Origin of the sequence: Litoreibacter halocynthiae (assembly GCF_004365635.1) — a bacterium.
In the GTDB taxonomy this organism is placed as follows: Bacteria; Pseudomonadota; Alphaproteobacteria; order Rhodobacterales; family Rhodobacteraceae; genus Litoreibacter; species Litoreibacter halocynthiae.
In genome coordinates, this window is record NZ_SOBH01000002.1 from 339,116 (window position 1) to 394,500 (window position 55,385).

Here is a 55,385-nt window from a genome sequence, read left to right on the forward strand (position 1 = left end):
CAGTTTGGCACCGGTGACGAGGTCACGGTTCAGGCGGGTGACAAAGGTATTCGCTTCCTGCTGATCTCCGGCGCGCCATTGGAGGAGCCGGTGGCATGGCACGGCCCGATCGTGATGAACACGCAAGACGAGCTACTTCAGGCAATGCGTGACCTGCGCAACAACACGTTTATCAAGCCCGCGCATTAGATGTAGCCACGCCAGCGCAGCACCGCGATTGCGACGCCCGCGATCAGGATGATCTGCACGATGAAGCTGGCCGCAAACCCGAAGAGGGCCTTGGTTTTCAAGGCCTTCTCGTCGATGCTTTCCAAGTACATCAGGCATATTTCATAGCTTTCGCTCACCTGCTGCGGATCAAGGCGTAGCAACATCTTGGGCTCTTTCGCCATCCGCTCGGCATTCACCAAATCCTTGGCTGCACGCCTGACGCGGCCAGGCAAGGCGCGCCCAGCACGCCGCACCCGCGCCTCAAGCGACGCGCCGCGCATCCCGAGCTTCTCGTGCAACAGCGCCGAAATCCGCGCTACCAATTGATCAACGACTACCTTTTCCATATCTCCTCTTAGCCCACTTCCACGGGCGGCGGGAAGCTGCTAGTGCTTTGTTTATGCTTAATTACACCACATATGGCGCAACGGGCGCTGCGCGGCCCCTGCTGATTGCCCACGGATTGTTCGGCTCTGGCCGCAATTGGGGGGTGATCGCCAAGCGCCTTTCGGACCGGGGAGAAGTGAACGCCGTCGACATGCGCAACCATGCACATAGCTTTTGGGACGGCAGCCACAGCTATGAGGCGCTTGCCGACGATCTGGCGCAGGTCGTTGAAAAGACGGGCGCTCCGGCGGATGTGTTGGGCCATTCCATGGGCGGCAAGGCGGCGATGGTGCTGGCGGTGACGCGACCGGAGCTGGTGAATAAACTGGTCGTCGCGGATATTGCGCCGGTGGCTTACACGCATACGCAGATGGTCCCGATCGAGGCGATGCGAAAGGTGGATTTTTCGACCGTGGAGCGGCGGGCGGATGTTCTGGAGCAGATGACGCAACTGGAGGACGGCTTGCCGGAATTCCTCGCGCAATCGGTTGATGTTGCAGGGAAAAAGTGGCGGCTGAACCTTGACGTGCTGACGGACGAGATGGGCAAGATCATCGGCTTCCCCGACGTAGAAGGCAGCTTCGGCGGTGATGCGCTGTTCTTGTCCGGTGGCGACTCGGATTATGTCACGCGGGACCACCGCACGACGATCAAGCCGCTGTTCCCGAACGCCAAATTCGCCAAGATACCCGGCGCGGGGCATTGGCTTCACGCGCAAAAACCCCGCGAGTTCGAGGCGAATGTCAGGGCGTTTCTGGACCGGACCTAGACGATCTTCGAGGTGATCTGCTTGGTGATCCACCACGTGACAGGGATCGAGACCACGAACCCCACGGCGGAGACGACGACGATCGGCACCAAGGTGTCGTAGCCCATTGTCAGCGCCGCGATGATCAAGGTGCCTGCGACACTGGTCGCGATCATGGAATACAGAATGGCTGCGAGGCGGAACATGGGCGGAACTCCTTGGTCGTGGTTTACGCGGGTGTCTATAGCGCGCGGCGGTGCGCAAAACTTTGATCTGGGTCATGTGGCGGGCTCGGGTTGGAAACCCGCCCTATGCTTACCCGATTGACCTTGCTAGATTACGCCAAAATCGAAGCAGAAAGGATCACCCAGATGATCACCCGATTGAGTTTGATAGGCCTTGCCGTGGTATTCGTGCTCGCAGGCTGCGAGACGGTTGAAGGCATCGGCCAAGACGTCAGCGGAGCGGCGCGGGCGGTGAAGCGGGCGTTGTGATTGAGGGGTGGTAATCTAGCGTTTTCCGCCAATCCACCAGACTGCTATCCTTAGATACGGCACCTTTACTGAAGCCCAGTCGATGTAGTTCCTCTGGAACTACATCGACTGGGCTTCATACGTCAAGAGATTTTCCAGTGATTTTGCCCTATCGACGATCTGAAACAATTCGTCAACGCGGCTCCTTATCTGCCTTAAGGCAGATAAGGAGCCGCGTTGATCTTGTCAATCTATAATTTTTAATTGCCTCTTAACGTTTCTGAGCCTATGTGGGAGATAGGCCTAGCCTACGAGGTCATCGTTATGATGGCTGAAAGAACCCAGCTTACGAGCTGGGTTTTTTATTTGTCGAAGCAATAGTACTTAATACCAAGGCTGTTTTTTTCGGCTTCTGAGATCATGTTATCAACTAGCTTCTCATCTTCGCTTAGCCTTTTGTAAGGTCGGCATTCTGAATTGTAGCCTCCCATGCATAATGGCCATAAATAAAGATCAGCGAGTTGCATCAACGGAGATGACTTCGCTTTCGTTCTGAATTCGTATAGCGAGTGCGCTAGATCAACTGTAGATGATGGTGCGTATTTTTTGGATGTTTCTTTAGCAAAGGGCATCCCTTGCTCCCGCATTTCGATGAAGTATTCCTTTATCAACCTGTCTGTCTTTTTGTCAGCCCGTTCGATGTAAACTCTCAGCTTTGCATCGTTAGTCGATGCTATCTTCGCAGCGCGTTCAACGCATATGTTGAAAGCGGACTTACACAACAACCAGCGCTTATCTTCATCGTACTTTTTCAAGTACCTTGCGTTGTAGCCAGGCCTATCAATAACGCACGCCATACCGTGAACCGGAATGTCACGCATCAAACAGTACAGCTCCTCATAGAAGCGCGACTGTTCTCTCGTCTCGAGTGTTCTAATGAACGCAAAATTACTTGCCCGCGCCCTTATCTCAGAAGAATGCAGCGGAACCTCAAGTGACCACTTTTCGCAAAACACTCTATAGTTTTGACGAATAATTTTCTCTTTATCCTCGTCAAATAGGATACCTCCGAGAGCAAACCAATCATAACCGTGCTCAGCTTGTCGTCCCACCTTACGTGTGGGGTGCCGAGCACCTGAATCGTCCAAACATAAAATGTAAGTTTTGGGCAAACTTGTTCTCAATTATCCATTTTCAGCGCCGAAATGAACGCTTCCTGAGGGATATCAACTTTCCCGAACTGGCGCATCCGTTTTTTACCGGCCTTCTGCTTTTCCAGCAGCTTCTTCTTGCGCGACGCGTCGCCGCCGTAGCATTTGGCGGTCACGTCCTTGCGCATGGCGGCCAGCGTTTCGCGGGCGATGATGCGGCCCCCGATGGCGGCCTGGATCGGGATTTTGAACATGTGGCGCGGGATCAGGTCTTTCAGCTTCTCGACCATGGCGCGGCCACGGGCCTCGGCGCGGTCGTGGTGGACCATGATGGACAACGCGTCGACCGGCTCGTCATTTACCAAGATCTGCATCTTGACCAAGCGGTCCTCACGGTAGCCGGTCATCTGGTAATCGAAGCTGGCGTAACCCTTTGTTACCGATTTCAGGCGATCGTAGAAGTCGAACACAACTTCATTGAGCGGGAGGTCATAGACAACCATCGCGCGGCTGCCGGCATAGGTCAGGTCCAACTGGATGCCGCGACGGTCCTGGCACAGCTTCAGCACGTCGCCCAAGTATTCGTCAGGGACGAGGATCGTCGCCTTGATGCGCGGCTCCTCCAAGTGATCCACATGGGTCAGGTCGGGCATATCGGCGGGGTTATGCAGGTCGATCTTCTCGCCGTCGCGCATGTAGACGTGGTAAATCACCGAAGGCGCGGTGGTGATGAGGTCGATGTCATACTCGCGCTCGATCCGGTCGCGGATGACCTCGAGGTGCAGCAGGCCAAGGAAGCCGCAGCGGAAGCCGAAGCCGAGCGCGGCGGAGGTTTCCATTTCATAGGAGAACGACGCGTCGTTCAGGGCCAGCTTTTCGATGGCGTCGCGCAGGTCCTCGAACTCGGAGCTATCCACGGGGAACAGGCCACAGAACACCACGGGTTGCGACGGCTTGAAACCGGGAAGTGCGTTTTCGGTGCCCTTCTTCTCATGGGTGATGGTGTCGCCCACGCGTGTGTCGCGCACCTGCTTGATGGAGGCGGTGAGGAAGCCGATTTCGCCGGGGCCAAGCTCGGGGATTTCGGTGAGGGCGGGTTTGAACACGCCGATACGGTCCACATGGTGGGTGGAGCCGTTGGAGAGCATCTTGATCCGCTCGCCCTTTTTCAGCACGCCGTCAATAATGCGGACAAGGACTATGACGCCGAGATAGCTGTCATACCATGAGTCCACCAGCATCGCTTTCAGCGGCGCGTCGCGGTTGCCTTTGGGGGCGGGCAGACGGTGAACGATGGCTTCCAGCGTCTCGTGGATGCCCTGCCCCGTCTTGGCGGAAACCTGAATGGCGCCGGAGGCGTCGATGCCGATGACATCCTCGATCTGTTCGGCCACGCGGTCACAGTCGGAGGCAGGCAGGTCAATCTTGTTGAGGACCGGCACGATTTCGTGGTCCGCGTCGATGGCGTGGTAGACATTGGCCAGCGTCTGGGCCTCGACCCCTTGGGACGAGTCGACGACCAGCAGCGAGCCTTCGACGGCGCGCATGGAACGGGACACCTCGTAGGCGAAATCCACGTGACCCGGTGTGTCGATGAGGTTGAGGACGTAGGCCTCCCCGTCATCGGCCACATAGTCGATCCGCACGGTCTGGGCCTTGATGGTGATGCCGCGCTCGCGTTCGATATCCATGCTGTCGAGCATCTGCTCTTTCATGTCGCGCGCAGCGACCGTGTTCGTCTCTTGGATGAGGCGATCAGCGAGGGTCGATTTACCGTGGTCGATATGCGCCACGATGGAGAAATTGCGGATTTTTGAAAGCTCGGTCATGGAGGAGGATATGATTTGCTTTGAGGGGTTGGTCAAGGTGCCTGTTGCACAAGGCACGCTTTCGACGGCCCTGTTTTGACTGATGTTTGACGGGGTTTGACAGTGCCCGCGAGACGGATGTCCCTTCCAGTCCGGAATTGCCCAAAATAGCACCCGACCGGCACCGTGTCAGAGGGGAGCAATCCGGCCTATTTGGTCATTTAGACCCAGCCCTGAGCGCCAAACCGGAAAGGCACATATCAGGCAGAATCACTCCCCCTTCAAATCATGGCAACAATGTGGCGGTGGTTGCCGTGACGGAAACAATGAGGCCTCCCCTAGCGGTTTAGCTCACGTATCACACCAGATATAGCCCGTAACATACTGAAAAGTGGCGAAAACTTGACGACATAAAGGCATTAATGGACAGTTAACGCCTCTGTTCTGCTGCCCTTCCATAAGGATGTTTTCAATGTTCCGAATTGCCCTTGCGAGCCTCTGCCTCGTGACTGCTGCCCCTGCGTTCGCCGGTGACCAGTCGCTTTATCCGCATGTTCACACCAACACGCCGATCGTCGGTAGCTACACCAACCCGATCAACTACCGCCCCCACAACGCCGCTGGCGACAACAGAGGGCGCGGGTTCGTGGAAGCCGAAATCGTGCGGTCGGGGGGCTATTCCGAAAGCAACACCAAGTATCTGGCCTCGACCCGGTCGGGTGCCGGCTCCATTCTGGCGGATGGTCCCGTGACCGAGGTTTTCGTCGAGAACCTGCCAGCGCTGAACGGCACCTACGCGCCACGTCGTGTTTTGCTGGGGTCGAACCTGCCCAGCAACTAAGCGATCAGGTCTTACAAAATGTGAACGCCGTGGTGATTGAATTTGCCACGGCGTTCGTCATATAGTCCCCGAAACAAACGAGCGCGAGACACATCGCGCCATAGGTCATGGAGCGGGACTATGGGTTTCAAACTAGCAACACTTGCCATCGTGATGGGACTGACATCAGGAGCAGCACTCGCGGGTCCGATTGAACGCGCCTGCCTGAAAGCGGACCGCAAAGCCGCGTCACGCCCCTTGTGCAACTGCGTGCAGCAGGTGGCGGACCTGACGCTGGACAACAGCGATCAACGCCTTGCCGCCAGCTTCTTTGCCGATCCGCACCGCGCGCAGGTGATCCGCCAGTCGGACAACAACAGCCACGAGAAGTTCTGGAAGCGCTACAAACAGTTTGGCGCGAACGCCGAAAGTTACTGCCGCGCCGCCAGAAGCTGAGACACCAGCGCATCCGCGCAGGTCTCCAGCATCGCGATGACCGGCTCGAACTTGCCTGTGTAATAAGGGTCAGGCACCTCGACGGATACTTGTTTTGGCGCGAAGGATGACATCAAAACAACCGGAACCGTGGACCCTGACGGCCGCAGCGCTTCGATATCCTGACGATTGGTCTCGTCCATTGCGACGATCAAATCGAAGGCGTCAAAATCACCAACCCCGATCTGTCGCGATATCTGGTTTTCGATGTTGTATCCCTTGAGCCGCGCCGCCACCACAGCCCGCGCATCGGCAGGATCGCCGACATGCCAACCGCCGGTCCCGGCGCTATCAAGTTCAAGTTCAATCCCGGCGTCTTGCGCCTTCGACCTTACAATGCCCTCCGCCAACGGCGAACGACATATGTTGCCCAAACAGGCAAACAATATTCTTCTCGTCACTACAATAGCTCCCCAGCTAAGCTTCTGTAGTGCGTCAATTGTCAATTTGGATCAAGTACTAAGGATGAATTAATCCAAACAAGCGGAAAGAGGCAGCCCTTTGGACGGGGCTGCCTCCGGAATTTAGCTGTCGCTGGCGTTACCGTGACCCGCACCGTGTCCAGCGCCATTGCCCTTCTTGCCATGTTTCATCATGCCATGGCCTTTCATCGGCTTACGCTCCAGATCGACCGGCACCATCACTTCCATGTCGCCAGCCTTTTCGAAGGTCAGCGTCACGGAAACCATGGCACCCTGCTCCAACGAGCCGTTCAGGCCCATCATCATCACGTGTTTGCCGCCACGTTCCATCTCGATCATCTCGCCCGCCGCAACGGGGAAGCCTTCCTCGACATGGACCATCTTCATAATCCCGTCGCTTTCTAAGTGGGTGTGCAGCTCCACGCGTTTGGCCGCAGGGGACGCAGCACCGATGAGCCGGTCATCGCTGTCGCTCATATTCATCAGCGTGATGAAAGCCGCGCCGGTCTTGGCGTTGGCACTGGCGCTACGTGCATAGGAATCGGTGACCTTGAAGGCCATGTCACCCGCGAAGGCGGCGGTGGAGAGAGTGGCGGCAAGCATGGCCGCAGAGATAAGTTTCAAAGACATGGAATATGCCCTTTCGTCTGAATGAGTGTTTGTAGATTTGAGAGTTTTAGGCCAGATCACCCAACAGGCGGGGCGCGGGCTTTCAGCGCGTCCTTGTCCATCCGGACATAGGATTGGCTGGCCTCGGCCAGCACCAGATCAATCTTTTGCGCAGACCCGAGCAGCACCAAAAGCGGCGTCGGCCCTTCGGCCAGCACAACCATTGTGCAATCGGGGCAAACCGGCGCGGGGTCAACCTGCTCGCCATTGGCATCAAGCAGGATCGTTTGCAGGCCGGAGCCGTTGCAGATCACCACCGCCTGCGCGCCTGCATCGCGATCACGCATCACGGCCATGGCACCGGTGGTGGCAACCATGGTGAGCACAAGAAATGCTGCAAAGAGACGGCGAACGAAGATCATAAGGCTTTCAATACGATGCGTGAGCGACAGAGCCAATATGCCAAATCGCCCCTCACGCAACGTTGTCCCAGATCAAACGAAATCGGCCCCGCCCGTAGGGGCGAGGCCGCTTCGAAAGCGATGTGCGTTGGCCTTAAGCTTCTGCTTGGGCTTTCGCGATATCTTTTTTGACTTTGAGCGCCTTGGAGGACAGCTCGGCGTCTTTGGCTTTTGCCATGAACGCGTCGAGGCCACCACGGTGGTCAACTGTGCGCAGGGCAGCAGCAGAAATGCGGAACTTGAAGCCGCGACCAAGAGTCTCGGACATCAGGGTGACGTCGTTCAGGTTCGGCAGAAAGCGACGCTTGGTCCGGTTTTTAGCATGGCTGACATTGTTGCCAGTCATCGGGCCTTTGGCGGTGAGATCACATACGCGCGACATGTGCGTTTCCTTCCGGGTCTTAAACAGATGAAGGCACCGCCCTTGCGATGCCCTGAATTCGGTCTGCGTGGAATAGGCGGAGATTCTTAGGGGGTCAAGTGGAGAATAGGTGTTTTGACGCGGGAAACACCCTGTTTCTGACGGTTACGCAGCCAGAACTGCGACTCATCCACCATAAAGCTGCATTTAAGGGTCACAACACCCGTCTAAGACAGGCTGTCGAGCATTTTGGCAGCCGCACGATCAGGGGACAACGCGCCGTCAGCGACCTCTTGCGCAAGGGTTTTCATCGCCGCCGCTGCGGCCTTGTCAGAACTGATCCGCGCCAAAAGCCCAGCGCGCACGGCCTCCTCGAACCAATGCACCCCTTGGGCCTTGCGGCGGGCATCCCAATGACCATGCTCTTTGCGCCAGTCGCTAAGCGCTCGCATGTCCTGCCATGCTTCCTCCAGCCCCAAACCCGTCAGCGCCGATACAATCCGCGCCTTGGGGAACCCGTCAGGGTCTTGCGCGCGCTTACGCAGCAAGCGCAACGCACCGGTATAGTCGGCCTGCGTGCGCACCGCGGCGGACTTCAGGTCGCCATCGGCCTTGTTCACCAGGATCAGGTCGGCGATTTCCATGATGCCACGTTTGACGCCCTGCAACTCGTCCCCGCCAGCGGGGGCCAGCAACAGGATAAACAGGTCGGACATCTCCGCCACCATTGTCTCGGACTGGCCGACACCCACCGTTTCGATCAACACCACATCGAAGCCCGCGGCCTCGCACAAGGTCACCGCCTCACGGGTGCGCCGCGCCACGCCACCCAGATGGGACTGCGACGGCGAGGGCCGGATAAAGGCATTCGGGTCGCGCGACAGCAGATCCATGCGGGTCTTATCACCAAGAATTGATCCGCCCGAACGTGTTGAACTGGGGTCCACGGCCAGCACCGCCACCCGAAGCCCCTGCCCCGTCAGATGCAGCCCGAACCCTTCGATGAAGGTCGATTTCCCGACACCCGGCGTGCCGGACAATCCGATGCGCAAGGCTTGCGGCGCATCAACGCGCAAGGTGTCAATTAAGGCCAAAGCCTCCGCCCGGTGGTCGGCGCGTCCACTTTCCACAAGGGTGATTGCACGGGCCAAGGCCCGTCTGTCGCCGCCCCGTATCTTTGCCGCCATGTCTTCAATATGTTTCAAGGATGGGCGATCTTTCGCTTGTTTTCCCCGCAACTTGGGGTGTTATCCGGTGGTTTGAGGACCAATATGCCCCGAGAGGCATAAGTGATGCAACGAGGCTAAAATATGAAGCAGTTTTTTAAAATCTTGGGCGTTTGCGCCCTCCCCCTGGCAATGACCGCGCCCCAAATGGCTGCGGCTGACGGAACGACGGATGCCGTGTTCTCCGTCGCCATTCGCGGGATCACCGCAGGCACCCTGACGGTCAAAGGCTCCGAGAACGGCGGCGCGTATAATGCCTCTGGCGTCTTGCAAAGCGGCGGGCTCGTCGGGTTGGTGGCCAAGGTGAAATACACCGCCAGTTCCAGCGGACGGGTCAGTGGCAGCAATTTCAGCCCCTCCCGCTATGACGAGAAGGCCGATACCGGAAAGCGCAAATCCTCTGCCTCAATGACCTACAAGGGCGGTGTTCCTTCCGTGTCGGATTATGTGGCGGGGCCGAACGTGGTTAAACCGTCGACCCAGAAAGGCACCGTGGACCCGATGACCGCGCTCTACGCGGCATTTCGTGACGTGAACAAGGACGAAGTCTGCAAGCTGAACGTGAAGATGTACGACGGCAAGCGGCGCTCGCAGGTGAAGCTGGCCACCCCGCGCGCCGAAGGGGATATGATCAAATGCGACGGCGAGTACCGCCGATTGGCCGGATTCTCGCCCGAAGACATGGCGGAAAAGGCACGCTTTCCGTTCAATTTGTTCTACGCCAAGACCGCCGATGGCCGCTACCGCGTGGAAAAGGTTGTGACCCACACGCTCTACGGCAACGCGGTGATGAAGCGGAAATAGACCTTCGCGCCAAGGCGCTGTATGCGGAGACATGAGCCTTCCGATTGAAGATGTAGTAGACGCCCTTGTCGGTCACATGACCGGCGGGGGCGTTTGCGTTTTGCAGGCCCCGCCGGGTGCGGGCAAAACCACGCGCGTGCCGTTGGCGCTGCTGGAGGCGGGTGCCTTTGACGGGCGGCTGATCATGCTAGAGCCACGCAGGCTGGCGACACGGGCGGCGGCGGAACGGATGGCGCAGAGTTTGGGCGAACCTGTGGGCCAAACCGTCGGCTACCGCATGCGCGGCGAGGCCAAGGTGTCGAAAACCACGCGGATCGAAGTGGTGACCGAAGGCATCCTGACGCGCATGATCCAGAGCGACCCTGAACTGACGGGCGTGGGCTGCGTGGTATTCGACGAATTCCACGAACGCTCGCTGAACGGCGATCTGGGGCTGGCTTTGACGTGGGAGGCGCGGGGCGCGTTGCGGCCCGATCTGAAGGTATTGGTCATGTCGGCGACGTTGGACGCGGAGCCGGTGGCCGAGTTGCTGGGCAATGCCCCCGTGGTCACCTCCGACGGGCGTGCGCATCCGGTGGAAACGCGCTGGCTGGAGCGACCGCTGCATAAGGATACGCGGTTCGAAACCGCAGCGGCCGATCTGGTGAACCGCGCGGTGAGCGAAACCAAGGGCGGCGTCTTGGTGTTCCTGCCCGGCGAAGGCGAAATCCGGCGGGTGATGGGAATGCTCAATGTACCGAAAGGCGCTGTAATGCGCCCGCTGTTCGGCGCGTTGCCGTTCAAAGAGCAACGCGCGGCGATTGCACCGGAAGCGGGCGTGCGCAAGATCGTGCTGGCAACTTCGATTGCCGAAACCTCTTTGACCATCGAAGACGTCTGCGTTGTGGTGGACGCAGGCCGTGCGCGGCGGGCGCGGTTCGACCCCGGCTCGGGAATGTCGCGGCTGGTCACCGAGAAAGTCTCGCGGGCCGAGGCCACCCAGCGCCAAGGCCGCGCGGGGCGGGTTCAGGCCGGTATATGCTACCGGATGTGGACAAAGGCCGAAGAAGGCGCGTTGCCCGCGTTTCCCCCTGCCGAGATCGAGGCGGCAGACCTGACCGGCCTGACGCTGGAGCTGGCGAATTGGGGCGCAGCCCCCGCCGATCTGGCGTTCCTGACGCCCCCGCCCGAAGGTGCATTTGCCGAGGCGAAGGCCCTGTTGCAGATGTTGGGCGCGTTGGACGGGGACCGGATCACCGACCACGGGCGGGCCTTGGCCGCGATGCCGTTGCATCCGCGCTTGGGGCATATGCTGGCGATGTCCGGCGAACGCGGCCCTGCGCTGGCGGCTTTGCTGGCAGAACGCGACCCGCTGGGTCGCAACGCAGGAACAGACATTGCAGCACGGATGAAACTGCTGGCCGGTGCCGTACCCCCCCACGCCAATCGCGGCGTCATCGAGCGGGTGCGCGCGGAGGCCAAACGCCTCAAGCGCTTCGCAGGCAGCACCGAGCGCAGCTTGGGCGAGATGGCCGCCCTCGCCTATCCCGACCGCATCGGATTGCGGCGTCCAGGCAAGGACGCCCGATATGTGTTGTCGGGCGGCAAAGGTGCTGTGATCGACGGAAGCGACGGGTTGGCAGGGCAACGGCTGATCGTGGCGCTCGATCTGGACGGCGACGCGCGAGAGGCCAAGGTCCGTCTGGCATGTGCCATCACCGAGGCAGAGTTGCGCGGGCTATATGCGGACCAGATCAAATGGGTCGAGCTGTGCGAATGGTCGAAACGCGACCGCAAAGTGCTGGCCCGCAGGCAGGAACGCTTCGGGGCGCTGGTCTTGGACGACCGCGCATGGAAGGACGCCGACCCAGACCACGTCGCGCAGGCGATGCTGGAAGGCATACGCCAGTTGGGCCTCAATGCGCTCAACTGGTCGAAGCCCGCCCGCTACCTGCGGGCGCGGATCCAGTATATGCGCGAAGGGATGCCGGACTGGTCCGACGCGGGGCTGCTAGACAGCCTAGAGCACTGGCTCCTGCCCTATCTGTCCGGCGTTCGCTCGGCGGAGGACCTGAAAGCTGTCAACGTGGCGGAAGCCCTGCGCGCGGCACTCAGCTGGGACCAGATGCAGACGCTGGATTTGGGCGCACCGGCCAAGTTCACCACACCCTTGGGCCGCGATCTGGCGCTGGACTACGCAGACGGCGCCCCCGCCCTTGAGGTGCGCCTGCAAGAGATGTTCGGCGTCACGCAGCACCCGCGCACGGGGCCGGATCGTTTGCCGCTGAAAATCACCCTGCTCTCACCAGCCTCGCGGCCTGTGCAGGTCACGACCGATCTGCCGGGCTTCTGGGCAGGCTCTTATGCCGATGTGCGCAAGGACATGCGCGCCCGCTACCCGCGCCACCCATGGCCTGAAGACCCCACCATCGCCGACCCCACCTTGCGCGCAAAACCGCGCGGGACGTAAGCGGGCTGGACAGCACGGCACCTGCCGCTAGTGTTTGAGGCGACCCAAATTCGGAGGCCCGCATTATGACACTCGCCAACAGCAAATTCGGCACCGCTCAACCCGTCAAACGGCGCGAGGACACGCGGTTTCTGACTGGCCATGGCCGCTATCTGGACGACACAGTGCCCAGCGGGGCGCTGTTCGCCTTCGTGTTCCGCTCCTCCGTGGCCCACGCCGAGATCACCGAGCTGGATATCACCGAAGCGGAAGCCGCAGACGGCGTGCATCTGGTCCTGACAGCTGACAGCTTCGAGGCCGCAGGTGGCACCAACAAAATGGGCGCGTCGATCATTTCCAACCGCGACGGCACCCAAGGTGCTGCCCCCGTGCGGCCCGTTCTGGCGACGGGGCGGGTGCGTTTCGTAGGTGAGCCGATTGCGATGATCGTGGCGGATACTCTGGAGCAGGCCAAGGACGCCGCCGAACTGATCGGCTTCGACTATGACGATCTGCCCGTACATATGGACGTCTCCGAAGGCGGCCCTGCCATCCACCCCGAGGCCCCCGACAATGTTGCCTACGATTGGGGCATCGGTGATGCGGAGAAAACCGACGCCGCATTCAAAGCCGCAGCCTTCACCACCAAGGTCGAGATCGGCGACAACCGGATCATCGCCAACTCCATGGAGCCGCGCGGCTGTTGGGCGGCGATCGAGGACGACCGTTTGCGCATGGAATACTCGGGCCAAGGGGTCTGGGGTCTGAAAGGCTCGCTCTCGTCCACGCTGGGGATCGACAAAACTGACGTGCATGTGACCACCCCCGACGTGGGTGGTGGCTTCGGGATGAAGGCCTTCGACTACCCCGAATATTTTATGGTCGCCCAAGCCGCCCGCACCCTTGGCCGCCCCGTGCGCTGGCAAGCGGACCGAACGGAGTCGATGCTGACCGACAATGCGGGCCGAGATCTGGTGTCCACAGCAGAACTGGCCTTTGATAAAAACCACAAGATTACCGCCTACCGCGTCAACGCGGTCAGCAACATGGGCGCGTATAATTCGACCTTCGCACAGTTCATCCAAAGCGATCTGGCGTCCAAGGTTTTGATGGGTGGCTATGACGTTCAGGCGGCGTATTTCTCGAACCAAGGGATCTACACCAACACCACCCAAGTCGACGCCTATCGCGGCGCGGGACGACCCGAGGCGATCTATGTGTTGGAACGCGCGCTAGACTACGCCGCGCGCGAATTGGGCGTGGATGCGATGGAGCTGCGGCGCAAGAACTTCATACCGGCGGACAAATTCCCCTACACCTCGGTCACCGGTGAACTCTATGACGTGGGCGACTTCCACAAGGTGCTGAACCGCACCGAGGTCGAGGCCGACATGGCGGGCTTCACCGCACGCAAAGCCACCTCAGCCAAGGCGGGTAAACTGCGCGGGCTTGGCGTGTGCTACTACATCGAAAGCATCCTCGGCAGCCCCGATGAGACCGCCCATGTGGAGTTCGCGGATACCGGCCGCGTTAACCTTTACGTAGGCACCCAAAGCAACGGTCAGGGCCACGAGACCGTCTATGCCCAGATGCTGCACGAATACACCGGCATCGACATCGACCTGATCGACGTCATCCAAGGCGACAGCGACCGTATCGCCACTGGCGGCGGCACGGGGGGATCACGATCGGTCACCACGCAAGGCACGGCGAACAAGGCGGTGGCGGAAAAGACCATCGAGACTTTCCGGCATTTTGTCGCTGAACAACTGGGCGCACACGAAGTCGCATTCGAGGACGGGGCATTCCGCGCCGAAAGCTCCAACACCGTGATGACCTTGATCGAAGCGGCGGACGCTGCCCGCAACGAGGGCCGCGACGACTTGCTCAACGTGACCGCCAGCACAACCCTGCCGGGCCGCTCTTACCCCAATGGCTGCCACGTGGCGGAAGTCGAAATCGACCCCGACACCGGCGTCACCGAGGTCGTGAAATACACCGTGGTCGATGATTTCGGCGTGCTGATGAACCCGATGATGGCCGAAGGCCAAGTGCATGGCGGCGTGGTGCAAGGCATCGGGCAGGCAATCAGCGAGCATGTGATCTACGACGAGGACGGCCAGCTTCTGACCGCCACCTTCATGGACTACGGGATGCCCCGCGCGGCGGATATGCCGATGATCGACTTCCACTCGGAGCCTGTGCCATCCACCGCCAACGTGCTTGGCATGAAAGGCTGCGGCGAGGCGGGAACCGTGGGGGCCTTGGCCGCCGTCGCGAACGCCGCGCTCGATGCCATGTGGGAACGCGGCGTGCGCCACGCGGACATGCCGTTCACCCCGCAGCGGGTCTGGCAAATGTTGGGCGGTACATAGATGTGTGACGCGTCAGGCACTGCTACCGGCACTGTCCAGATCGAAAACGCCCGCACCCGCGTGACCGAATGGCGGTTCAAGACACGCGGCGACAACACCGGCTGGCACAGGCATGAATACGACTACCTGGTGGTGCCGCTGTTCGACGGCGCGTTGGAAATCCGGCTGCCGGATGGCGAGGTGATCACCGCCCCAATGCAAAACGGCGTGCCATATTTCCGCGAGTTGGGCGCCGAGCATGACGTGCTCAGCGCCAATGATTTCGAGTGCGCGTTCATCGAGATCGAGTTTCTGGAAGACCCCCGCAATGACACGTGACCCGAACGGCAAACCCGACCTAGACGCCGCCTACGCACTGGAAACGCCAGACGATAACCGTAAGCTCTATGGCGACTGGGCCAAGACCTACGACAAAAGCTTTGCGCAAAACATGGACTACCAACTGCCCGACCATGTGGCACGGGTATTTGCGGAACTGGGCGGGTCCGGTCCGGTGCTGGATGTCGGCGCGGGTACGGGGCTGCTCGGCGAAGCGCTAAACCCGCGCAGTGACGTGGTGATCGACGCGCTGGATCTATCCGCGGATATGCTGGCAGTCGCTGGCCAGAAGGGTATCTACCGCACTTTGATCGAAGCCGACCTGACCAAGACCCTGCCGATTGAGCCTGAACAATATAGCGGCATAGTCAGCTCCGGCACCTTCACCCACGGGCATGTCGGGCCGGACGCTTTGGACAAGCTGATCGCCCTCGCGCGCCCTGATGCGCTGTTCGTCCTGTCGGTCAACGCGGAGCATTTCGAGGCGCGCGGCTTCGCGGCAAAGTTCGACGCGCTCGCCCCCAAGATCACCGGCTACCATATCCAAACTGTGTCGATCTACGGCGCGCAGGGTGACCGCGCCCACACCAGTGACAAAGGCCATCTGGCTGTGTTCCGTCGGGCGTAACATGCATGAATAATATGTGAAGCACCTTGACTGGAAGCCGTTCTCGGGTCCTCCTAGGATTATTAAAAGGTTCGAATTGGAGTGAGTAACGTGCGCTGGTATAAGGGAATGGAAAGGCTTGGCGGATATGTCCGCCCCATGTCTGACCGTCTCAAATCCCTCGTAGGCTTTGGCCCCGCCCCGCGTTCGGTGCATCCCAAAGGCACCCGCGGTCCAGTCACCCACGTGATCATCCTCGACGGAACCATGTCCACCTTGGAAAGCGGGTTCGAGACTCATGCGGGCATGACCTTCCGGCTGTTGTCGGAGATGGCCCCGAACAAAGCGCTGTCGCTGAAATACGAGTCCGGCATTCAGTGGCAGGGGTTGCGCCGCGCGATAGACATCATGGCGGGCGTCGGCATCAACCGCCAGATCCGCAACGCTTACGGCTTCATCGCCTCGCGCTACCGCCCCGGTGACCGCATCTTCCTGTTCGGCTATTCGCGCGGGGCCTATGCCGTGCGCAGCCTTGCGGGCGTCATTGATCAGGTCGGTCTGCTGCGCGCCGACTGCGCTACTGAGCGCAACGTGCGCCAAGCCTACCGCCACTACCGCAGAAGCCCGACCTCGAAGGCCTGCAAGGCGTTTCACGAACAGCATTGTCACAAGGAAGCCAATATCGAGATGATTGGCATCTGGGACACCGTCCGCGCCTTGGGCTTCCGCGCGCCGTTTCTGTGGCGGTTTTCTCCGGTGGAGCATGAATTTCACAACCACTCGCTTGGCTGTGCGGTCAAGAATGGCTTCCACGCGTTGGCCCTCAACGAAACCCGCCGCGTATTCGAGCCAGTGATGTGGGAAAGCCGTGAAGGCTTTAAGGGCGTGTTGGAACAGGTCTGGTTCAAAGGCGCGCATGGCGATGTGGGCGGCCATCTGATGGGCTACGACAAGGCGCGGCCCTTGGCCAATATCTCGCTCGTCTGGATGCTGGAGAAAGCCGAAACCTGTGGCCTGCCCCTGCCCGATGACTGGCGCGCACGCTTCCCGCGCGACGTCGAAGCCCCGTCTGTGGGCACGTGGCGGCACTGGGGCAAACTGTTCTGGCAAAGGCGCGCCCGCGTCGTCGGTCGTGACCCGTCAGAGCGGTTGCACCCAAGCGTGGTCAACAGCCCGCAAGGCTTCGTGCCCGCCAGCAAGGCGCAGCTCAAAGCTGCCTCGCGCGGCTAAAGCTCGGTGCGCACGCGCCACAACTCCGGAAACAACTCCACCTCCAGCATCCGCTTCAGGTAGCTGACACCCCCCGTCCCGCCTGTCCCGCGCTTGAAGCCAATCACCCGCTCGACCGTGGTGACGTGGTTGAAGCGCCAGCGGCGGAAGTAGTCCTCGAAATCCACCAGCTTCTCGGCCAGCTCATATAGCGCCCAATGCGCCTGCGGGTCGCGATACACCACCGCCCAAGCCGCCATCACCCCGTCGCTAAATGCATGCGTGCCAGACACATCGCGGTCCAGCACCTCCTGCGGCACCGCAAGCCCCGCCCGCGCCAAAGCCCGCACGGCCTCGTCATAAAGCGACGGCTGCGCCAGTTCCGCCGTGATCTTCTCCATAATATCCGCGCGATGCGCGTGCGGCTTGACCATCGCGGGGTTGCGGTTGCCCACGGCGAACTCGATCAGCCGATATTGCCATGACTGAAACCCGGACGACTGCCCCAGATCATCCCGAAACGCCGTATATTCGCTGGGCGTCATGGTCCGCAGCACGTCCCACGCGTTGTTCAACTGCTCGAATATCTTCGCCACACGGCTCAGCATCTTGAACGCAGGCTGCAACTGATCGGACCGAATGGCCGCCCGCGCAGCACCAATCTCATGCAAGGCCAGCCGCATCCACAACTCGGACGTCTGGTGCTGGATGATAAACAGCATTTCGTCATGCGTCTGCGTCAGGCACTCTTGCGCGCCCAACACCATGTCCAGCCGAAGGTAGTCGTTATACGACATCCGCCCGTCAAAACGCATCTGCGCGCCCTCCTCGGCGGGGTCATACGGCGTGTCCGTGGTCATAAACTCATGCTCCTGAAAGTGGCAGTTGCCGCATGGTATCCCTCTGCCGCGCCACTGCAACCCAAGCCTTGCGCGATGTGACAGCCGATCCAAGGCACCAGGACCTATCTCGTTGACGCCCCACGCATCCGCAGCCAAGCTCAAGCAACCTCAGCCTGGGAGATGCACACCATGGAAACAGTCAAATTCACCGCCATGAAAGACGGCGACAAGGAAGACTACGACTTCCTGACCCACCACGAGGCCGAATACACCAAAGGCACCGCCGACCGCTTGCTCACAGCACTGGTCTCGCTGGATGAAAGCCTGTCAGGCTATCAGATCACCCGCCTCGGGCACTCCTTGCAATCCGCCACGCGGGCAGAACGCGACGGAGCAGACACCGACTGGATCGTCTCCACCCTGCTCCATGACATCGGCGACATTTTCGCGCCCTACAACCACGACGAATACGCCGCCACCATCCTGAAACCCTTCGTGCGCGAGCAATGCGTATGGGTGGTCGAAAAACACGGCGACTTCCAGATGATCTACTTTGGCGAACATGTCGGCGCCGACCCGCACAAGCGCGACGCCTACAAAGGCCACCCCTATTTCGACGACTGCGCCACCTTCTGCGAACGCTGGGACCAAGCCAGCTTTGACCCCGCCTATGACACTCTGCCGCTGGACCATTTCCGCGCACGGGTGCACGAGGTGTTCGCCCGAACCCCCTATGATCCCGCCGTGATTCGCGCGGGCGAAAGGGAGCCGCTGACTGCATAGCCCCTTTTCCTTCGCCGCCCCGTTCGGTAGATGATCTTCAACCCCATATGAGGACGAAGATCATGGCGATGGAAAAAACATTTAACGCGACCGAAGCCGAAAGCCGCCTGTATGCGGCTTGGGAAGCGGCGGGCTGCTTCACCGCAGGTGCCAACGCCAAGCGCGCCGAAACCTTCAGCATCATGATCCCTCCCCCCAACGTCACCGGCGTCCTGCACATGGGTCACGCCTTCAACAATACGTTGCAGGACATCCTGATCCGCTGGAAGCGGATGCAGGGCTACGACACTTTGTGGCAGGCAGGCACGGACCACGCAGGCATCGCCACCCAGATGGTGGTGGAGCGCGAATTGGCCAAAGAGGGCAAGAAACGCACCGACATGACCCGCCCCGAATTTCTGGAGCATGTCTGGGCGTGGAAAGAGCAGTCCGGCGGCACCATCCGCGACCAACTGAAACGCCTCGGCGCGTCGTGTGATTGGTCGCGCGAAGCCTTCACCATGTCCGGCAACTTCCCCGACGCGGTGATCAAAGTCTTCGTCGAGATGTATAACAAAGGCCTGATCTATCGCGGCAAACGCCTCGTCAACTGGGACCCGCATTTCGAGACCGCGATCTCCGATCTGGAGGTCGAGAATATCGAGACGCCCGGCCATATGTGGCACTTCAAATACCCGCTGGCGGGCGGCGAAACCTATGAATATGTCGAGAAGGACGAGGACGGCAACGTCACCCTGCGCGAAACCCGCGACTACATCTCAATTGCCACCACACGGCCTGAGACCATGCTGGGCGACGGCGCAGTTGCGGTTCATCCAACAGATGAGCGTTATGCGCCAATCGTAGGAAAACTCTGCGAAATTCCCGTTGGCCCGAAAGAGCATCGCCGACTGATCCCGATCATCACCGACGAATACCCTGACAAGGATTTCGGCTCCGGCGCGGTGAAAATCACCGGCGCGCATGACTTCAACGACTACCAGGTCGCCAAGCGCGGCGGCATCCCGATGTATAACCTGATGGACACCAAAGGCGCGATGCGCACCGATGGCCGCCCCTACGCCGAAGAAGCCGCCATAGCCCAAGCGATCGCCACTGGCGAGCGCGAGTTTGGCGAGCGTATGGTCGCCCGCATGAACCTCGTCCCCGACGCCTATCGCGGCATGGACCGGTTCGAGGCCCGCAAAGCCGTGGTCGAGGATATCACCAACGAAGGTTTGGCCGTCATGGTCACCGTCCCCGTGATCGACGAAGAGGACGGGCAGGAAAGCTCCGAACTGGTCCCTTACGTCGAGAGCAAGCCGATCATGCAGCCCTTCGGCGACCGCTCGAAGGTGGTGATCGAGCCGATGTTGACCGACCAGTGGTTTGTGGAAACCGACAAGATCGTCGGCCCCGCGCTGGACGCGGTGCGCAACGGTGACGTGAAGATCATGCCGGACAGCGGCGAGAAGGTGTATTTCCACTGGCTGGAAAACATCGAGCCTTGGTGCATTTCCCGCCAGCTGTGGTGGGGCCATCAAATCCCCGTCTGGTACGGCTTCGACCTGAATGCCGCAGGCTTCAAGGATGACGAAGGCAACGGCGATCTGGATGCGGTGGAGATTGGCCGTTTGCTCAGCAACGAGGCCATCGCCGCCAACCCCGATGTGCATCACTGCGCGACGGAGTTCGACGGCGTGACCGGACAATTCGAGGACATTCTGGCAAAGCTGCCAACGCCGCTGAACCACGCGCGCCCCGTTGAAGTCGAGGATCGCGGCGAGGCGCTGCACCTGTTCGCCACCGGTCTGGCCGAATACAACGTCACGCAAGACCCGACCAAACTGGTCTACCCGATCTGGCGCGACGCGGATGTGCTGGACACGTGGTTCTCGTCCGGCCTCTGGCCCATCGGCACGCTCGGCTGGCCCGAACAGACGCCGGAACTGGCGAAATACTTCCCGACCTCCACCTTGGTCACAGGGCAGGACATCCTGTTCTTCTGGGTCGCCCGCATGATGATGATGCAACTGGCGGTTGTGGACCAAATCCCGTTCGACACGGTCTACCTGCACGGGCTGGTGCGCGACGCCAAAGGCAAGAAAATGTCGAAATCCACCGGCAACGTGGTCGACCCACTGGAGATCATCGACGAGTATGGCGCCGACGCCCTGCGCTTCACCAACGCGGCCATGGCGTCGCTCGGCGGCGTGCTGAAAATGGACATGCAACGCATCGCAGGCTACCGCAACTTCGGCACCAAACTGTGGAACGCCGTGCGCTTCGCCGAGATGAACGAGGCCTACGGTTTGCCCGACACAAAGCCGACGCAAAGCCGACGCCCCGCAGACCTCGAATTTACGGTCAACAAATGGATCCTCGGCGAGACCGCCAAGGTCCGGATGGAGGTCGACCACGCGCTCGAAAACTACCGCTTCAACGACGCCGCCGACGCCCTTTACCGCTTCGTCTGGGGCAAGGTGTGCGACTGGTATGTGGAGTTCTCCAAGCCCCTCCTGCTCGACGGAACCGACGCCGAAAAGGCCGAGACCCGCGCGACAATGGCATGGGTTCTGGACCAATGCATGATCCTGCTGCACCCGATCATGCCGTTTATCACCGAAGAGCTTTGGGGCGCCACCGCCAAGCGCGACGCCATGCTTGTCCATCAAGATTGGCCCACCTATGGCGCTGAATTAGTTGACAAATCTGCGGATGCGGAAATGAACTGGGTGATCTCCCTGATCGACACCGTTCGCTCTGCGCGCGGCGAAATGCACGTGCCTGCGGGCTTGAAAGTGCCGTTGGTTCAGGTCGATCTGGACGCCGCAGGCCGCACCGCTTTCGCTAATAACGAGGCCCTGATCCTGAAGCTCGCCCGTATCGAAGGTGTCACCGAAGGCCCCGCGCCGAAAGGCTCAGTCACCATCCCCGTCGCCGGTGGCAGCTTCGCGCTGCCGCTGGCGGGTATCATCGACGTGGACGCGGAGAAAACGCGGCTGGAGAAAACTTTAGGTAAACTGGCCAAGGAGTTAGGCGGTCTGCGAGGTCGCCTAAACAATCCCAAATTCGCCGAAAGCGCCCCCCCCGAGGTCGTGGAGGAAGCCCGCGAAAACCTCGCCGCGCGTGAGGAAGAAGAAGGCAAACTGAAAGCTGCTCTCGCAAGGTTGGCTGAATTGGGATGACGCCCCGTCTCCATTTGGTCTTAAATACTCAAACTCCTGCACCCGAATAAGACGCGGCGATTTGAGTATTTTTAACCAAATGGAAACAGGAATCGCGCCTAACTGAAAGTCCGGTACAGGCTGGAGAGCCGATGACCGGACCGGATGGAGACCGCCAGGCGCGATCTTCGGAGCGCGGCTGGGGGCGACCTCAGCCGCCTCTTACTTTTCGGATTTCGCCATGCCCCGCATGACTGCCGCCATTTGATCCTGTTTGCCGATCAGCGCGGCCTGCTCAACAGACTCCGCCATTAGAATGCTCGATGTCGTGCCCGTTTGTGCCTCCGCGATCAGCCGTTTCGCGGCACGAACTGCGCTTGGGCTTTGCGCGGCGATTTGTTTTGCAAGCTCCATTGCGCGCGCCAGTGGGTCTTCACAGACCTCTGTGACCAGCCCATAAGCAAGCGCCTGCTCCGCCTCCACGATCTCGGCTGTGTAGGTGAGTCTACGCAACACATCGTCGCGCAGCACCTGTGGGAACAGTGTCATGCCGCCCATGTCGGGCACCAGACCCCATTTCATTTCCATGATCGACAGCTTGGTCTCCAACGCGGCCACGCGGATATCGGCGCCAATCGCCAATTGCATTCCGGCACCAAAACAAACCCCGTGAAGTGCCGCAATGACCGGCACCTCCAGCTTACGCCACGCGAGGGAGAACTCCTGAAACCGGTTGGCATCTCCATGGGTGCGGCGAATGATCAGCTCATCCATGTCTTGACCCAGAAGGCTGGACAGCGAGGCAATATCGATCCCTGCGCAGAACGCCCGCCCCTCGCCCGACAGGACGACGCAGTTCACATCTGCACCGCGCAGAGCATCGGCAGCAGCAAGAACCTCGTCCAGCATGTCTAGGGAGATGGCGTTCATCTTATCGGGACGATTCAACGTGACCCGTGCAATGCCGTCGGCGATATCTGTTGTAACCAAGCTCATGACGCAAAGCGTAGCCGCAAGGACTGGGGCAGGCCAGTGTTACCTAACGATACGTTCAACTGCGCGCATCATGCCCAGTGCCTTGTCAAAGACAAGCTCCAGAATGACCCGTGGTTTGCGGGCTTTGATAGCGATCGGCACCGCGCGGCTAGCACCGGTAGCTAGAGTTGCAGCCATGAAGCCGCGGCGTGTGAGGTGTGGCATGGATAAACCCTCCGTTCTTCTTAGGTGGGGATCCGCGCGCCCACTTGCAAGCAATGCCAAAACACGGTCAAACTCTGACGCATGAACAGACCGCCCCTAACCCCGCTTGCCGACAGCCTTCCTGCCTCCGTTCCATTCGTGGGGCCTGAGGCTCTGGAGCGGGCCAGCGGAAACGCGTTCAAAGCCCGCCTTGGTGCGAATGAAAGCGTTTTTGGCCCTTCACCCAAAGCGATTGCCGCAATGAAGATCGCCGCCTCCGAGGTTTGGCAATATGGCGACCCCGAGAGCTACGACCTGCGCCAAGCGCTGGCTGTGCATCATGGCATCGCGCCCGAAAATGTCATGTTGGGCGAGGGCATCGATGCTCTGTTAGGGTATCTGGTGCGGCTTTACGTTGAGCACGGCACTGCCGTTGTGACCTCCGCTGGTGCCTACCCGACGTTCAACTACCACGTCGCCGGTTTTGGCGGCAATCTGCACACGGTCCCCTACCGCGACGACCACGAAGACCCTGACGCACTGCTGGCAAAAGCCCGCGAAACCGGCGCGCGGCTGATCTATTTTGCCAACCCCGACAACCCGATGGGCAGTTGGCATGACGCGGTGGCAGTGCAGCGGATGATCGACGCGGTGCCGGACGACTGTCTGTTGATTCTGGACGAGGCCTATATCGAGCTTGCCCCAAGTGGCACAGCACCGGCGCTCGACATGTCCAATCCCAACGTGATCCGTATGCGCACCTTCTCCAAGGGGCACGGCATGGCAGGTGCGCGGGTGGGCTATGCGTTGGGCGAGGCCGAAAACATCAGCGCCTTCAACAAAATACGCAACCATTTCGGTATGTGCCGGATCAGCCAAGCAGGCGCTTTGGCCGCCTTGCGCGATCAGGACTACCTGTCCGACATCAGTGCCAAGGTGGCCGCGTCCCGTGACCGGATTGCGAAAATCGGGCGTGACAACGGACTGACACCCCTGCCCTCGGCCACCAACTTTGTCGCTGTGGATTGCGGTAAGGATGGCGACTACGCCCGCAAGGTGCTCGCCGGATTGCTGGATCAGGGCTTGTTCGTCAGGATGCCCTTCGTGGCCCCGCAAGACCGTGCCATCCGCATCAGTTGCGGCAGCGATCAGGACATGAAGCTGCTGGAATCCGCCCTGCCGAAAGCGCTGGCCGCCGCCGGATAACGCAAACGCGACTGTTCTTTGCCAAAAGCCACGCTAGGCTAAGGGAGGAGAAAGGACGCGCCCATGTCACAGCCACCCGGTCGGGTCGAGGATTACACCAAGCCGTTTCTGGTCATGGCCTATGTGGTCCTGTTCTCAGGGCTGTTCATACTCTGGGCGGCGTTCGGATACGCGATATCGCTGCTCACCAGCCTGTTTTTGCATGTGATTTTGCAGAAAATCCCAAAGCGCGACTAGCTACTTCCCCGCGCAAACCCGTGCCGCCGCCGCCAAAGCCCCGTCGCCATGGGGGATGTTCAACGCCTTCAGTCCTGCATCAATCGAGCCGAGCGTGCCCATCAGCATATGTATGTTCACGTGACCCATATGGCCGATGCGGAAGAAGCCGTCGGACATCGGGTCATCTTCGGTCGCCATTCCAAGGCCGATGCCCAACGTAAGCCCTGCCTGTTCGATCAACCAATTGCGCAACTCGGTGCCATGTGGGGCGCCGATCCGCAGCGACGTCACCGCGTTGCTGCGCGCCGCCGGATCAGTGATGTTCAGCTCCAGCGGGCCACCTTGTCCCCAAGCGTCACATGCCGCCCACAAACCCCGCGCCAGCGTCGCGTGGCGGGCCAGCACATTCTCCAGACCTTCTTCGTGGACGATCATGTCGAGCGCTACACGCAAGCCGTAAAGATGGTGGGTTGGCGCTGTGCCACAGGACATCTGGTAATAGCCTTCGGGATTGGCCCGCGGATGCCAGTCCCAGTAGCCCGAAACGCGCTCCATCTTTTGGCGCACGGCGGCGGCCTTGTCGTTAAAGAACACGAAACACATGCCGGGCGGTACCATCAGCCCTTTCTGACTTCCGGTCACCGCCACATCAACGCCCCACGCATCCATCTGCATGTCATCGCAGCCAAGGCACGCAATGCTGTCGACGATCATCAAGGCCGGATGCCCCGCCGCGTCCATAGCTTTTCGAATAGCCGCGAGGTCGGACTTGGCAGAGCTGGCGGTGTCGGTTTGCACCACCAGTACGGCCTTGATCTCGTGGCCGCTATCAGCCCGCAACGCGTCTTCAACGGCTTGCGGGTCAATCGGCGCACGGCGACCGAAATCAAGCTGCTCCACGACCAGCCCGCGCTTGCGTGCGGTTTCGGCCCAGCCGATGGAAAACTGCGCGCCCCCCGGCACCAGAACCTTGTCGCCAAGAGCCAGCACATTGGCCAGCGACGCCTCCCACGCGGCATGACCATTGCCGACATACATCGCGACATGGCCACTGGTCTTCGCCACAGCCTTCAGGTCAGGGACCAGCGAATAAGTCATGTCGATCAACTCGCCCGTATAGATGTTCGGCGCGGGGCGGTGCATCGCCTGCAACACGCGATCTGGCATCACTGAAGGGCCGGGAATGGCCAGCGTATGACGGCCATGGGACAGGTTGGGCAAATTGGACATGAAACAGGCCTTTTGGAAACCAGAGCAACGACTTGACCCCAAGAGGTAGAGCCGTCCGCAGGGGCCGTCAATTCGCTATCAGTTATGCGGCGGATCAGCCTTTGTGATAGCGCTTGGACAACTCTTCAGGATCAGCCCCGAAGCTGTAACGCGTCAAAGTGCCGAAATTGCGCAGGCTTTGACGAAGCCAGCCGTTTTGCACGTAGCGTTCCGCGCCTGTGGCAGCAAAAGTATCCAACAGCCGGATGCGCCCCTTCAAAGCCCGCGCCATGGCGACGTCCTCCATCAAGGGCTGATCTGGGTAGCCGCCGGAATAGTCGTATAAATCACGCGACATTAGCAAACCTTGGTCGCCGTAAGGCAGGTTCAGCGCAGCGCTGCGCAGGTTCGCCCATGACGCAACGATCCGCGGGGCCAGCCCCTTGGCGCGAAACCGCAATCGGAACGCCGCTGCAAGATTAGGATGCCCTATGCGGTGAACGGCGGCGGCCCCGACCCAATCGGGGGGCAGATGCGTGTCGGCATGCAGAAACAACAGCCACTCACCCTTTGCGGCTTCGGCACCTCGGTGCAGCTGCCCGCCACGCCCCTTCGCGCCACTCACCACGACCGCTCCCGCTGCTTCCGCGACCTCAAGCGTCGCGTCCGTGCTACCCCCGTCCGAGACGATCAAATCTCGGATCATCCCCCTCTCCAACCCCGGCATCAAAGCGTTCAGGGTCTCCGGCAGCTCGGCCGCCGCATTCAGGGTTGGGATCACGATGGAAAACGGTGCAGACATATCGGGGCTGTTATACCCACCCCCGCCTCCTATATGACAGAGCAAAGAGGACATGGAGAACCAAATGCCAGACACCACACGCATGTTGATCGAAGTGAGCGGCGGGGATCGGGTGGATTTCCTGCAAGGGCTTGTCACCAATGATCTGGCCAAGCTGTCGGACGGCATTGTCTATGTCGCATTGCTAACCCCGCAGGGCAAGTTTCAGGTGGATTTCTTTCTGGTGCCTTGGAAGGATGCGATCCTGATCGACGTCGCTGCACCCTATGGCGAGGCGCTGATGCGGCGGCTGACCTTCTACAAACTGCGCGCCGATGTGAAGCTGCACGAATTGAAGGTCGATGTGACACGCGGAGTGGACAATATCCCGGATGGTGCCTTTGCTGATCCGCGCCATGAAGCCCTTGGCTGGCGCGCCTACGGGCCGGGCTTTGCATTTGAAGAACAGGCCGACGTGGATTGGGACGCGATCCGCGTGGCGCATTGCATCCCCGAGATGGGCATAGAGCTGGTCGCCGATGACAGTTTCATTCTGGAAATGGGGTTCGAGCGGCTGAACGGCGTCGATTTCCGCAAGGGCTGCTATGTCGGTCAGGAGGTCACCGCGCGCATGAAGCACAAGACCGAGCTGCGCAAAGGGCTGGCCTTGGTCAACATCGACGGCGAAGCCCCTGTCGGCACGCCAATCGACGCCCATAACAAGGCTGTCGGCACGCTCTATACCCAGTCCGGCGGGCAGGCGATTGCCTATCTGCGCTTTGACCGCGCCACCGAGGGCATGACAGCCGGCGATGCCCGTGTGGACTACGTGCGGGACTGACGCGGCAGCGCTTGCCACCAGAAGCACCCATTAGGAGTCTTGGATTTTCAAAATCCTGACGTGCTTTTTGACCTCTTCGCGAACCTCACCGAAGCTGCGCAACCCCCGCGCTTCCAGTATCGGCATCAGCGCCACCAGAACCTGCGCGGTGGCCATCGCGTCACCCAATGCGGTGTGCCGCAACTCCGAAGGGATTTCGACCGATAGCCGGTCGCAAATCGCATCCAACGTGTGCTCGGACGACCCCCCGAATACCACCGCCGACAGGTGAACGGTATCAAGGACCGGATTGTCGAACCGAGGCGCGTCCTTAGCCTGCTCGCGGTGCAAAAACGCCATATCAAACGGCGCGTTATGGGCGACAATGACAGAGCCTTGTGCAAAGCGATGAAAGGCAGCGCGCGCCTGCGGGAAAGCTGGCGCATCGGCAACCATCGCATCATCGACATGATGCACTTTGGTCGAGCTTGGCGGAATCGGGCGGCCCGGATTAACCAAAGTCTCGAACCTCTCGGTCGCAACGATCTTGCCGTTCACAACACGCACCGCGCCCAATTGCACGACATCATCTTTGGCAGGATCCAGTCCCGTCGTCTCGCTGTCAAACACCACGAAAGTCAGATCGCGCATTGCGGTCTCGTTCGGGTCGCTAGACTGCGTTTTCTCAAACAAGTCAAAGTCATAGACCAACGGGCGCTCAGCATGAGGTGCAAGCGGCTCCAGCATCAACGTGTAGCTTTCGTCGGCTTCGAACAGGCGGATATGGCCGGAATAGATCGCCCCGCAATGGCCCTTGATCGCGATCTCGCGCCGAATGGCGCCGTCGGCCTTCATCTGCGAGAGGGTTTCAAGAAGCGACGATTTCTCAAGGTAGTCAAAGACCGAACCGTTCAAGCGAACCGGTGCTTCGCGCTCCATCAGTTCAGCCGCCTGCCCGTCATACAAAACGATCTGGTGGTCGCGCGTCGCAACAATCACCGCGACGGGAATGTCAGACAAGATACGCAACAGCTGCACGCGCTGGTACTCCAGCCGCGCTGTATTCTGCGCCACCGTTTCGGCGGTCGCCTTGCTGGCCTGTCCAAGCTTTTGCTGAATGGCCGAGGCCGCAGGGGCCAGATCGCCCAGATACTGCGCCGTGCGTGCGTCAATTTCGGCAACCACATCCGCATTGGCTCGCACGCGAAACTGCGCGGCCAGATGCTCGATCGGCTTGCTGACATTCTCGTCGAACAACCGCCAGACAAAGGTCGCCAGCGCCAGCAACCCGAACCCTGAGACAATGGCCACCGTCGCAAAGGCCGACATCGCGGAGGGGTCGCCCAATTGCCGATACCCCAGCCAGAGTGCGCCTAGAACCACTGCCAACCCGCCGAAGCCGATCAGACAGAAGAACAAAAAGATGCGCAGTCGGAGGCTGAGATGCGTCATGTCATGAGGCCTCGCAGGCGGCTTTCAAAACGGGGTCGTCCTCCGCGACCGACCGCCATTGGGCATTCAAGACATCGCCATCCGCCCCGAACTCGATACCGTCTTCCACATCGGCGCGTTTGCCGTTGGCACAGTCAAACAGCATCGGCACCTTCGCCGTTCGCGACCAACGGCCATAGAACACCAAATCAACGATCCGCTGATCGGGCTGTGCCGGATGGGTGCGCACCGACACCTGATCAACGGCGACAAAACGCGCCACGAAGGGCTTGATGTAGGTCCACGGGCGGTAAAACGCTTTTTCCTCGATGGCATGCGCCACAACCATGCCTTGCGGCATGTTGGCAGATGTCCGCGCGAACCAGCCGTATTCACTGGAAATCGTCGCCATCAGCATCGCAGCACCGGCTGCGGCAGGAACCAGCCAACTGGGCAAGCGTCCTTTCAGCGTCCGGTTTATCGCCCACACAAGAAGGGCCGCAGCTGCGCCCGCCACGATCGTGCCGATGAGTTCAAAGAACATATGCCCCTCCCTTGTTTCGTTACCCTAGCATGCCGCGCCCCTGCATCAGCGCGGATTGCATCGTTTTGATCACCACAAACGCGTCACGCAAATGGCTGCGCTCGAATGCCGACAACTCCGCCGGTGGCAGGAAGTTGTCCGGCGCCTTGCCGTGTTTGATTTGGGCCGCCTGATGGTCCAGACGGCTTTGCGCCACCAGATCATAGGCGTCCAGCAAGTCCTGACCGCCACTTTGCGAGACAGCCTTCGCCGCAATAGCCCCTTCCAGCCGGGCGCGGGTGTTGACCACATCCAGCTTGCCTTGCAGCGCGTACATCCGGCCCAGATCAACCACAGGAACAACGCCGTTCAGCTTCATGTCAATGGTGTTGCGGTGTTCACCGGAACGGATGGTGGCAAGCCCCTTCAATAATCCCAACGGCGTTGCGTGGGTCAGGGCGTTGCTGGCCATGTGGGCGGTAAAAATCGAATTGGCGGCAGCAGCCTCAAGCGTTTGGGTTTGCAGACCCTCGAACAGGCTCGCGTCACCGCCAATGGGCCGCAGGTCGAACATGACCGAGGCCAGCATCTGCGCCTCTTTGCTGGGGCTTTTGATCCAATGTTGAAAATAGTCGCGCCAGACCGACAAAGGCTGCCGCCAGCGCGGGTTCGTCGCCATCATATCACCCGGGCAATAGACATAGCCACATGCGTTCAGACCATCGCTGACAAACTGCGCGAAGGGCTCGAAATAGGCGAGTGCCGCTTCGCTCAGCTCGTCCTCAAGGATCAGGCAATTGTCCTGATCGGACACGCCGGTTTGTTCCTGCCGCCCTTGGCTGCCACAGGCCAGCCAGACGTAGCGCGCGGGCGGTGGCCCGAATTTTTCTTCGGCCAGCGTCAACAAACGGCGCGTTACCACATCGGCAATATCAGTAATCATGCGGGTCACGACATCATGCCGGTTGCCAGCCGCGACCAGTTGGACCAGCAGGTTGGGAATGCGTTTGGTTACCTCGGCCAAGCCCTCAGCCGTCTGGGCCTCGGCCGCTTCGGCAACGAAGCCCGCGGTGCTCGACGCCTGAAAGCGGGTCAGGTCGGTTTGCGTCACGATGCCCACCAACGTCTGACCGGAGACGATCGGCAAATGGCCCAACCTGTGCTCCATCATCATGTGCAGCACGTCCGACCCGATGGCCGAGGGTGGCAAAGTACGGGGCGCGCTGGTCATAATTTCGGCCACGGGTGTGCTGTAGTCGAGGCCCTCAGCCAGCGCCTTACCCGACAGGTCACGCAGCGTTAGAATGCCGACAAGCGCATCTTCCTCGGTCACGCAAAGGCACGAAATCCGCTGGTCCCGCATCAGCTTGGCGGCGTCCCGAATTGTCATTGAAGGTGCGCAAGTCATCGGGTCAGGCGCCATCAGCGTCTCGACCCGCACGCTGGTCAGATCGAACGCTAGGGCCGCGTCGTTGGTCGTATCAGCACGGGTCCGGTCAAAGAACCGGCGGTAAGGGTCATGCTCGGCGCGCAGCTTGTGGAAAACGTCCGGCGGGATGCAGATCAGCTGGCTGTCTTCCTCCGCACAGGCGGAGGTCACGGCCACCCCGTTGCGCAGCAATCCACGCTCCCCAAACGAGTTCTCGCTTTGCAAATGTGAAATTTCGTGGCCCGCGTCATCGCGCACACAAACGCTGCCGCTTACAACAATATATAAGCCCTGAAGCGTATCACCGACATCATAGACAGTCGCTCCCTTGGCTATGTCAATCACTTTGACCCGCTTGGCGATTGCGCCCAGCGTCGCCTTCGGCAGCACATCATACGGGTGAAGGTTAGGGAGAAATTGGAGGGCGGTGTCAGTCATAAGATGTCCCGCTGTCAGAGCGTTCTTGTCGCTCTTAAAGTGCATAGATCGTAAAAGAGGGCCAGCGGGCTAAATGCCGCTGGCCCCAATTGTTTTAGTGGTCGACCGCACCGCCTGCACCAGCTGGTACACGCACGCTTTCGACAAGGTCCTTGATGTCCTGCGGTGTGTCAGCAGTCGACATCGAGACGATGTAGGCCACCGCGAAGTTGATCAACGCACCCACAGCACCGATAGCTGTCGACTGAATGCCCAAGAGCGAGCCGTCAACAGTGTCAGGGAAAGAGTTGGTGCCCGCGATGAACAGCCAGCCCTTGTGCAGGAAGATGTAGACCAGCGTGAAGCCAAGGCCCGCCAACATCCCCGACACAGCGCCTACGTTGTTCACGCGCTTGGAGAAGATGCCCATCATCAAAGCCGGGAAGATCGACGCCGCAGCCAGACCGAAGGCAAGGGCCACGGTTTGCGCCGCAAATCCCGGAGGATTGAGCCCGAGGATCGTCGCCACACCAATGGCAACCGCCATGGCAATCCGCGCCGACAACAGCTCCGACTTCTCGGACATGTTCGGCGTCAGCTGACCTTTCAGAAGGTCATGGCTCACCGCAGACGAGATCGCCAGTAGCAGACCCGCCGCCGTGGACAGCGCCGCCGCCAGACCACCTGCCGCCACAAGACCAATAACCCAACTTGGGAGGCTTGCGATTTCAGGGTTCGCCAACACAAGGATGTCGCGGTTGAACTTGGTCAGTTCGTTGCCTTCCCAGCCATTCGCCGCGGCTTTTTCGGCCATCGCATCGGACTTGTCGTTGTAGTACTGGATTTTGCCGTCGCCGTTCTTGTCTTCCCAGTCGAGAAGGCCAGTTTTCTGCCACGTCAGCATCCAATTGTACTCGCTATCGTTTTGGATAGCCTCGACCGAAACGGCCTCGTTGGCTGTGCCGTTTGGCCACATCAGGTTGGTGATGTTCAGACGCGCCATGGCGCCCACAGCCGGAGCCGTCAGATACAACAACGCAATGAACACCAACGCCCAGCCAGCAGACCAACGTGCGTCGGACACTTTTGGAACCGTGAAGAAGCGCATGATGACGTGTGGCAAACCGGCTGTACCGATCATCAGAGACAGCGTGAAGAGAACCATGTTCAGGTTGTCTTTATGCGCCTCCGTATAGCTGGCAAAGCCAAGCTCTGTGACGACTTGGTCAAGCTTCTGCAACAGGTAGACAGATCCTTCACCACCCGCAGCCGCAGTCTCGCCAAAGAGGCCAAGCGCCGGAATCGGATTGCCCGTCAGTTGCAAAGAGATGAACACAGCAGGAATGGTGTAGGCCATGATCAGCACGACGTATTGTGCCACTTGGGTGTATGTCACACCTTTCATGCCGCCAAAAACCGCATAGGCAAACACCACACAAGCACCGATCAACAGACCGGAAGTGTTGGAGATTTCTAGGAACCGGCCAAAAGCCACGCCCACGCCTGTCATCTGCCCGATCACATATGTGGTCGATGCCACGATCAAACAGATCACAGCCACGATACGCGCGGTTGGCGAGTAGAAGCGGTCGCCGATGAATTCGGACACGGTGAATTTGCCGAACTTGCGAAGATAGGGGGCAAGCAGCAGCGCCAGCAGCACGTAGCCACCCGTCCAACCCATAAGGAAGGTCGAATTGTCGTAGCCGGTGAAAGCGATAAGACCGGCCATGCCGATGAAGGACGCCGCCGACATCCAGTCCGCAGCAGTTGCCATGCCGTTGGTGACAGGGTGAACACCCCGACCAGCGGCATAGAATTCAGATGTGGAACCCGCGCGGGCCCAGATCGCGATGCCGATATAAAGCGCGAAAGACGCGCCCACGAACAGCAGGTTAATTGTAAACTGGTCCATCAGATCAGTCCTCCTCTACGCCGTATTCACGGTCGAGTTTGTTCATCCGCCACGCGTAAAAAAAGATCAGCGCAAGAAAGACGAGGATCGAACCCTGTTGGGCAAACCAGAAGCCCAGATCAGTGCCGCCAACGGAAATGCCCGAGATCATCGGGCGCAGCAGGATGCCGAAGCCGAAGGACACCAGCGCCCAGATGATAAGGCTGATGACGATGATACGGATGTTGGCTGTCCAGTAGCCAGCCCCGTCCGCCGCAGCCTTTGTGTGTGTTGATTGATCCGCCATTGTGGCGCTCCTCCTTAGTTAATGTTCAAATTCGAAACGCCTGACCCGCGGTCCCGGCGTGGTGTCTTCTACGTCGCGCGGTACTCGGCAATCCGGCCCTGATCACACGCAGTGCGGTGCGGCAGAAGGAGAGCCCTGCAGTAATCAGACGTTTTCACGGGTTCCATCACGGCCTCCTCAAACCAGTGTCGGAAGAGGAAGGTTGATCGCGACGTCAATTTTCCTCGGGGTAATCCCAATAACGCTACGTCATTACGTGTAAAAATTGGACTATCTTACTGGTGTGGCTGTATTTTTTTGTAAATTAATTTTCAGATAACTTTTCAAGTTGTAAAGATGACCTGCGTCAAATCGCCAAATTCGAACAAACTCAAAGCGATGCCTGTTAGTCGGTTCAGCCGAATTCTGATGTTAACGCGCGGACAGTTCGGCCGTTTCATGCAAACCTGTTCAGACCCGCACCAAACCACGCCCGCGCAGCGTGCCGGTTGGGGGTAGCAAAGATGAAATACTCGAATCGAGACGACAGTTCGCACCCGTTCAGCGGTGCGGCAAAGCCCTCATCCAGCAGATGCCCGCCCTGACCTCAGAGCTTCAAGCAGCCGCTACTTGATTCAGCTTACCCTTGATCGCGCTCGCGGATCGTCTTCGCGAAGGCCGGGAAAATGTCGGGGTTTGCCGCGATCATCTGGCCGCCTTCCAGCAGGCTTTGATCCTCGCGGATCGGTTCGATAAAGCCGCCCGCCTCTTTGACCAGCAAGACACCACCCGCGATGTCCCAGATGTTCAGGCCCCGCTCCCAGTAGCCGTCATACCGGCCAGCGGCCACATAGGCCAAATCAAGTGCAGCGGCGCCCCAACGGCGCACACCCGCGCATTGCGGCAACAACCGCGCAAGGTCTTGCAAGGCCGCTGGCAAATGTTTGCTGCCGCCAAACGGCAAGCCTGTCGCAAACACGCTTTCGATCATCTTGTGGCGACCGGACACGCGCAGGCGCTGCTCGTTCATGAACGCGCCCTCGCCCTTTTCGGCCACGAACATTTCGTCCTTGGCAGGGTCATATACAACGGCGGACACGATCTCGCCCTTGTGCTCCAGCGCAATCGACACGGCAAAATGCGGCATCCCGTGCAGGAAGTTGGTGGTGCCATCCAGCGGGTCCACGATCCAGCGCCGCGTCGGATCCGTACCCTCGATCGGGTCGCTTTCCTCACCAACCCAGCCATAGGTCGGGCGGGCATCCATCAGTTGTTCCTTGATGATGGCCTCGGCAGCGGTATCGGCACGGGACACAAAATCCCCTGCACCCTTCATCGAGACCTGAAGGTTCTCGACTTCGCGAAAGTCTTTTACCAGCGACCGGCCAGCCACGCGTGCGGCTTTGATCATTACGTTAAGGTTTGCGCTGCCTTGCATGGGTCATCATCCTGTGGAGAGGTTTGGAGGCGCGTATAGACCCATCCACCGCATAGGGAAAGCCCTTGCGGATACCGCGCTTTTGAACGAGCGTCGCGTCATGTCCGCTGACCGTCCCCTTCTAGGCATCATGCTCATGATCGGCTTTTGCATCCTCGCCCCTATGGGCGACGCGATGGCGAAGCTGTTGGGCGAAAGCATTCCACTGGGACAGTTGCTGCTAACCCGCTTCGGGGTGCAAACGGCGGTGCTGATCCCGCTGGCCCTGCTCACAGGCCGCACATTACTGATGTCACGCCGCGTTTTGCGGCTCACCGTGCTACGCTCGGTGCTCCATATCATCGGTATCGGCGCGATGTTTTCATCCCTGCGCTATCTGCCCTTGGCCGACGCGGTCGCCATCGCCTTCGTCATGCCGTTCATCATGCTGTTGCTCGGAAAATACGTGCTGGACGAAGAAGTCGGCATGCGTCGCCTTTTGGCCTGCGTCGTGGGCTTCATCGGCACGTTGTTCGTGATCCAGCCCAGCTTCGCTGCCGTCGGCGCCCCTGCCCTGTTGCCCTTGGTGGTCGCCGTGGTCTTTGCCCTGTTCATGCTGGTCACGCGGCAAGTCGCCAAACATGCCGATCCCATCAGCCTCCAAGCCGTCAGCGGCATCGTGGCCACCATCATCCTTGCCGCCATGTACTTCATCCCAGGCACGGATACGATTGAGCAATTCCAGCTCGTCATGCCCGAAGGATCAAATGTCTGGTCCATGCTCGTGGCCATCGGCCTGCTTGGCACTTTCGCGCATCTGGTCATGACGTGGAGCCTGCGCTTCGCGCCCTCCGCCACGGTCGCCCCGATCCAGTATCTGGAAATCCCGATTGCCACGATGGTCGGCTTCGCGGTCTTCGGCGATTGGCCCAACAGTTTGGCGATGCTTGGTATTTGCATCACCATGACCGCTGGCCTCTATATCCTGATGCGAGAGCGTAACTTGGCCAAACTGGTGCCCCCCGCCGCCTAAACCTTCTCCGGCGCGCGTTGCAACTTTAACGGCTCCGTGCGCGCCAAGCGGATGACATTCGCCATGAACGGCTTCGACGTATCCTCGCTGCGCGTCGCCGCATAAAGCCGTTTGGTGCGCCCGCCTTTGGTCAATGGCCGCGTGACGTAGTCGGAGTTATAGCGCACCTCGCGCACCACCCAGTCCGGCAGCACCGCCACGCCACGGTTGGACGCGACCAGCAGCAAGATCACCGCCGTCAGTTCCACCTGCCGCATGGCTTTCGGCTCCACCCCCGCAGGGGCCAGCAATTCGGTGAACACGTCCAGTCGCGTCCGGTCCACGGGGTAGGTGATGAGCAACTGGTCGCGAAAGTCCTCGGCCTCGATATACTCTTTCTGCGCCAACGGGTTTTGCGAGGACGCGACAAACACCGGCTCGTAGTCGAACAACGGCGTGAAATCCACGCCCGGCAGGTCTTCAGGGTCCGACGAGACCACCAGATCCACCTCCTCCCGCATCAATGCCGGCAGCCCGTCAAACGACAGACCGGGGCGGATATCCACATCCACATCCGGCCAGTTCTTGCGGAAGCCCTCCAGCACTGGAAACAACCATTCAAAACAGGCATGGCACTCAATCGCGATATGCAAACGCCCCGTCTTGCCGACCCGCAGCCCCTCGAAATCCGCCTGCATCGCCTCGACCTCGGGCAAAATACGCTCTGCCAGCCGCAGCAGTTTCATCCCCGCCGAGGTCAGTTTCATCGGTTTGGCCCGCCGAATAAACAGCTCCACCCCCGCTTGATCCTCAAGCCCTTTGATCTGATGGCTCAGCGCGCTTTGGGTGATATTCAGCCGGTCGGCAGCCTTGGCCAGACCGCCTGCCTCGTGAATGGCACGCACCGTCCGAAGGTGGCGAAACTCGATATGCATGCGATCCTCATAATGATGGTGAAAGTTATGAATTTGTCTCACATGGCACAGCATGGCACAAGGCATCAACCCCAATAGGATACCCGTCATGACCCGCCCAAACGTCTCGTTCGAATTCTTCCCACCTAAATCCGTCGAAGCCAGCTTCCGCCTGTGGGACACCATCCAGACGCTTGCCCCGCTGGACCCGACCTTCGTGTCCGTCACCTACGGCGCTGGCGGCACCACCCGCGAGCTGACCCACGAGGCCGTCACGGCCCTGCATAAAACAACCGACCTACGCGTCGCGGCGCATCTGACCTGCGTGGACGCCACCCGCGAAGAAACCCTCGCCATCGCCCGCGACTACATCAAGTCCGGCGTGACCGACATCGTCGCCCTGCGCGGCGACGCACCCAAGGGTCAGGACTTCACGGCCACCAAGGACGGCTTCGCCTCCTCCATCGAGTTGATCGAGGCGCTGAAAACCGAGACCGACGCCACGATCCGCGTCGGTGCCTACCCCGACAGCCACCCCGAGGCGGGCTCCATGGAGGCCAACATAGCCTACCTGAAGCGCAAGTTCGATGCGGGCGCGGATGCGGCGATCACCCAGTTTTTCTTCGAGGCGGACACCTTCTTCCGCTTCCGCGACGCCTGCGTAAAAGCTGGCATCGACAAGCCGATCTTGCCCGGCATCTTCCCGATTGAGGACTGGACCCGCGCCAGCAACTTCGCAAAGCGCTGCGGCACCCATGTGCCCGCATGGCTGGAAGAGGCCTTCGCCACCGCCATCCGCGACGACCGCCACGACCTGCTGGCGCAATCCGTGGTGACCGAGTTGTGCTCCGACCTCGTCGATGGCGGCGTGAACGATCTGCACTTCTACACACTGAACCGCCCCGAGCTGACCCGCGACATCTGCGCGGCCCTTGGCGTGACCCAGAAATTGGCTTTAGCGCAAGTGGCGTAACGCTGCCGGTTGCACCTCTCGGGCCTGTCTCCTACCGTCTCCCTCGACGTCCCCTAGAAGACAGGCCCGCCCTATGCCCGACCAATTTCTGCCAGATAACCCGGAGCAGTTGCCAACCCGCGAGACGACATTGTCGATGTCGGGGCTGGAGTTCATGCAGAAAATCCTCGCCGGCGAGCTGCCACTGGCCCCGATCGCCAAAGGGCTGAACTACCAACTCCACAGCGTGAAACCTGACGAGGTGATCTTTCGCGGCGCACCCGGCTTTGAGCAGATGAACCCCACCGGCACCATTCACGGCGGCTGGTACGGCACCCTTTTGGACAGCGCCATGGCCTGCGCGGTGATGACCCGTGTTGCGAAGGGGTCGGTTTATACGACATTGGAATATAAGGTAAATATCATCCGCCCCATCCCGTCGGGCATGATGGTGGATTGCGTCGGCACGGTCGAGCACGCGGGCCGCTCCACAGGCGTCGCCACAGGAAAAATCTTTGGCGTGGAAGACGGTAAGCTCTACGCCACGGGCTCCACAACCTGCATCATCATGACGCCCAAATAGGGTAAAACCAGCATACACGATGCCGCCATAGGAACATCCAATGGCGGCATCTTTTCACGGATGAGATCAGTGGCAGGCAGGGCGTTTACCCGGCAACAACACCTTGTCGATCACGTGGATCACGCCATTGTCGGCCTTGATGTTGGCAATCACCACATTGGCGGACTCACCAGTTCCATCGGCAATAGAAACACCGCTCGAACTCTTGGTAATACACAGACGTTGAGACGCCAAAACGGGCTTGAAATAGTTGGAGCCAGCCGGGATTTTTTCTGCCGTCAGATTGCGGTCATCAACATGGTAAAGCAGCACGTCCGTTAGCTGACCTTTGTTCTCGGGCTTGAGCAACGTCTCCACCGTGCCCGCCGGCAGCGCAGCGAATGCGTCGTTCACTGGGGCAAAAACAGTAAACGGACCGGGGCCGGACAAGGTTTCGGCCAACCCTGCGGCACCAACAGCCGCGACCAGTGTCGAGAACCGCTCGTCGCCCGCAGCGATCTCGACAATATTCTCGGCAGATGCACTACCGGCTGCCATCACCGACACGACAGTCAACGTCTTGAAGATATTTTTCATTGTTCATGTTTCCCCATTTGCACCCATGCTCTTGGCATGTGCTTAGGGTTACGCAGGGTTACCGTTTGGGATCACCGGATCACGGCCCTGTTAAGTTTCGTGACCAAAGCGTTAGGCAGGGTCGCGCATCACATCTTCGCCGATATGTCTGATCACTTGCGCAATCACCCTCCACCTGATGGCCAAGACGCACTTTAAACCGCGGCAGCAACCTCAGCCGTTTCTGGGCGCCGTGACAACTTCAGATAGCAGCCGTCAGATGTCAGGTTCGTTTCAAGCTCCACGTTGATCTGCTCTGCTGATGCCGCGATCAGTTTGGCGCCCAAAGCATCCGCAGACGTGCTTTCTATCTTGGGCTGGTTTAGCCCCACACCGTTGTCGGTGCACAGCATTTCCAAGAAGCCGTCTGCATCCATCTTGATGATGACTTTCACCTCGCCGTCCTCGTTATTGGGAAACGCGTACTTTAAGGCGTTTGCCACAAATTCCGACACGATCGCCCCGATTGCCGATGCTTGGGTGGAATCGACGCTGCCCTCATCTGCCTCAAGGATCAGGGAAACATGCGCAGGGGCCTCGACCTGAAGATAGGCCAGAACGCGACCAAGGAAGCTTTTCAAGCTTACGCGCTCCTCCTGCGATGTGCTGTGCAACTCACGGTGCAGGCTGGCGATGGCCGACAGGCGTCGCTCCACCGCGTCAAACGCGGCCTCCGCTTCAGGGGTTTGCGCCGTCCGGCGATACATCCGGACAAGCGATCCGACCATGGTCAGGGAGTTTTTGACGCGGTGATCCATCTCGCTGCGCAACACCTCACCAAGGGCCACATTGCGCTGCAATTCAAGCTGCGCCATCACTTGACCACCCAACACGCGCAGGGTTTCGCGTTGCAACGACGTCAGCTTGCGGGGCTTTGTATCAAGCACACAAAGCGCCCCGATGGGCAGTCCGTTGGGGGCAACAAGTGGCACGCCCGCATAAAATCGCATACCGGTCCCGTCATGGCACAACGGGTTGTCGGCGGTACGCGGGTCCAAAAGCGTGTCCTCAATCTCCAAAACCCCGTCATCAAGGATCGTATGGGCACACACCGATTTATCGAGGGTGGTCTCGCTCAATCCGGTTCCGCAGCTTACCGCAAACCACTGGCGGTCCACCTCCACGAGGCTCATCAACGATACCGGAGCCTCGCAAATCTGCGACACAAGATTGACGATATCGTCAAATTCCGCCCCCTCGATCGTACCGGACAGACCGTAGCTGCGAAGGGTGGCCAAACGACGGGCCTCATCGGGATGCGTGCTGGCAAACATGAGTTAAATCTTCCTGTGTCGCGGGGTGAAGTTACGCTAACCCGCCCCCGCGATACTTTCAATTGGAATGGGACGGGTATTACGCCTCCAGACACCACCGCATCACCGCCTTTTGCGCGTGCAAACGGTTCTCGGCCTCGTCGAAGATTACCGAATTCGGGCCGTCCATAACTTCCGACGTCGCCTCATCATCGCGATGCGCAGGTAGGCAGTGCATGAACAGCGCGTTGGGTTTGGCTTGATCCATCAACGTCTTGTTGACCTGATAGCCGCGCAGCTGGTTGTGCCGCCGCTCCCGCGCCGATTGTGGGTCGTGCATGGACACCCATGTGTCCGTCACAACCAAATCCGCGCCTTCCACTGCGGTCTGCGGGTTGCGTTCAATGGAATACAAACCATCCAAGGACGCCTCCGGATCCAGGGGTGGCGGGCCGGAGAACACCAGATCGAACTCGAACTGCTTGGCCGCGTGGGCGAAGCTGGCAAACACGTTGTTCCCGTCACCCGCCCACACAACTTTCTTGCCTTTGATCGGCCCGTTAAGCTCCTCAAAGGTCAGGATATCGGCCATGATCTGGCACGGGTGGGTGCGATCCGTCAGCCCGTTGATCACCGGAACGGTGGCATATTCCGCCATCTCCAGCAGCGTGTCCTCCTCGAAGGTCCGCATCATGATCAGGTCGACATAGCGCGACAGCACGCGGGCGGTGTCGGCGATCGTCTCGCCATGGCCCAGCTGCATGTCGGAGCCGGACAGAACCATCGTCTGCCCCCCCATCTGCCGCACGCCCACATCGAACGACACCCGCGTCCGTGTCGAGGGCTTCTCGAAGATCAGCGCGACCATGTGGTCCTTCAGCGGCAGATCGTCGTCCAAAGCCCCCTTCGGGCGGCCCGCACGGGATTTCTTCACAGTCAACGCAGTGTCGATGATATGCCGCAGGTCGGCAGGGTCGGTTTTGTGGATGTCCAGAAAATGCTTCACGCGGCACCCTCCAAGGCGGTCGCCGCCCGATCCAGACGCGCCACGGCTTCCTTGATTTCGTCGTCAGAGATAGTCATCGCAGGCAACAGCCGGATCACGTTGTCGCCACCCGGCACGGTCAACAGGTGCTGCTCATATCCAGCAGCCACCACATCCGTATTCGGCACCACACACTTGACGCCGATCATCAGGCCCGCGCCACGCACCAGCTCGAAAATCGTCGGGTGAGACGCCACCAGCCCCTCAAGGCTTTGCCGCAACAGACCGGATTTCCGCGACACCTCGGCCAGAAAATCATGGTCTGCAACGATATCCATCACCGCACAGCCCACAGCACAGGCCAGTGGATTGCCCCCATAGGTCGAGCCGTGAGTACCCGCCGTCATCCCACTCGCCGCCTCCTCGGTCGCCAGACACGCGCCCAGCGGGAAGCCGTTGCCGATGCCCTTGGCCACCGCCATAATGTCAGGGCTGATGCCCGACCATTCATGCGCAAACAGCTTGCCGGTCCGGCCCATACCGCATTGTATCTCATCGAAAATCAGCAACGCGCCGGTGCTGTCGCACATGTCGCGCAGGCCTTTCAGGCAGGCATCCGGCAGCGGGATAATCCCGCCCTCGCCCTGCACCGGCTCCACAATCACCGCCGCGATCGTGTCGTCCAACGCCTCTTGCAGCGCGTCATGGTCGCCAGCCTCAAGGTTGATGAACCCCGGCAAAAGTGGCCCAAACCCTTTGGTTAGCTTCTCCGACCCCGCCGCCGAGATCGTCGCCAAGGTCCGCCCGTGGAACGACCCCGTAAAGGTGATGATATTCACCCGCTCCGGCTGGCCTTTGTCATACCAGTATTTGCGCGCCATCTTGATCGCGCACTCCATCGCCTCCGCGCCCGAGTTGGTGAAGAACATGGTGTCCGCAAAGGTCGCCTCCCGCAGCTTGTCGGCCAGTTCTTCCTGATGCGGGATGTGATACAGGTTCGACGTATGCCACAGCTTCGCCGCCTGATCCTGCACCACTTTCACCAAGGTCGGGTGCGCATGGCCAAGGCCGGTCACCGCAATGCCAGCGGCCATGTCCAGATATCGGGTGCCGTCACGATCTATCAGCCAGCTTCCTTCGCCGGTCTCAAAGCTCATTTTCGCCCGTGAATAGGTCGGCAGTACGGCAGGTATCATCGCGTGGGTATCCTTTACGCAGAGGAAATCCAGATATTGAGGATGTTCCGGAGCAAGTCAATTTGAATGAAGGGATAGGAGGTGCGCCATGCGCACAGATGATCGGACGCTAGATTAGCGTCGGCGTCGCAGAGTGGTGATATATGCGGTCTTAATCATGGGAGTGCGTCTAAGGCGCAGCCGCTTTGCTGTCCAGCAATTATCTTGCGCGTCACCAGACGCAACTCTTGCCGGATTTTCGACACACAGCTTATTGAGGTCAGCTTTGCGGGACTTTGTTGCCGTTGACCTCAGCGGTTCACGAACGCCCTTCTGACCGAAACCTTTCAGCCCATTCTCGGTTTGTCGCATCCGCTAGCTTTGCTGTTGGCGGCGTGACCTCGGCTCTCGGGTCCTGTTCCAGACCAAGCTCTTTTAGCAGCCCTCCAAGCGTCCTATATGGTTCGGCAGACAATTCGTCATACGTGATGCGGATCGGATTGATGCCTCCGCTTACAAACCAAGACTGCCAGTCTTTATCCATTTGCTCTGACAACCGTAGCTGTGCCTCGATAGCCGTCGGATCATAGGTTGGCTCTTGCGGTTCCGAGAGGCGCTCAATCTCCGTTCCATCGGGTGCCAAGTGCCACAGCCCTGATTGCTGCGCCCTTACGTAAGATACGGCCTGATCCAGCTTGTTTTCTCGGGTAAGGTGGATAAATAACGTGTTTCCAAACGCCGCTTCGATGCGAGATTTGTCATCCAGCAGCGACGGATACAGCACTCTCAACTGCTCAATGAAAAAGTCAAAGCTATGACGCTGCAAACGCAAACCAAAGACGTTGCTCTTGCCCTTTCCGTATTCAAGCGCGGCACGAAATATAGCACTTAGAGCTTCCCTTCGAGTATTGAACTCGCTGATACCAAACCCATACTCGCTCAGCCATTCGTTAAGAGTTGGTTCATGAAAATGGGAATCAGGCAAACCAGCGTTCCCGACTTCGCTCAAAAGCCGACACAGCAACGTGCTGCCACTTCGGGGACTAGTACAAATAACATAGGATTCAAACTGCTTCATAGGCGATGAATTATACGAAGTTGCCGAAAATTCCCATTGCTGGTTTGGGCTCAAAGCCGTCATTTGCAGCGTGAAACACGAAGCCCCCATTCTTACTCTGTCGTGAGCGTGAGGGCTAAAATCATCTGACGCCCTCAACGGCCGTTCAACCCCCTTCTGGCATGTCGCGAAGGTCGCGCGCCGCGACCTTTCGCACCGCCCCCGCAAGACGCGGACTGATCCAAACTTGTATCCCGACGCATTGGCCTCTAAATTAGGGGCAACTGGAAAAGAATAAGCCGCCCTCGCAGCATCTCGGGGCGGCTTGTCGTTTGAAGAGGCTACACCGCATGTCATGGACCGATGATCGCGTCGAAGTGTTGAAGAAAATGTGGGGCGAGGGGAAATCCGCCTCGCAGATCGCCAAGGAATTGGGCGGCGTGACCCGCAACGCGGTGATCGGCAAGGTGCACCGTCTGGGCCTGTCGAACCGCTCTGGCGGCGCAAGCCCGGCCAAAGCTGCCGCCACACCCAAGGCAAAGCCCGCAGCCAAGCCCAAACCGGCCGAGAAACCCAAGGCCGCTGCCGAAGCCGAGGCGAAACCCGCCGCACCGGTCAACCGCCCCCTAGGCCGCCCGAAACTGGTCGTGACCGCAGGCCAGCCCCTGCCGCCACAGCCGTCCGCCAACGAAATCAGTCCCGAGGCACTGGCCTCCGTGCGCGAGGTCGAGAAGAAGGCCAAACGCCTCTCCGTCATGGAGCTGACCGAGCGGACCTGCAAATGGCCCGTAGGCGACCCCGCGACCGAGGATTTCTGGTTCTGCGGCCTGCCCGCGCAGCAAGGCAAACCCTATTGCGAGGCCCATGTCGGCGTGGCGTTCCAGCCAATGTCCGCACGTCGCGACCGCCGCCGGTAATCTTCACAGGCAACCTTGCCAAAAAAGATCAAGCGTCATAGCCTGAATGCTATGGCGCTTTTTTCGTGCTATATTGTTTAATGAATTTTCAGGTGCACTATGGGCAACGAGCGCGTTTCTTTGAAATGGAAAGTAGAAGGCGGCATCCATTATTCGATGCTGCAAAACCCCACGTCATCGGCCTATGTTCCGGGTGAAGACATCAAGTTTTTCAGCGAGCAGGATACCTGCCCCAACGGCCCGACCGGAAAAAGCTCCGACAAGAAGTTCGAGACGATGCCGCGCGGCAAACGAGCCAACAAAAATATCGCCAACATGAAAAGCCCGTTCTCAAGGCCCAGTAGCGCCGCGACACGCCCCGCCGTTCAGCGTCGTGCAGGGATTGGCCAAGGTGCGAAGTCAGGTCTGGCCGAGGTCGCCCTGATCGCCACCTCGCGCATGTATCTCGCTTCGCTGGACAACCGGTTCTGGGAAGCCATTCAGGACATGTCCCGCGACATTGTCGACGGCATCAAAAAGCATGGCGGCGTGCTGATCGTCGGGCGGGTCTCGATGATGCCGACCCCCAATCCCGACACGGGTATCCGGCAAACATTCTTCTACGACGCCTATATCAAGGACGGCGCCAAATCTATTGACGAGCTGTTCACCCCGACCGTCAAATCCGACGCCACGCCGGCCTTTGTCGGCCCGCAACCTTGGGCCGGCCTCAGCAAGACCAAACCCGCCTCCATGGGCCCGCGCGAGACGGCGTTTATCGGGGCCGCAAAATACGGACCACCCAAAGCGTGGGTGCCGCCAAGGGGCTATATGGTGCTTGGGGAATACAAGGTCTTCGCCACCTCGACCACCAACGCAAAGCGCTAACCTGCCGCGCTAGTTCCCGCCCAGCAAGCCCCGCAGCGCGTCTTTGGCCTTGTTCTCAAGGCCTTCCTTCAGTGCATCTTCAACGCTCTGCCCGTCCTTGCGCACCACACCCAGCTCGTCCTCCAGCTTCGCCGCGGCCTTCGCTTTCAACTCGGCCTCTCTGGCCTTCGCCTTGGCCCGCAACTCGTCCTCTTTCGCTTTGGCCTGCGCCTTCAGCTTCTCCTTTTCCGCCTCAAGCTCGGTGTCGATCAACGCCTTCAGGTCAGGCCGGAACCGGATATTGCTCCACGGCCCTTCAATGATCACAGGTACGCGGATGCCGTCTTTCAGCCGCCCCGCCAAGGCCACAGGGGCCAGCCGGTATTTGATCGTCTGTCCGCCAAGATCAACAACCCCGTTGCCCGTCGCAGTCAGCAGTTCAGCGGCAAAATTCAGGTCCGAGTTGCTCAGCACCCCGCCCTCGATCGTGAAGCTGGCGGTGATGTCGTCAAACACTGTCTTCGAGCCTTCCCCTTGGTAGGACGCATCAAGGTTCTTGATCATCCCCGCAATATCCAGCCCCAGCAATTCCCCGCTGCCCACATCCAGACGGCCAGAGCCTTTCAACCCGTTCATAATCTCGTTCATGGTGCCGCCGACGCCAAGAAATTGCAGCGACATCGACGCGTCACCCACAAGGCGGTCAAACCCCGCAAAATCGTTCAGCAAGCGTTGCATGGCCACGCTGGACGCTTTCAGATCGCCGCCCACCGACAGTCCGCCGCGCCCGTTCACCACGAACTGCCCCGACACGCCGCCGTCAAAAACGCCGACATTGGCCAGATCCAGCACCAGTCGCGCGCGGTCCAGCGAGCCGCTCAGATCCGTGCGCGCCAACTGGATGGAGCCCAGATCAATCGCGTTCGCCTTCAGCGAAAACTCCCCGTTCACGCCGGACAGCCCCGACACGTCGAGCCGCGCGTCAGACCAGCCGCCCGCGCCCGCGTTGGCGGCACCGTCACCTTCCGTGGTATCCGTGCTCATCGCCGAGAAATCCAGACTGTCGCCCTGCAGCCGCGCGGTCACATAGGGCGTGTCTTTCAGCGCCACATCCAGCGCCCCCGTCAAACGGTTCTGGTCCAGATCAATCGTCGCCCCGCGCAAGAAAACCTGATTGTCCGCGGTCAGCGTCAGCTCTCCCGACACCTTGACCTTTTGCCCCAAGCCTTTGGGAATACGCGGTGCCACCTGATCCATCAGCGCAAACAACGTGGTCTGGTCGACTACTGATCCCGTCATGGCCCCCTTCGCCTGCACGGGGTCCAGCCCTGCATTGCCCTTGAAGGTCACGGTATTCCCACCCGCGCTGGCCGTCAGGTCCACGCCCTGCACGCCGCCATCCAGCAGTTGCTGCACGCCATTCACCACGCCCGCAAGCTTGACCGACTGGCCCTTATACAGGCCCGACATCTCGACGCGTCCCGCGCCTTTCAAATCCAGCAGCTTCACCGTCGCGTCCAAGGCGGTCAGCACATAGGACTGCCCCGCCCCGGCGTCCACAAACTCGACCGAGCCATTGGTGATCTGCGCCAAAGGCAGCGACACGTCGGCCGAGCCGCCGCCGTCATCCTCCCCGCCGCCCAACTCGGCCACAAAGTCCCAGTTGGCCCGCCCGTCCTTGTGCTTCTCCAGCCGGATCACCGGTGACTGGATGTCGAACGCTTCCACCACAATGTCGCCGCCCAAAAGGGCCGAGAACCCCACGCCCATCTCCATCGACGCGGCTTCCAGCATCGGCCCCTTGCCCGACCAGTCGGCATTGGAGATCGCCACGTCCTCCAGCTTCACGCCCAAGCGCGGAAATATCTGCGGCGACACATCCCCCGCAATGCTGAGCGCGCGCCCCGTGTTCTTCTCGAACTGCCCTTCCGCAAACCGCGCGATCTTGTTCGTGGGGATCAGGAACAACCCCGCCACGGCGAGCACCACAAGGGTGATCAACGTAACCGCAATCCGGATAATCCAACGCATGGGGCCTGCTCCTCTTATGGGCTTTTGGCGCAGCGTAAGACGTCGCGGGGCGGGCTACAACGGTTTAGCGCAAGCGGAATCTCTGACGCAGGCCAAGGCCGAGGAAGAAAAGGGCGGTGAAGCCAAGGACGGTTTGCGTGGCGGCGAGTGTTTCGAGAACCGAACCAAGCGCACCCATTTTCTCGAACGACTCTAGTGTGTCGTCGAAATAGACACCTTGGAGGCCGAAGAACTTGAAGATGTTAGAAAACGAAAAGCCAATCGCCTCCATTGGACCGTAATCACGCCCACCATGTGCTTCCGCTCGCATGAAGGCACCAAGATAGATCAACGCAGGCACCAGCCAGATTGCCAGCAACGCATAACACGGCTTCACAATCGACGAACCATAATCGGACGCCCAACCGTAAAACCGATACGGAGCGCTATCAGCCCAATTCCCAATCTGTCCAGCAAACTCCATCTCCCGCTTGAAGAAAAACAATTCGTCCTCTGGAAGACCTTGCTTTCCAAAATGATGCCGTAAATATGCGCAACTGCTACGACCTACACGGGCGTCCCGATCAATCTTACTTGGCCAGTTTTCTTCCTCTGTTGAAAATACGGTCTTGTCATCGATGATCGCACCCGTAAAAATTGGATAGCGGTATAAAAACAAGGACTTACTAAAACTCGCAGGCTTGTCGAACTGCACGTCAGTTAGATCAAGTACACATAAACGCCCCCACTCATCAGAGCCGAACGTCACTTCGGAAAAAGAAGCCCTTCCCAAGAACGTGGCTGACTTCAACGATATCCTTCGCTCAAACTGGGCTGAACTAAAGTCGACATTTCGTTCGAAACTGGCTGACATAAAATCAACGTCCTTCGAAAAATTCGCAGCCACAAAAGTTGCGAAATTCTGAAATGCCGCAGAATTGAAGCTCACCTCATCAGAAAATTTGGTATAATTGAAAGCTGAATTAGCGATAAATGCAGCTCTATCAAACACTGCGATAGAGATGAAATTCGACTCACTAAAATTTGCATAGCCAACAAATTTTGAAGATTCGAAGCTTGCCTTTCCATTAAAATTTATTTCATTAAAGCTAGAATCTGCACCGAAACACGTTGAGCTGAAGCTTGAGGTATCGCCAAATTTGACGCACATAAATTGGGCATGCGCGTCAAATACCGCTAAACCAAAATCGGCCTTCGCCTTGAATTCGGCTAAAGCGAAATTAGCGACTGCGTTAAATTTCGTACGATAAAAGCTTGCGATACCTATGAAAATGGAATTGTCAAATGACACAGCCACATTAAATATCGCCTTCTCAAATGACACTTTTTTAAGAAATGTGATCCCAGATAGATCTACGCTTTTGGTAGGGTCAGGAAGACCAGGATAGACGAAACCTCCTTCGTTCCGCTCTTCCATGACCTGCTTGTGCAACCGTGCTATATCACCTGCCTTAGCGTCCCAGTCTTCGCGAGTAGGCACTTCCGCTCCGCCCGTCCGCAGGCGCTCCCGCTCTTTTTCAGAAAGGTGTTGGCATCTCCATAAGTTCCACACCTCACGGTTTTGATTTTGCCTTCGAATATCCCAACCGGTATGCCCTTCTTGCTCCCCATAAAGTGTATTCAAAACATACCATGGATTTGCGTTAGCGAGCTTCGGCTTCTTCATTTCAAATAACTCCGTCAAATTCCCGCCCACGATACGCCCGATACCTCAAACCTCAACCCCACTTCCCCCCACCCCCAGTCCATCGTATACGCCCCCTCATGGCCCAGAACCCCCCAAACCTCCGCCCCGACCTTGCACCGAAGCTACAGCTGCGCGAGCCCTCCCGCGACAACCAGCCGAAAATCGGCATGGTCTCCCTCGGCTGCCCCAAGGCGCTGGTGGATAGCGAACGCATTCTCACAAGGCTCCGCGCCGAAGGCTACGCCATCTCCCCCGACTACGCGGGCGCGGAGGCCGTGATCGTCAACACCTGCGGCTTCCTCGATTCAGCCAAGGCGGAATCCCTAGACGCCATCGGCGAGGCCCTCAAGGAAAACGGCAAAGTCATCGTCACCGGCTGCCTAGGTGCCGAGCCCGACTACATCCGCGAGCACCACCCCGCTATCCTCGCCGTCACCGGCCCGCATCAATACGAGCAGGTCCTCGACGCCGTCCACAAGGCCGTGCCGCCCAGCCCCGATCCTTTCATCGACCTGCTGCCCGCCACCGGCGTCACCCTCACGCCGCGCCACTACAGCTACCTCAAGATCTCCGAGGGTTGTAACCACAAGTGCAAGTTCTGCATCATCCCCGACATGCGCGGCCGCCTCGCTTCCCGCCCGCAAAAGGCGGTGATCCGCGAGGCCGAAAAGCTGGTAGAGGCCGGCGTCAAGGAACTCCTCGTCATCTCCCAGGACACCTCCGCCTATGGCACCGACTGGAAGGACCGCCCCTCCAAGGCCCCCATCCTCAACCTCGCCCGCGAGCTGGGCCAGCTAGCACCCCAAAACGACCTCTGGGTCCGGCTGCACTACGTCTACCCCTACCCCCATGTCCGCGAGCTGATCCCGCTGATGGCCGATCCCGCGAACGCGATCCTCCCCTATCTCGACATCCCGTTCCAGCACGCCCATCCCGATACGCTCAAACGCATGGCCCGCCCCGCCGCCGCGTCCCGCACTCTCGATGAAATCCGCGCATGGCGCACCGACTGCCCCGACATCACGCTGCGCTCCACCTTCATCGTCGGCTACCCCGGCGAGACGGAGGCCGAGTTCCAAACCCTCCTCGACTGGCTGGACGAGGCGCAACTGGACCGCGTCGGCTGCTTCCAATACGAAAACGTCGACGGCGCCCGCTCCAACGCCCTGCCCGATCACGTCGCGCCCGAGGTCAAACAAGACCGCTGGGACCGCTTCATGGAGAAAGCCCAAGCGATATCCGAGGCCAAGCTGGCCGCCAAAGTCGGCACCACCCTCCAAGTGATCGTGGACGAGGTCGACGAGGACGCCGCCACCTGCCGCACGACATCCGACGCGCCAGAGATCGACGGGAACCTGTTTATTGACGAAGGGTTTAAGGGGTTGGAGGCGGGGGATATGGTTGAGGTGTTGGTTGATGAGGCTGGGGAGTATGATTTGTGGGGGAGGATGGCGTCTCTAAAATGATCCGAGATATCAATTCAGTCAGATGCTAGTGGAGCCCCGCGCGTTAAACCTGAACTGCCTCAACTACTCCCCCCAAACCTATCAGCGAACCACTTTAATCGTCATTCCACGTTTTTCTGCCAATTTCAAAAGTGGTTGCAGGTTGTCCAGCCCCCATTGATTACTAACTGCAATTCTTTCACCATTGCCTAAACTGATTGCCTCGTCTTCCGCAATAAAATGACGCTTGCGATCTGCGTTGGCTATAGAGCGCGCAATTTCAAGGTTATCAAACATCCCATTTTTATGGGTTTCACGCCCCAATATGTGATCCAGTGCATCAGAGTCGTGTACAGAGTTTTTTAAAGCAATTTCTCTAACAATAGCTAATGCCAATCGACCCTTTGCATAAACTTTGTCGTTGAATTCATATTTTGTATAGTATCGACCCGACGGTGTCTTAAAAAAAGTGTCAATAGAAATAAGGACATCATTATTTTTACTGCGAAACCTACGAACTGCAATTGCAGCTAGTGGGATCATTTGACCATTCACAGAAATCGTCGCCCCGTCTTCAACTCGGTTTCTGAGTCCCGATGTAATATCCGTCCCCACCAACACGCCGACTAATGAAAAATCATTTATACTAGTACCATCAAGCTCTTCGATATAATAATTGAGTTCAGTTTGAGCCTCTAAATACCTTGTGAGTTGATCGACATGGCTTTCATTAATCGGGCCATTCTTTAGCTCAACGACGCCGTACGTTCCTGGCTCATAACTCACAAGAACGTCTATTCGCCCATCTCCATCTTTGGATCTCCCAGCACCTTTAAGCGCCAGCTCCTCTGTCAAAACATTTGGTTCCGAATACTCAGCATCGTTCAGGCGCAACAGCGATACATTTTCGATTAAAAAAGCCTGCAACATAAGTTCTCGGGTGTAGGGAGCTGGTGACAAAATTTGCTCATTGAGCACTAACTGACTGGATACGAACATTTAGTTGGTGCTCCGATGTGAATAAATCCGCGAAATGAGGTTCAATCGTAGGCAGTTCAATCAGAATGTGAAGCCAAAAAATTACGTAGCTCAAAATCGAACCACGCCTTTGCCAAGCAAAGGCAGCGCCCGGACCTCCCCCATGGGGAGGGCGCTAAAGCACCCGCCCCGAGGTCCAAGCGCTCCCCTCAATGTAGCATCCAGATCAAAGCACCCCCTGCGCTGCCGCGCGTGCCGGCCTCAAACGGTCCACCGGACCGTTTGCAAGACGGCCTCCACCCCCTCGGTCGAAGCGCTCCCCTTGATGTCACGACCAAACACTTCCTTTCCGCTCCCAACCCCGTAGGGTGGGTTTCAACCCACCATCCCACCTCACCACAAAGGAGCCACCCCACATGCCGCCCCCAACCATCGCCCAAAAAGCCCCCTTCCCCGTCGAAGTCGAGGCTGGCAAATCCTACTTCTGGTGCGCCTGCGGCCAGTCCGCCAAGCAGCCGTTTTGTGACGGCTCGCACAAAGGCTCCGAGTTCACTCCGGTGAAATTCGAGGCCACGGAAAACAAGAAAATCTTCTTCTGCGGCTGCAAACATTCCGCCGCCCCTGTCACCTGCGACGGCACCCACAACAAGATGTAGAACAGACGCTCGGCTGAACTCACGCCACAAATCCGCTAATTTGTGCTATATTCTCGTGTCCCGCGCCTTCATGCTCGCGGGGCATACGTCTCTAATGTTCATTTGCATGACAAAGGAAGACACCATGTATGCACGTATTACCCCGTACAAAATGAAGCCCGGCTCTCAGGCCGCCGCGACCAAGGTCATGAATGCCCTCAAGGACAAGATCATGGCGCTGGAAGGCCAGCAAAGCTTTCTGAATGTCTCCAATGACGAAGACGGAACCGGCTATGTGATCTCCACCACGGAGAACGCGGAAACCGCACCCGAGACCGCCGAGAAGATCAAAGCGCTCTGGGGCGCGTTCTCGGAGTTTCTGGTGGAGCAGCCCACGGTCCACAGCTATGACGTCGTCGCCGACTGGCGCGCATAGAAGGTAGGGCGGGGTTCACCCCGCCACACCCCCACGACAAACCTTAACAAATGCCCCCGCGCCGAAACCCTGCCCGACAAAAAGCCGACACTTCGCAGACGTTTTGCCGACCCCTCGCGCGGCGCGTTAACCCTTTCGCGCGTCTAGATACATCCGCACACAATCCTGCACCCGCCGGAACCGGTCCCCGCCCAGTTTGACCCCGCCAAACCAGCGCGTGACCACCACGACCTCGCCCACAAGTTCCTCGCGCTCCAGCATCCGCAGGATCACCATCCCCGCCCCCGCCTCGCCATCATCGTTCTTCACAGGCGTGCCGTCAGGCAGGATCACCGCCCACGTATTATGCGTGGCCTTGGCGTATTTCTTGTTCCGCTTCAGTCCCTTAACAAACGCCGCAGCGTCCTCTCGCGTGGCCACAGAACCACCCGACACGGCGTATTTGGAGCCACGATCTGTCAGGATATTTTCAAGCTGGATCACAGCAACCCGTAGATCAGGATTACCCACGCCAGCCCCGCCGCGATCGCCACCAAGGCAACACCAGCGCTCGCCGCGTCCTTGGCGTATTTGCCCAAGGCGTCATACTCCATACCGGACCGGTCCACCGCCGCCTCGACGCCCGTGTTCAACGCCTCCGCAGCCAGTAAAACAAGGCCAAGCGCCACAATCAGCGCCCGCCCCTCGGTACTTAGTGGTAACCAGAATGCCAGCCCTACGGAGCAGATATTCAAGACAAACCAGAACCGAAAACTCGGCTCCTCCCGCCAGATCGCAACGACGCCTTCCCACGACCAGAGGCAGCGGTTCATCAACCGCCGCCACTCGCGCAGGACAAAGCCGCTCAAAGCTGGGAATTCACCTTGCGCACCGTCTCGATGCGGCTGGCGTTGGGCGGATGCGTCCCAAGGAACCGGTCGCCCGGATCAGGGATACGGGTAAAGAATTCGGCCCCACGCACAGGGTTGTACCCTGCCCGCTTGGCGATCACCGTGCCCAAGGCGTCAGCCTCCAACTCGTTGTTCTTCGAGTAGGCCCGCGCGCCCACGGTGCCGCCCAGTTGCTGGCCCGCATTCACATCGAGGCCAACCGAGGCGGCGATAATCCCACCGATAATTGCCCCGCCAATCGCCGTTTGCTGTTGCTTGGCAAGGTGCTTGGAAATGTGGTGCGCCGCTTCATGGCCCATCACAAAAGCCACTTCGTCACGGTTCCGCGCATCGGCAATCAGCGCGATGGTGAATCCCAAAATTGGGCGGCCGGATTTATCCAGCGTTTGGAACGCGTTAGGCGGTTGATTGGTCCGCTCATCTACTACGATTTTGAAATCGCAGTTCAGATCGGGGGCTCTTGCACGGCACTCCCGTTCGGCCACGGGTTCGACCTGACGGACAACGGCTTTGAAGTTCGCAACCGCCGTGCGCGAAGAAACTTTGGGCGGCGAGCCCGCCTTGGTCGTCGTTGTCGGGGCCGGTGCCGGTTTGGAGGCCGGTGTCTCTGCCGTCTCAACAGTACACGCCCCCAGCGCCGCAGCAGCTATGAAAGAAAACACTAAACGCATCGATGAGCCTCTTCTGGTTTTTTTAGAATGTAGCCTCGCAACACCCGCCCGCCAAGCCCGCAGATGATCATTTGCAATTTTGCGCCGTCCAGCCCTACGGTGACATCAGACCAAACGCTGCCGGAGGCCAAATGTTCACCATCGAGCACGAGTTCGACGCCACCTTGATCACTCTCATCGACGAGGGAGAGACGCATTTACAAGGTGACGTTTCGATCAACGCCTTTGATGACTGCATCACGGTAGAGCAACTCGACCCCCACACCGACCGGGTTCAAAAAATCACCTTCTCGTTGCAACAAATCCGCGATCTGGCCGCAGCACTTGATTTGCCCGAGGGTAGCTACCGCTTGGAAGGAAAGCCATGAGCAAAACAGGGTTCTTCTGGGACGAGAAGTGCTTTTGGCATGCGGGTGGCGACTTCGCGTTCACCGTACCAATTGGCGGCTTGGTGCAACCACTGGCCGCAGGCGGCCTGCCCGAAAGTCCGGAAACCAAGAGGCGGTTGAAGAACCTGCTTGATGTCACGGGGTTGATCAATGACCTCCATCCCCACTCTGCCCCAGAAGTGTCGTGGGACGATCTTGTGCGTGTCCACCCCGAAGCGTTTTTGCGCAAGTTCAAGGAGAAGTCCGACACAGGGGGCGGCTCCATGGGGCTGCGCACCCCGTTCGCCCAAGGCGGATACGAGCTTGCAACACTGTCCGCTGGCCTCGCCAAAAGCGCGTTGTTCTCGGTTCTGCAAGGCGACATGACCAACGCCTATGCGCTATCGCGGCCACCGGGGCACCACTGCCTGCCTGATTTCCCCAACGGGTTCTGCCTGCTCGCCAATATCGCCATCGCCGTCGAGGCCGCATTGGAACATCGCCTGACCGACCGTGTTGCGGTCATTGATTGGGACGTCCATCACGGCAACGGAACCGAAGCCATTTTCTATGACCGCGACGATGTGCTGACGATATCCATGCATCAGGAACGCAACTACCCTATGGACACCGGCGACGCGGAAGATCGCGGCGTGGGCGCTGGCGATGGCTACAACATCAACATCCCGCTGCCACCCGGCGGCGGCCACGCGCTTTACATGGAGGCAATGGAACGCCTCGTCCTGCCAGCCCTTACCGAATACCAGCCAGACGTCATTATTGTTGCCTGCGGCTATGACGCCGCGGCCATTGACCCATTGTCACGGATGATGGCAACGGCAGAAACCTTCCGCGCAATGACCGAGATGGTCATGGAAGCCGCGTCCGACCTGTGCGAGGACCGTTTGGTGCTGGTCCATGAAGGCGGCTATTCCGAAGTCTATGTCCCGTTTTGTGGCCACCACGTCTTGCAGCAACTTTCCGGAAGCACCATCACGGCCACCGATCCTTTGGGCGAGACGTTGGATCTGCGCCAACCCTCCGAGCGCCTTCGCAGGATGCACAGCGAATTCATCGCCGATCTGGAGGCAGCCTACCGGTAAAACCCGCCTTAATTTCAAATGATTGCGCCTCTTAATTCTCTGTGCCATGCTGAGCAAATTGGTAAGTACAGATCGCACTAAATTTTTTACAGTAGGTTGGCGTATTGCAGTCAAATTCTTTGGACAACATTCCGGTGGGCGTTGTAAGCGCCGATCTCGCTTCGGAAAACCCAGCACTCCCAGACCCATCGGCTGGATTGCAGATTGCTCCTCTGGAGCCATTCAAACCGCTTGATGCCCAGTTTGCAGCCGACCCCCCGAAAACAGCACCCGACCCGATAGCGAAGGAACTCTTCGGACAACCCGCAACGGACACCGCAGCGAAAGACGCGCCGCCA

59 protein-coding genes (2 of these 59 running past the window's edge) are annotated in these 55,385 nt (G+C 59.3%); 27 read left to right on the top strand and 32 right to left on the bottom strand.

The window, feature by feature from the left end:
• Positions 1-189 carry the 3' end of a pirin family protein gene (locus tag BDE40_RS08870; protein WP_134014224.1) on the top strand. The gene continues 723 nt to the left of window position 1, outside the view, so 189 of the gene's 912 nt are visible here — the last part of the coding sequence; the start codon falls outside the window, past its left edge; its stop codon occupies positions 187-189.
• On the opposite strand, the gene BDE40_RS08875 is transcribed toward BDE40_RS08870, so the two are convergent.
• On the bottom strand, positions 186-557 hold the full coding sequence (locus BDE40_RS08875) for a hypothetical protein (RefSeq protein ID WP_134014225.1): 372 nt from the start codon (positions 555-557) through the stop codon (positions 186-188). The genes BDE40_RS08870 and BDE40_RS08875 overlap by 4 nt on opposite strands.
• A 53-nt stretch (positions 558-610) precedes the next feature.
• Here BDE40_RS08875 and BDE40_RS08880 point away from each other — a divergent pair, with 53 nt between their 5' ends.
• A complete protein-coding gene (locus BDE40_RS08880) occupies positions 611-1,366 on the top strand; it encodes an alpha/beta fold hydrolase (RefSeq protein WP_134014226.1) in 756 nt (251 codons plus the stop codon).
• Here the strand turns inward: BDE40_RS08880 and BDE40_RS08885 are convergent.
• Entirely contained in the window at positions 1,363-1,551 is a 189-nt protein-coding gene (locus BDE40_RS08885) for a CTP synthetase (RefSeq protein WP_134014227.1), read from the bottom strand. The two genes, BDE40_RS08880 and BDE40_RS08885, sit on opposite strands and share 4 nt — an antisense overlap.
• Before the next feature lie 105 nt (positions 1,552-1,656).
• On the opposite strand from BDE40_RS08885, the gene BDE40_RS08890 reads away from it, so the two are divergent.
• Positions 1,657-1,839 (top strand): hypothetical protein, encoded by a 183-nt coding sequence (locus BDE40_RS08890; protein WP_246030400.1) that lies wholly within the window; start codon positions 1,657-1,659, stop codon positions 1,837-1,839.
• 341 nt (positions 1,840-2,180) lie between these two features.
• Here BDE40_RS08890 and BDE40_RS08895 read toward each other — a convergent pair whose 3' ends face one another.
• Positions 2,181-2,966 carry a DUF3800 domain-containing protein gene (locus BDE40_RS08895; RefSeq protein WP_211342419.1) on the bottom strand — a complete coding sequence of 262 codons (786 nt, stop codon included), beginning with the start codon at positions 2,964-2,966 and terminating at the stop codon, positions 2,181-2,183.
• 32 nt (positions 2,967-2,998) lie between these two features.
• The gene (gene lepA / locus BDE40_RS08900; RefSeq protein WP_134014229.1) at positions 2,999-4,798 is read right to left on the bottom strand and encodes a translation elongation factor 4; all 1,800 of its coding nucleotides are present in this window, start codon (positions 4,796-4,798) and stop codon (positions 2,999-3,001) included.
• A 451-nt stretch (positions 4,799-5,249) separates the two neighbouring features.
• Here lepA and BDE40_RS08905 point away from each other — a divergent pair, with 451 nt between their 5' ends.
• Together BDE40_RS08905 and BDE40_RS08910 are read left to right on the top strand one after the other, a co-directional pair.
• Complete coding sequence (locus tag BDE40_RS08905; RefSeq protein WP_134014230.1) at positions 5,250-5,618, top strand: hypothetical protein; 369 nt, start codon at positions 5,250-5,252, stop codon at positions 5,616-5,618.
• A 153-nt stretch (positions 5,619-5,771) separates the two neighbouring features.
• Positions 5,772-6,053 (top strand): hypothetical protein, encoded by a 282-nt coding sequence (locus BDE40_RS08910; protein WP_245814780.1) that lies wholly within the window; start codon positions 5,772-5,774, stop codon positions 6,051-6,053.
• Here BDE40_RS08910 and BDE40_RS08915 read toward each other — a convergent pair.
• From BDE40_RS08915 to meaB, 5 genes are all read right to left on the bottom strand, one after another.
• Positions 6,029-6,493 carry a low molecular weight protein-tyrosine-phosphatase gene (locus BDE40_RS08915; RefSeq protein WP_134014231.1) on the bottom strand — a complete coding sequence of 155 codons (465 nt, stop codon included), beginning with the start codon at positions 6,491-6,493 and terminating at the stop codon, positions 6,029-6,031. The two genes, BDE40_RS08910 and BDE40_RS08915, sit on opposite strands and share 25 nt — an antisense overlap.
• 123 nt (positions 6,494-6,616) lie before the next feature.
• Positions 6,617-7,144 carry a copper chaperone PCu(A)C gene (locus BDE40_RS08920; protein ID WP_134014232.1) on the bottom strand — a complete coding sequence of 176 codons (528 nt, stop codon included), beginning with the start codon at positions 7,142-7,144 and terminating at the stop codon, positions 6,617-6,619.
• A gap of 56 nt (positions 7,145-7,200) precedes the next feature.
• Entirely contained in the window at positions 7,201-7,545 is a 345-nt protein-coding gene (locus BDE40_RS08925; protein ID WP_134014233.1) for a hypothetical protein, read from the bottom strand.
• Between the two features lie 133 nt (positions 7,546-7,678).
• Entirely contained in the window at positions 7,679-7,966 is a 288-nt protein-coding gene (gene rpmB / locus BDE40_RS08930; RefSeq protein ID WP_134014234.1) for a 50S ribosomal protein L28, read from the bottom strand.
• Between the two features lie 206 nt (positions 7,967-8,172).
• Positions 8,173-9,132: a methylmalonyl Co-A mutase-associated GTPase MeaB gene (meaB, locus tag BDE40_RS08935; protein WP_134014725.1), complete on the bottom strand. Its 960-nt coding sequence runs from the start codon at positions 9,130-9,132 to the stop codon at positions 8,173-8,175.
• Positions 9,133-9,303: 171 nt separating this feature from the next.
• Here meaB and BDE40_RS08940 point away from each other — a divergent pair, with 171 nt between their 5' ends.
• From BDE40_RS08940 to BDE40_RS08965, 6 genes are all read left to right on the top strand, one after another.
• Positions 9,304-9,975: a DUF3108 domain-containing protein gene (locus tag BDE40_RS08940; protein WP_162848064.1), complete on the top strand. Its 672-nt coding sequence runs from the start codon at positions 9,304-9,306 to the stop codon at positions 9,973-9,975.
• 31 nt (positions 9,976-10,006) lie between these two features.
• The gene (gene hrpB / locus BDE40_RS08945; protein ID WP_134014236.1) at positions 10,007-12,424 is read left to right on the top strand and encodes an ATP-dependent helicase HrpB; all 2,418 of its coding nucleotides are present in this window, start codon (positions 10,007-10,009) and stop codon (positions 12,422-12,424) included.
• A 65-nt stretch (positions 12,425-12,489) separates the two neighbouring features.
• Positions 12,490-14,778: a xanthine dehydrogenase family protein molybdopterin-binding subunit gene (locus BDE40_RS08950; protein WP_134014237.1), complete on the top strand. Its 2,289-nt coding sequence runs from the start codon at positions 12,490-12,492 to the stop codon at positions 14,776-14,778.
• Positions 14,779-15,096, top strand: a complete 318-nt coding sequence (locus tag BDE40_RS08955) for a cupin domain-containing protein (protein WP_134014238.1) — start codon at positions 14,779-14,781, stop codon at positions 15,094-15,096.
• The gene (locus tag BDE40_RS08960) at positions 15,086-15,724 is read left to right on the top strand and encodes a class I SAM-dependent DNA methyltransferase (RefSeq protein WP_134014239.1); all 639 of its coding nucleotides are present in this window, start codon (positions 15,086-15,088) and stop codon (positions 15,722-15,724) included. The genes BDE40_RS08955 and BDE40_RS08960 overlap by 11 nt, the downstream gene beginning before the upstream one ends.
• A gap of 138 nt (positions 15,725-15,862) precedes the next feature.
• The gene (locus tag BDE40_RS08965) at positions 15,863-16,933 is read left to right on the top strand and encodes a DUF2235 domain-containing protein (protein ID WP_134014240.1); all 1,071 of its coding nucleotides are present in this window, start codon (positions 15,863-15,865) and stop codon (positions 16,931-16,933) included.
• On the opposite strand, the gene kynA is transcribed toward BDE40_RS08965, so the two are convergent.
• Positions 16,930-17,772, bottom strand: a complete 843-nt coding sequence (kynA, locus tag BDE40_RS08970; RefSeq protein ID WP_134014241.1) for a tryptophan 2,3-dioxygenase — start codon at positions 17,770-17,772, stop codon at positions 16,930-16,932. The genes BDE40_RS08965 and kynA overlap by 4 nt on opposite strands.
• Positions 17,773-17,943: 171 nt before the next feature.
• Between kynA and BDE40_RS08975 the strand changes: the two genes are divergently transcribed.
• Both BDE40_RS08975 and BDE40_RS08980 read left to right on the top strand, forming a co-directional pair.
• Complete coding sequence (locus BDE40_RS08975) at positions 17,944-18,537, top strand: HD domain-containing protein (protein ID WP_134014242.1); 594 nt, start codon at positions 17,944-17,946, stop codon at positions 18,535-18,537.
• 62 nt (positions 18,538-18,599) lie between these two features.
• Positions 18,600-21,704, top strand: coding sequence for a valine--tRNA ligase (locus tag BDE40_RS08980; RefSeq protein ID WP_134014243.1), 3,105 nt, complete (start codon positions 18,600-18,602; stop codon positions 21,702-21,704).
• A 201-nt stretch (positions 21,705-21,905) separates the two neighbouring features.
• On the opposite strand, the gene BDE40_RS08985 is transcribed toward BDE40_RS08980, so the two are convergent.
• Together BDE40_RS08985 and BDE40_RS08990 are read right to left on the bottom strand one after the other, a co-directional pair.
• Positions 21,906-22,679, bottom strand: coding sequence for a crotonase/enoyl-CoA hydratase family protein (locus BDE40_RS08985; RefSeq protein ID WP_134014244.1), 774 nt, complete (start codon positions 22,677-22,679; stop codon positions 21,906-21,908).
• Between the two features lie 39 nt (positions 22,680-22,718).
• On the bottom strand, positions 22,719-22,883 hold the full coding sequence (locus tag BDE40_RS08990; RefSeq protein ID WP_134014245.1) for a Tat pathway signal protein: 165 nt from the start codon (positions 22,881-22,883) through the stop codon (positions 22,719-22,721).
• Between the two features lie 81 nt (positions 22,884-22,964).
• On the opposite strand from BDE40_RS08990, the gene BDE40_RS08995 reads away from it, so the two are divergent.
• The gene (locus tag BDE40_RS08995) at positions 22,965-24,068 is read left to right on the top strand and encodes a pyridoxal phosphate-dependent aminotransferase (protein WP_134014246.1); all 1,104 of its coding nucleotides are present in this window, start codon (positions 22,965-22,967) and stop codon (positions 24,066-24,068) included.
• 63 nt (positions 24,069-24,131) lie between these two features.
• A complete protein-coding gene (locus tag BDE40_RS18210) occupies positions 24,132-24,305 on the top strand; it encodes a hypothetical protein (RefSeq protein WP_162848065.1) in 174 nt (57 codons plus the stop codon).
• Here BDE40_RS18210 and BDE40_RS09000 read toward each other — a convergent pair whose 3' ends face one another.
• Entirely contained in the window at positions 24,306-25,517 is a 1,212-nt protein-coding gene (locus BDE40_RS09000; protein ID WP_134014247.1) for a pyridoxal-phosphate-dependent aminotransferase family protein, read from the bottom strand.
• Between the two features lie 94 nt (positions 25,518-25,611).
• The gene (locus BDE40_RS09005; RefSeq protein WP_134014248.1) at positions 25,612-26,298 is read right to left on the bottom strand and encodes a TIGR04283 family arsenosugar biosynthesis glycosyltransferase; all 687 of its coding nucleotides are present in this window, start codon (positions 26,296-26,298) and stop codon (positions 25,612-25,614) included.
• Between the two features lie 64 nt (positions 26,299-26,362).
• On the opposite strand from BDE40_RS09005, the gene ygfZ reads away from it, so the two are divergent.
• A complete protein-coding gene (gene ygfZ, locus BDE40_RS09010; protein WP_134014249.1) occupies positions 26,363-27,118 on the top strand; it encodes a CAF17-like 4Fe-4S cluster assembly/insertion protein YgfZ in 756 nt (251 codons plus the stop codon).
• Positions 27,119-27,148: 30 nt separating this feature from the next.
• Here ygfZ and BDE40_RS09015 read toward each other — a convergent pair whose 3' ends face one another.
• The 6 genes from BDE40_RS09015 to BDE40_RS09040 form a co-directional block, all read right to left on the bottom strand.
• Positions 27,149-28,549 (bottom strand): 3'-5' exonuclease, encoded by a 1,401-nt coding sequence (locus BDE40_RS09015; protein WP_134014250.1) that lies wholly within the window; start codon positions 28,547-28,549, stop codon positions 27,149-27,151.
• Position 28,550: 1 nt separating this feature from the next.
• Positions 28,551-29,072: a hypothetical protein gene (locus BDE40_RS09020; RefSeq protein ID WP_134014251.1), complete on the bottom strand. Its 522-nt coding sequence runs from the start codon at positions 29,070-29,072 to the stop codon at positions 28,551-28,553.
• Positions 29,073-29,091: 19 nt separating this feature from the next.
• The gene (locus BDE40_RS09025) at positions 29,092-30,918 is read right to left on the bottom strand and encodes a DUF294 nucleotidyltransferase-like domain-containing protein (protein WP_134014252.1); all 1,827 of its coding nucleotides are present in this window, start codon (positions 30,916-30,918) and stop codon (positions 29,092-29,094) included.
• Positions 30,919-31,012: 94 nt separating this feature from the next.
• Positions 31,013-32,812: a sodium:solute symporter family protein gene (locus BDE40_RS09030; protein ID WP_134014253.1), complete on the bottom strand. Its 1,800-nt coding sequence runs from the start codon at positions 32,810-32,812 to the stop codon at positions 31,013-31,015.
• Between the two features lie 4 nt (positions 32,813-32,816).
• Positions 32,817-33,098, bottom strand: coding sequence for a DUF4212 domain-containing protein (locus BDE40_RS09035; RefSeq protein WP_121020708.1), 282 nt, complete (start codon positions 33,096-33,098; stop codon positions 32,817-32,819).
• Positions 33,099-33,717: 619 nt separating this feature from the next.
• The gene (locus BDE40_RS09040; protein ID WP_073142855.1) at positions 33,718-34,515 is read right to left on the bottom strand and encodes an inositol monophosphatase family protein; all 798 of its coding nucleotides are present in this window, start codon (positions 34,513-34,515) and stop codon (positions 33,718-33,720) included.
• 100 nt (positions 34,516-34,615) lie between these two features.
• On the opposite strand from BDE40_RS09040, the gene BDE40_RS09045 reads away from it, so the two are divergent.
• Positions 34,616-35,527, top strand: a complete 912-nt coding sequence (locus tag BDE40_RS09045; protein WP_134014254.1) for a DMT family transporter — start codon at positions 34,616-34,618, stop codon at positions 35,525-35,527.
• Here BDE40_RS09045 and BDE40_RS09050 read toward each other — a convergent pair.
• Positions 35,524-36,441 (bottom strand): LysR family transcriptional regulator, encoded by a 918-nt coding sequence (locus tag BDE40_RS09050; protein WP_134014255.1) that lies wholly within the window; start codon positions 36,439-36,441, stop codon positions 35,524-35,526. The genes BDE40_RS09045 and BDE40_RS09050 overlap by 4 nt on opposite strands.
• Before the next feature lie 88 nt (positions 36,442-36,529).
• Between BDE40_RS09050 and metF the strand changes: the two genes are divergently transcribed.
• On the top strand, positions 36,530-37,393 hold the full coding sequence (gene metF / locus BDE40_RS09055; protein WP_134014256.1) for a methylenetetrahydrofolate reductase [NAD(P)H]: 864 nt from the start codon (positions 36,530-36,532) through the stop codon (positions 37,391-37,393).
• Between the two features lie 73 nt (positions 37,394-37,466).
• Positions 37,467-37,955, top strand: a complete 489-nt coding sequence (locus BDE40_RS09060; RefSeq protein ID WP_134014257.1) for a PaaI family thioesterase — start codon at positions 37,467-37,469, stop codon at positions 37,953-37,955.
• Between the two features lie 66 nt (positions 37,956-38,021).
• On the opposite strand, the gene BDE40_RS09065 is transcribed toward BDE40_RS09060, so the two are convergent.
• The 5 genes from BDE40_RS09065 to BDE40_RS09085 all read right to left on the bottom strand — a co-directional run bounded on the left by BDE40_RS09065 (position 38,022) and on the right by BDE40_RS09085 (position 43,061).
• Entirely contained in the window at positions 38,022-38,531 is a 510-nt protein-coding gene (locus BDE40_RS09065) for a fasciclin domain-containing protein (RefSeq protein WP_134014258.1), read from the bottom strand.
• 194 nt (positions 38,532-38,725) lie between these two features.
• A complete protein-coding gene (locus BDE40_RS09070; protein ID WP_134014259.1) occupies positions 38,726-39,844 on the bottom strand; it encodes a histidine kinase dimerization/phosphoacceptor domain -containing protein in 1,119 nt (372 codons plus the stop codon).
• 79 nt (positions 39,845-39,923) lie between these two features.
• Entirely contained in the window at positions 39,924-40,829 is a 906-nt protein-coding gene (argF, locus tag BDE40_RS09075; RefSeq protein ID WP_134014260.1) for an ornithine carbamoyltransferase, read from the bottom strand.
• Positions 40,826-42,004 (bottom strand): aspartate aminotransferase family protein, encoded by a 1,179-nt coding sequence (locus BDE40_RS09080; protein ID WP_134014261.1) that lies wholly within the window; start codon positions 42,002-42,004, stop codon positions 40,826-40,828. The genes argF and BDE40_RS09080 overlap by 4 nt, the downstream gene beginning before the upstream one ends.
• Before the next feature lie 298 nt (positions 42,005-42,302).
• Positions 42,303-43,061 (bottom strand): Stf0 family sulfotransferase, encoded by a 759-nt coding sequence (locus BDE40_RS09085; protein ID WP_134014262.1) that lies wholly within the window; start codon positions 43,059-43,061, stop codon positions 42,303-42,305.
• 329 nt (positions 43,062-43,390) lie between these two features.
• On the opposite strand from BDE40_RS09085, the gene BDE40_RS09090 reads away from it, so the two are divergent.
• Both BDE40_RS09090 and BDE40_RS09095 read left to right on the top strand, forming a co-directional pair.
• Positions 43,391-43,957 (top strand): GcrA family cell cycle regulator, encoded by a 567-nt coding sequence (locus BDE40_RS09090; RefSeq protein ID WP_073142837.1) that lies wholly within the window; start codon positions 43,391-43,393, stop codon positions 43,955-43,957.
• A gap of 120 nt (positions 43,958-44,077) precedes the next feature.
• Positions 44,078-44,824, top strand: coding sequence for a hypothetical protein (locus BDE40_RS09095; RefSeq protein ID WP_134014263.1), 747 nt, complete (start codon positions 44,078-44,080; stop codon positions 44,822-44,824).
• Between the two features lie 9 nt (positions 44,825-44,833).
• Here the strand turns inward: BDE40_RS09095 and BDE40_RS09100 are convergent, their stop codons facing one another.
• Both BDE40_RS09100 and BDE40_RS09105 read right to left on the bottom strand, forming a co-directional pair.
• Positions 44,834-46,834 carry an AsmA family protein gene (locus BDE40_RS09100; protein ID WP_134014264.1) on the bottom strand — a complete coding sequence of 667 codons (2,001 nt, stop codon included), beginning with the start codon at positions 46,832-46,834 and terminating at the stop codon, positions 44,834-44,836.
• A 64-nt stretch (positions 46,835-46,898) separates the two neighbouring features.
• Positions 46,899-48,500, bottom strand: a complete 1,602-nt coding sequence (locus tag BDE40_RS09105; protein WP_134014265.1) for a pentapeptide repeat-containing protein — start codon at positions 48,498-48,500, stop codon at positions 46,899-46,901.
• A 98-nt stretch (positions 48,501-48,598) separates the two neighbouring features.
• On the opposite strand from BDE40_RS09105, the gene rimO reads away from it, so the two are divergent.
• On the top strand, positions 48,599-49,987 hold the full coding sequence (gene rimO / locus BDE40_RS09110) for a 30S ribosomal protein S12 methylthiotransferase RimO (RefSeq protein WP_134014266.1): 1,389 nt from the start codon (positions 48,599-48,601) through the stop codon (positions 49,985-49,987).
• 81 nt (positions 49,988-50,068) lie between these two features.
• On the opposite strand, the gene BDE40_RS09115 is transcribed toward rimO, so the two are convergent.
• Complete coding sequence (locus BDE40_RS09115; protein ID WP_134014267.1) at positions 50,069-50,965, bottom strand: PDDEXK family nuclease; 897 nt, start codon at positions 50,963-50,965, stop codon at positions 50,069-50,071.
• A 395-nt stretch (positions 50,966-51,360) separates the two neighbouring features.
• On the opposite strand from BDE40_RS09115, the gene BDE40_RS09120 reads away from it, so the two are divergent.
• Together BDE40_RS09120 and BDE40_RS09125 are read left to right on the top strand one after the other, a co-directional pair.
• Entirely contained in the window at positions 51,361-51,600 is a 240-nt protein-coding gene (locus tag BDE40_RS09120; protein WP_134014268.1) for a CDGSH iron-sulfur domain-containing protein, read from the top strand.
• 124 nt (positions 51,601-51,724) lie between these two features.
• The gene (locus BDE40_RS09125; RefSeq protein ID WP_134014269.1) at positions 51,725-52,015 is read left to right on the top strand and encodes a hypothetical protein; all 291 of its coding nucleotides are present in this window, start codon (positions 51,725-51,727) and stop codon (positions 52,013-52,015) included.
• Between the two features lie 126 nt (positions 52,016-52,141).
• Here BDE40_RS09125 and BDE40_RS09130 read toward each other — a convergent pair whose 3' ends face one another.
• The 3 genes from BDE40_RS09130 to BDE40_RS09140 are packed head-to-tail and all read right to left on the bottom strand — an operon-like array spanning position 52,142 to position 53,576.
• On the bottom strand, positions 52,142-52,498 hold the full coding sequence (locus BDE40_RS09130) for a YigZ family protein (protein ID WP_134014726.1): 357 nt from the start codon (positions 52,496-52,498) through the stop codon (positions 52,142-52,144).
• Positions 52,495-52,863 (bottom strand): diacylglycerol kinase, encoded by a 369-nt coding sequence (locus BDE40_RS09135; protein ID WP_246030401.1) that lies wholly within the window; start codon positions 52,861-52,863, stop codon positions 52,495-52,497. The genes BDE40_RS09130 and BDE40_RS09135 overlap by 4 nt, the downstream gene beginning before the upstream one ends.
• Positions 52,860-53,576, bottom strand: a complete 717-nt coding sequence (locus BDE40_RS09140; protein ID WP_134014270.1) for a M48 family metallopeptidase — start codon at positions 53,574-53,576, stop codon at positions 52,860-52,862. The genes BDE40_RS09135 and BDE40_RS09140 overlap by 4 nt, the downstream gene beginning before the upstream one ends.
• Before the next feature lie 131 nt (positions 53,577-53,707).
• On the opposite strand from BDE40_RS09140, the gene BDE40_RS09145 reads away from it, so the two are divergent.
• From BDE40_RS09145 to BDE40_RS09155, 3 genes are all read left to right on the top strand, one after another.
• Positions 53,708-53,944 carry a hypothetical protein gene (locus tag BDE40_RS09145; protein WP_073142822.1) on the top strand — a complete coding sequence of 79 codons (237 nt, stop codon included), beginning with the start codon at positions 53,708-53,710 and terminating at the stop codon, positions 53,942-53,944.
• Positions 53,941-55,047 carry a class II histone deacetylase gene (locus tag BDE40_RS09150; protein ID WP_134014271.1) on the top strand — a complete coding sequence of 369 codons (1,107 nt, stop codon included), beginning with the start codon at positions 53,941-53,943 and terminating at the stop codon, positions 55,045-55,047. The genes BDE40_RS09145 and BDE40_RS09150 overlap by 4 nt, the downstream gene beginning before the upstream one ends.
• Before the next feature lie 119 nt (positions 55,048-55,166).
• Positions 55,167-55,385, top strand: partial view of a DUF4123 domain-containing protein gene (locus BDE40_RS09155; protein ID WP_162848066.1) — the 5' portion only. Its footprint extends 489 nt past the window's final position; only the first 219 of its 708 coding nucleotides appear in the window; its start codon is at positions 55,167-55,169; its stop codon lies beyond the right edge, outside the window.

What these genes read in the sequence shown, in the direction of transcription:
- BDE40_RS09035 (WP_121020708.1), bottom strand. Translation starts at nt 33,098, where the DNA reads ATGGCGGATCAATCAACACACACAAAGGCTGCGGCGGACGGGGCTGGC.
- BDE40_RS09025 (WP_134014252.1), bottom strand. Translation starts at nt 30,918, where the DNA reads ATGACTGACACCGCCCTCCAATTTCTCCCTAACCTTCACCCGTATGAT.
- BDE40_RS09050 (WP_134014255.1), bottom strand. Translation starts at nt 36,441, where the DNA reads ATGCATATCGAGTTTCGCCACCTTCGGACGGTGCGTGCCATTCACGAG.
- BDE40_RS08875 (WP_134014225.1), bottom strand. Translation starts at nt 557, where the DNA reads ATGGAAAAGGTAGTCGTTGATCAATTGGTAGCGCGGATTTCGGCGCTG.
- BDE40_RS09105 (WP_134014265.1), bottom strand. Translation starts at nt 48,500, where the DNA reads ATGAAGAAGCCGAAGCTCGCTAACGCAAATCCATGGTATGTTTTGAAT.
- ygfZ (WP_134014249.1), top strand. Translation starts at nt 26,363, where the DNA reads ATGCCAGACACCACACGCATGTTGATCGAAGTGAGCGGCGGGGATCGG.
- BDE40_RS08980 (WP_134014243.1), top strand. Translation starts at nt 18,600, where the DNA reads ATGGCGATGGAAAAAACATTTAACGCGACCGAAGCCGAAAGCCGCCTG.
- kynA (WP_134014241.1), bottom strand. Translation starts at nt 17,772, where the DNA reads ATGACCACGGACACGCCGTATGACCCCGCCGAGGAGGGCGCGCAGATG.
- BDE40_RS08920 (WP_134014232.1), bottom strand. Translation starts at nt 7,144, where the DNA reads ATGTCTTTGAAACTTATCTCTGCGGCCATGCTTGCCGCCACTCTCTCC.
- BDE40_RS08940 (WP_162848064.1), top strand. Translation starts at nt 9,304, where the DNA reads ATGACCGCGCCCCAAATGGCTGCGGCTGACGGAACGACGGATGCCGTG.
- BDE40_RS08995 (WP_134014246.1), top strand. Translation starts at nt 22,965, where the DNA reads ATGAACAGACCGCCCCTAACCCCGCTTGCCGACAGCCTTCCTGCCTCC.
- BDE40_RS08910 (WP_245814780.1), top strand. Translation starts at nt 5,772, where the DNA reads ATGGGACTGACATCAGGAGCAGCACTCGCGGGTCCGATTGAACGCGCC.
- meaB (WP_134014725.1), bottom strand. Translation starts at nt 9,132, where the DNA reads ATGGCGGCAAAGATACGGGGCGGCGACAGACGGGCCTTGGCCCGTGCA.
- BDE40_RS09015 (WP_134014250.1), bottom strand. Translation starts at nt 28,549, where the DNA reads ATGACGCATCTCAGCCTCCGACTGCGCATCTTTTTGTTCTTCTGTCTG.
- BDE40_RS09125 (WP_134014269.1), top strand. Translation starts at nt 51,725, where the DNA reads ATGTATGCACGTATTACCCCGTACAAAATGAAGCCCGGCTCTCAGGCC.
- BDE40_RS08880 (WP_134014226.1), top strand. Translation starts at nt 611, where the DNA reads ATGCTTAATTACACCACATATGGCGCAACGGGCGCTGCGCGGCCCCTG.
- BDE40_RS09020 (WP_134014251.1), bottom strand. Translation starts at nt 29,072, where the DNA reads ATGTTCTTTGAACTCATCGGCACGATCGTGGCGGGCGCAGCTGCGGCC.
- BDE40_RS08985 (WP_134014244.1), bottom strand. Translation starts at nt 22,679, where the DNA reads ATGAGCTTGGTTACAACAGATATCGCCGACGGCATTGCACGGGTCACG.
- BDE40_RS09000 (WP_134014247.1), bottom strand. Translation starts at nt 25,517, where the DNA reads ATGTCCAATTTGCCCAACCTGTCCCATGGCCGTCATACGCTGGCCATT.
- metF (WP_134014256.1), top strand. Translation starts at nt 36,530, where the DNA reads ATGACCCGCCCAAACGTCTCGTTCGAATTCTTCCCACCTAAATCCGTC.
- BDE40_RS09005 (WP_134014248.1), bottom strand. Translation starts at nt 26,298, where the DNA reads ATGTCTGCACCGTTTTCCATCGTGATCCCAACCCTGAATGCGGCGGCC.
- BDE40_RS08925 (WP_134014233.1), bottom strand. Translation starts at nt 7,545, where the DNA reads ATGATCTTCGTTCGCCGTCTCTTTGCAGCATTTCTTGTGCTCACCATG.
- lepA (WP_134014229.1), bottom strand. Translation starts at nt 4,798, where the DNA reads ATGACCGAGCTTTCAAAAATCCGCAATTTCTCCATCGTGGCGCATATC.
- BDE40_RS09045 (WP_134014254.1), top strand. Translation starts at nt 34,616, where the DNA reads ATGTCCGCTGACCGTCCCCTTCTAGGCATCATGCTCATGATCGGCTTT.
- BDE40_RS09080 (WP_134014261.1), bottom strand. Translation starts at nt 42,004, where the DNA reads ATGATACCTGCCGTACTGCCGACCTATTCACGGGCGAAAATGAGCTTT.
- BDE40_RS09060 (WP_134014257.1), top strand. Translation starts at nt 37,467, where the DNA reads ATGCCCGACCAATTTCTGCCAGATAACCCGGAGCAGTTGCCAACCCGC.
- BDE40_RS18210 (WP_162848065.1), top strand. Translation starts at nt 24,132, where the DNA reads ATGTCACAGCCACCCGGTCGGGTCGAGGATTACACCAAGCCGTTTCTG.
- BDE40_RS08990 (WP_134014245.1), bottom strand. Translation starts at nt 22,883, where the DNA reads ATGCCACACCTCACACGCCGCGGCTTCATGGCTGCAACTCTAGCTACC.
- BDE40_RS09115 (WP_134014267.1), bottom strand. Translation starts at nt 50,965, where the DNA reads ATGTTCGTATCCAGTCAGTTAGTGCTCAATGAGCAAATTTTGTCACCA.
- BDE40_RS08890 (WP_246030400.1), top strand. Translation starts at nt 1,657, where the DNA reads ATGCTTACCCGATTGACCTTGCTAGATTACGCCAAAATCGAAGCAGAA.
- BDE40_RS08975 (WP_134014242.1), top strand. Translation starts at nt 17,944, where the DNA reads ATGGAAACAGTCAAATTCACCGCCATGAAAGACGGCGACAAGGAAGAC.
- BDE40_RS09030 (WP_134014253.1), bottom strand. Translation starts at nt 32,812, where the DNA reads ATGGACCAGTTTACAATTAACCTGCTGTTCGTGGGCGCGTCTTTCGCG.
- BDE40_RS08905 (WP_134014230.1), top strand. Translation starts at nt 5,250, where the DNA reads ATGTTCCGAATTGCCCTTGCGAGCCTCTGCCTCGTGACTGCTGCCCCT.
- BDE40_RS09040 (WP_073142855.1), bottom strand. Translation starts at nt 34,515, where the DNA reads ATGCAAGGCAGCGCAAACCTTAACGTAATGATCAAAGCCGCACGCGTG.
- BDE40_RS08885 (WP_134014227.1), bottom strand. Translation starts at nt 1,551, where the DNA reads ATGTTCCGCCTCGCAGCCATTCTGTATTCCATGATCGCGACCAGTGTC.
- BDE40_RS09140 (WP_134014270.1), bottom strand. Translation starts at nt 53,576, where the DNA reads ATGCGTTTAGTGTTTTCTTTCATAGCTGCTGCGGCGCTGGGGGCGTGT.
- BDE40_RS09150 (WP_134014271.1), top strand. Translation starts at nt 53,941, where the DNA reads ATGAGCAAAACAGGGTTCTTCTGGGACGAGAAGTGCTTTTGGCATGCG.
- BDE40_RS09120 (WP_134014268.1), top strand. Translation starts at nt 51,361, where the DNA reads ATGCCGCCCCCAACCATCGCCCAAAAAGCCCCCTTCCCCGTCGAAGTC.
- BDE40_RS09065 (WP_134014258.1), bottom strand. Translation starts at nt 38,531, where the DNA reads ATGAAAAATATCTTCAAGACGTTGACTGTCGTGTCGGTGATGGCAGCC.
- BDE40_RS08960 (WP_134014239.1), top strand. Translation starts at nt 15,086, where the DNA reads ATGACACGTGACCCGAACGGCAAACCCGACCTAGACGCCGCCTACGCA.
- hrpB (WP_134014236.1), top strand. Translation starts at nt 10,007, where the DNA reads ATGAGCCTTCCGATTGAAGATGTAGTAGACGCCCTTGTCGGTCACATG.
- BDE40_RS09070 (WP_134014259.1), bottom strand. Translation starts at nt 39,844, where the DNA reads ATGTTTGCCAGCACGCATCCCGATGAGGCCCGTCGTTTGGCCACCCTT.
- BDE40_RS08955 (WP_134014238.1), top strand. Translation starts at nt 14,779, where the DNA reads ATGTGTGACGCGTCAGGCACTGCTACCGGCACTGTCCAGATCGAAAAC.
- BDE40_RS09090 (WP_073142837.1), top strand. Translation starts at nt 43,391, where the DNA reads ATGTCATGGACCGATGATCGCGTCGAAGTGTTGAAGAAAATGTGGGGC.
- BDE40_RS08950 (WP_134014237.1), top strand. Translation starts at nt 12,490, where the DNA reads ATGACACTCGCCAACAGCAAATTCGGCACCGCTCAACCCGTCAAACGG.
- rpmB (WP_134014234.1), bottom strand. Translation starts at nt 7,966, where the DNA reads ATGTCGCGCGTATGTGATCTCACCGCCAAAGGCCCGATGACTGGCAAC.
- BDE40_RS08965 (WP_134014240.1), top strand. Translation starts at nt 15,863, where the DNA reads ATGTCTGACCGTCTCAAATCCCTCGTAGGCTTTGGCCCCGCCCCGCGT.
- BDE40_RS09100 (WP_134014264.1), bottom strand. Translation starts at nt 46,834, where the DNA reads ATGCGTTGGATTATCCGGATTGCGGTTACGTTGATCACCCTTGTGGTG.
- BDE40_RS09145 (WP_073142822.1), top strand. Translation starts at nt 53,708, where the DNA reads ATGTTCACCATCGAGCACGAGTTCGACGCCACCTTGATCACTCTCATC.
- BDE40_RS09085 (WP_134014262.1), bottom strand. Translation starts at nt 43,061, where the DNA reads ATGAAGCAGTTTGAATCCTATGTTATTTGTACTAGTCCCCGAAGTGGC.
- rimO (WP_134014266.1), top strand. Translation starts at nt 48,599, where the DNA reads ATGGCCCAGAACCCCCCAAACCTCCGCCCCGACCTTGCACCGAAGCTA.